Genomic DNA, 55,310 nt, shown 5'->3' with positions numbered 1-55,310 from the left:
GTTGTCGGCTGCTCCGGCGGAGGCAAGTCGACGCTGTCGCAAAAGCTCGCAGCCGCCTTCGGGCTGCGTTACATCTCCCTGGACCGTGACATTTTCTGGTTGCCCGGCTGGCAGGCGCGTCCGCGCGAAGAACAGCGGCAGAGGATCGCCGCCATCATCACCGGGGAACGATGGCTGATGGACGGCAGCAATCCGTCGTCTTTCGATATGCGTCTGCCGAGATCCGATATCGTCCTTTGGGTGCGCATGCCGCGCTGGCTCTGCCTGTGGGGCGCCGTCAGCCGGATCGCCAAGGGTTATGGCAAGGCGCGGCCCGAAATGGCGGCGGGTTGTCCGGAAAGAATAGACCTCGATTTCCTGCGCTATATCTGGAATTTCGAACGCCGCCACGCCCCTATCTTCGAGCAAAATTTCGCGCTTTATGGCCCCAACGTACCGGTATTTCAGCTAAAAAGCCGAAAACAGTTTCGCCGCCTTCTTGATCTTCTTGTTATCGAGGATTAACTGCCGCTCATGCCAAAGTTCGAAACGCATCGCCTTGTAAAACACTCTCCCGTCCGCATGTACGACCTCGTCGCCGATGTGGAGAAGTATCCGCAGTTTCTGCCCCTTTGCGAAGCGCTGGTTATCCGCTCGCGCAAGGAGCGGGATGGCAAGACATTGCTGGTGGCGGATATGACGGTGGGCTACAAGGCCATCCGCGAGACCTTCACCACGCAGGTGCTGCTGAACCCGGCCGAGCGCGCCATAGACGTGAAATATATCGACGGACCGTTCAAGTTTCTCGACAATCGCTGGCGTTTCGAAGCTGCCGAAGATGGCGGCTCGGCCATTCATTTCTTCATCGACTATGAATTCAAGAACCGTCTGCTTGGCGCGGTTATGGGGTCGATGTTCGACCGGGCTTTCCGCATGTTCGCGGAAGCCTTCGAGACCCGCGCCGACAAGATTTACGCGGACCCGGCCTGATTGAGGGCAAGCAGCATTTCAAGTGCCGTCCTGACGGTCGCAAGACGAATTTCGGTGCGGCCGATCTCGCCGTAACGCATCTCATGGTGCAAGGTCTTGCCGTTGCGCGCTTTGGCGGCCAGATGCACCAGTCCCACCGGTTTATCCGTTGAACCGCCGCCCGGACCGGCAATGCCGGTGACGGCAACGGCAAAATCCGCGCGCGAACGGAACAGGGCGCCATGCGCCATCTGAAGAGCCGTTTGCCGGGACACCGCGCCGAAGGCTGTAAGCGTGTCAGCGCCAACACCCAGCATGTCCATCTTCGCTTCGTTGGTATAGGTAACGAACCCCCGGTCGACGACGGCGGAGGAGCCGGCGATTTCCGTCAACGCACCGGCGATAAGGCCGCCCGTGCAGCTTTCCGCAGTCGAGACCATGAAGCCTTTGACGGTAAAGCCGGAAACGATCCGCCGCGCCAGCTCTTCGATATCTGCGGGAAACAGGCTCATAACGGTCTGCCCCTGTAGACCACGGTAGCCGTGGCGATCGCTGCGATGCCTTCGCGACGGCCGACGAAACCGATCGTCTCGTTGGTGGTCGCCTTGACCGAGCAGCGCTCCAGCGCAATGCCGAGTATGTCCGCCAGCGTCTCGCGCATGGCCTGCCGGTGTGGGCCGATACGCGGCGCTTCGGCAATCAGCGAGACATCCGCATTCATGATCGTGCCGCCATTGTCGCGCACGACTTTCGCCGCATGTTCGAGGAAGATGCGCGATGCGGCACCCTTCCATTGCGGATCGGACGGCGGGAAGTGGTCGCCGATATCACCTGCGCCGCAGGTGGCGAGCAGCGCATCCGTCAGCGCATGCAGCGCCACATCGGCATCCGAATGGCCTTTCAGTCTCTGGTCGTGTTCAATGAAGACGCCGCATAGCGTAACGCCGTCTCCGGCCTCCAGCTGGTGCACGTCGTAACCATTGCCGGTGCGCACGTCAGGCAGTCCGTGGGAGAGCTTTTCATCGGCCATGGCGATATCCCTCTTGAGAGTGAGTTTCACATTGTCGACCGAGCCTTCAGTCAACGTCACCGTCAGTCCCGCCCATTCGGCGATCGATGCGTCATCGGTAAAATCGGTTTTGCCCGAGGCGGAGGCGGCGCGATGCGCGGCGAGGATTTCGCCATAACCGAAACTTTGCGGTGTTTGCGCCGCATAAAGCCCCTGTCTGGAAACGGTCTCCGCGACAGAATCACCTGCGCCGCGCTTCAGCGTATCGGTGACGGGCAGGGCAGGCAGAACGCCGTTCGCACCCGCCCGGTGCAGCGCCACGACGCGCTCCAGCATGTCCTCGGCGACGAAAGGCCGCACGGCGTCGTGGATCATCACATGCGTCAGGTCCTGCAAGGCCAGTGCTTCCAGCCCGGCCAGCACCGATTGCTGGCGCGTCGCGCCGCCCGTGACGGTGACGATCCGCTCGCCAGCATTCAGCCGTTCGAGGATCGGCGACAGGAGGCTCAAATCGTCGGCATGGATGACGACCACGATCGGCGAGGCTTTGTCCCAGCCCAGAAAGGTCGACAAGGTATGTTCGATCACGGCCTTGCCGCCGATGGAACGATATTGTTTTGGCCCTTCCTCGGGGGAGCCGGCTCTTTCTCCGCGTCCTGCGGCGACGATGACGATGCCGAGTTTCATAGTACTTTCCTGCATTGGTCTTATGCTTCGTGTGCAACCCTCAATGGTTGACAGTCCTGCTCTAGCGTTTCAAAACCCGGAAGGCCAGCCCGATAAGACGCGGTATCTGCCTGCATATCGCGGGATTGGCCGCTCGTGCTCATCCGAACCTGCACAAATTGCTATCGACAGCAAAAGAGGCAGGCAGACGCCTAGCAAATAAAACGTGCAACGCTTTAAAAGTGCTTGGCAAGCGCGCAAACACTGTCTAAAAATAATGCATATAACCCTTCTGCATGAAAGATCATCAGTTGCCCCCTCCGGAGTTGTCAGAACCGTTCAGCATCGGCTCAGTCACGATCCGTAATCGTGCCGTGCTGGCGCCCATGTCGGGCGTGACGGATTTGCCGTTCCGGCAGCTCGCCTGGCGTTATGGCGCGGGCCTCGTTGTTACCGAGATGGTCGCAAGCCGCGAACTCGTCGCCAATCGCGGAGAATCCTGGGCGCGGCTGAAAAATGCCGGCATGGTTCCGCATATGGTGCAGCTTGCCGGACGCGAGGCGCATTTCATGGCCGAGGCGGCGAAGATAGCAGCCGATAACGGCGCGGGGATCATCGATATCAATATGGGCTGTCCCGCCAAGAAGGTGACGGGCGGTTATTCCGGTTCGGCTTTGATGCGCGATCCCGATCATGCCCTGTCGCTGATCGAGGCGACGGTCGGCGCAGTCGATGTGCCCGTGACACTGAAGATGCGGCTCGGCTGGGACGAAAATTCCATCAATGCACCGGAAATCGCCAAACGCGCCGAAGCGGCAGGCGTCCGGCTCATCACCATTCACGGCCGCACCCGTATGCAGTTTTACGAGGGCCGCGCGGACTGGGATGCCATTCGGGCTGTGCGGGAGGTGATTTCCGTTCCGCTGATCGCCAACGGCGATGTCGAGACTGCTGCGGATGCGCGGGAAATCCTGCGTCGTTCCGGCGCGAATGCCGTCATGGTCGGTCGCGGCGCACAGGGCCAGCCCTGGCTGCCGGCGGTGCTGGCGGGACATGCCGCGCCGCAACGCGCCGATATTGCCGGCATTGCTGTCGAGCATTACGACATGATGCTGGAATTTTACGGAAGGGAAGCCGGTCTTCGGCACGCCCGCAAACATCTGGGCTGGTATCTCGACCGTTTCGCGCCGGAGATCGCTACCCCGAAAAAGGCTCAAATCATGACATCGCGCGATACTGCGGAGGTGGCGGATCTGCTGCGCTCCGCCCTTAGCGAAAATGCGGGCGAAGCCGCAAGGAAGGCCGCATGAGCGCTGATAAACATAGCCCGGCAGATGCGAACCCGCTTGCCATGGCGGTTCTCAATGCGGTGCAGAACCCCGTCATCCTGGTGGATGCCGAAGGTTTCATCGCCTTTGCCAATTGGGAGGCCGAAGCCTTTTTCGGGGCCAGTGCTTCGCATCTCGCGCGCTACCGCGTTTCCACCTTCATTCCCTTCGGCAGTCCGCTGCTTGCGCTCATCGATCAGGTGCGCGAACGCCGCGCGCCGGTGAACGAATATCGGGTCGATCTCAGTTCACCGCGGCTTGGGCAGGACAAGCTTGTCGATCTTTATGTGGCGCCCGTCGTCAGCGAGCCGGGATCGGTGGTCGTCGTCTTTCAGGAGCGGTCGATGGCCGACAAGATCGACCGGCAACTGACCCATCGCGCCGCTGCCCGCTCTGTCACCGGCCTTGCCTCCATGCTGGCGCATGAGATCAAGAACCCGCTTTCGGGCATTCGTGGTGCCGCCCAGCTTCTCGAAACGTCGGTTCCCGACGAGGACCGGGCGCTGACGCGGCTGATCTGTGACGAGACTGACCGCATAGTCTCGCTGGTCGATCGCATGGAGGTGTTTTCGGACGAGCGGCCGGTGGACCGCGTGCCGGTCAACATCCATTCGGTACTCGATCACGTAAAGGCGATAGCCAAGGCCGGCTTTGCCCGCAATATCAAGATTTCGGAAAATTACGATCCGTCGCTGCCGCCGGTCTATGCCAATCGCGACCAGCTGGTGCAGGTCTTTCTCAATCTGGTAAAGAATGCGGCGGAAGCCGTCGGCAACCAGCCGGAAGGCGAGATCGTGCTGACCACCGCCTATCGTCCCGGCATGCGCATGTCGGTTGCCGGTAGTCGCGAACGCATCTCGCTGCCGCTCGAATTTTGCGTGCACGATAACGGGCCGGGAGTTCCGGCGGATCTTTTGCCGCATCTCTTCGACCCCTTCATTACCACCAAGACGAACGGTTCTGGCCTCGGGCTGGCGCTTGTCGCCAAACTCATCGGCGCCCATGGCGGCATCGTCGAATGCGACAGCCAGAACCATCGCACGACTTTCCGCGTATTGCTGCCCGTCTCGCCGGAAATGGGGCTTGACGACCGCACTTTGCCGAACACGACAGGAAATGACCAATGACAGCTACTATCCTCGTCGCCGATGATGATGCCGCGATCCGCACGGTGCTCAACCAGGCGCTCAGCCGCGCCGGTTACGACGTGCGCATCACCTCCAATGCCGCAACGCTCTGGCGTTGGGTTTCGGCGGGCGAGGGCGATCTGGTCGTGACCGATGTCGTGATGCCCGACGAAAACGCCTTCGATCTTCTGCCGCGCATCAAGAAGGCCCGCCCGGACCTGCCGGTTCTGGTGATGAGCGCGCAAAACACCTTCATGACGGCGATCAAGGCCTCGGAGAAGGGCGCTTACGACTACCTGCCCAAGCCCTTCGATCTGACGGAGCTGATCGCCATTATCGGCCGCGCTTTGTCGGAGCCGAAGCGCAAGCCTGCGAAGCTTGACGACGACATGCAGGACGGCATGCCGCTGGTTGGTCGCTCGGCGGCGATGCAGGAAATCTATCGGGTTCTGGCCCGCCTGATGCAGACCGACCTGACGCTGATGATCACCGGCGAATCCGGCACCGGCAAGGAGCTGGTGGCGCGGGCGCTGCACGATTACGGCAAGCGCCGCAACGGTCCCTTCGTTGCCATCAACATGGCGGCGATCCCGCGCGACCTGATCGAATCCGAACTGTTCGGCCACGAGAAGGGCGCCTTCACCGGCGCGCAGAACCGCTCGACCGGCCGTTTCGAGCAGGCCGAGGGCGGCACGCTGTTTCTCGACGAAATCGGCGACATGCCGATGGATGCCCAGACGCGCCTGCTGCGCGTGCTGCAACAGGGCGAATATACGACGGTGGGCGGGCGCACGCCGATCCGGACCGATGTCCGCATCGTTGCTGCCACCAACAAGGACTTGAAACAGTCGATCAATCAGGGCCTCTTCCGCGAGGACCTTTATTACCGCCTGAACGTCGTGCCGCTACGGCTACCGCCGCTGCGTGACCGGGCGGAGGATATTCCCGATCTGGTGCGCCATTTCATCCAGACGGGTGAGAAGGAGGGGCTGGAGGGCAAGCGTTTCGAGACCGAGGCGCTGGAAGTCATGAAGGCCTATGCCTGGCCGGGCAACGTGCGCGAGCTGGAAAACCTGATCCGCCGGCTGATGGCGCTTTATCCGCAGGAGGTCATTACTCGAGAGATCATCGAGCAGGAATTGCAGTCGGATGTTCCCGACAGCCCGCTCGACAAGATGGCGGTCCGCTCCGGCTCACTGACCATTTCGCAGGCGGTCGAGGAGAACATGCGGGATTATTTCTCGAGCTTTGGCGAAGGCTTGCCGCCGCCCGGCCTCTACGACCGTGTGCTGCGCGAACTGGAATATCCCCTGATCCTCGCCGCGCTGACGGCGACGCGGGGCAACCAGATCAAGGCCGCCGATCTTCTCGGATTGAACCGCAATACGCTGCGCAAGAAAATCCGCGAGCTTGGTGTTTCCGTCTATCGCAGCTCCCGCCCCAGCTGAGAATGTTGACAAGGCCGCATTTGTCGTTGCATTTTCGCCACATTGTGTTGCTTGGAAAACACTAGGATGGAGAGATTCGCCGGCACGAGGCGGATTTGCCCAATTTTCGTAAATGTGGTGCTGGCTTGCCAGCGATTGGGAGAAATGCATGCGGAAACCCGCCGCCGAAAAAGCCGTTGCCGAAGACGCAGCGGGAATGGTGGTTGCCGATCGCAGGATGTCCTTCGCTCTGCCTGGGCTGGTGCTCGCCGGCGTCGCCCTTATTTGCGCTATCGCGACCCTCTTCGTGCTTATGGGCGTCACGCCGATTGCGCCGACATCGAATGTCGTCATCGCTTCCGTCGTCATCAATTCGATCCTCGTGATCGGACTGATGTTTCTCATCGGCCGGGAAATCAACCGCCTGCTGAAAGCGCGGAAAAAGGGCAGGGCTGCGGCTCGTTTGCACGTCCGCATCGTCGTGCTTTTCTCCATCGTGGCGATCACGCCCGCCGTTCTTGTCGCCATCTTCGCCAGTCTGACGCTGAATGTCGGCCTCGACCGCTGGTTTTCGCTCCGCACCCAGTCGATCGTCGATTCCTCCAGCAATATCGCCCAGGCCTATATGATGGAAAATGCCGGCTATCTTCAGGGGCAGACCCTGTCGATGGCCACCGACCTCGACCGCAACCGCGCCCTGTTTTACCTCGACCGCACCGGCTTCGTTGACCTGATGACCCGACAGGCCAAGGGCCGCGGCCTTCTCGGCGCGTTTCTGGTGCAGGAGGACGGCGACGCCGTCGCGCAGGCCGACATCAAGACGGAAAAGCCGCTTCCCGCCATTCCGCATGATGCGCTTGAAAAGGCCGCCGCCGGTCAGCCGACCCTTATTCCGCCGGGTATCACCAATCTCGTCGGCGCCATCATCAAGCTCGAGGGTATCAGCGGCACATTCCTCTACACCGTGCGCGCCGTCGATCCAAAGGTGATGAGCGCGATGCGGCTGATGGAGGAGAACCGCGCCGAATACAAGGCGATGGAAGCGGGTCGCGCGCCCTTGCAGATCGCGTTTGCGATCCTCTATCTCGGTTTCGCGCTGATCGTTCTTCTGGCCGCGATCTGGACGGCGATTGCGGTGGCCGACCGCATTGTGCGCCCGATCCGCCTTCTCATCAGCGCCGCAGACAGTGTCGCCACCGGCAACATGCATGTACTGGTTCCTGTTCGCGCCGTGGACGGCGACGTCGGACGTCTGTCCCGCACCTTCAACAAGATGGTCTCGGAACTGCGCAGCCAGCAGGAGCAGATCATCGAGGCGAAGGACGATATCGACGACCGCCGTCGCTTCATCGAGGCGGTGCTGTCGGGCGTTACCGCCGCCGTCATCGGTGTTGACGAGAACCGCAAGATCACCATCGTCAATCCCTCGGGAGAAGAGTTCCTGGCACAGACCTCCGAACAGCTGATCGGCGCGCAACTGTCGGAAATCGCGCCTGAAATCGAAGAGGTCGTAACTGAGGCCAATACCTGGTCGCGCGGCAACTTCCGTAAGCAGATCAATATCATGCGGCGCGGCAAGGAACGGACTCTCAATGTGCAGGTGACCCGCGAGGATGCCCGCGACAGCCGCGACAGCTACGTCATCACGCTCGATGACATCACCGATCTCGTCATCGCCCAGCGCTCGACCGCATGGTCTGATGTCGCGCGGCGCATCGCCCACGAGATCAAGAACCCGCTGACGCCGATCCAGCTTTCCGCCGAACGCATCAAGCGCCGTTTCGGCAAGCAGATCGACGAGAGCGACCGCGCCATTTTTGACCAGTGTACGGATACCATCGTCCGGCAGGTCGGCGATATCGGCCGGATGGTGGACGAATTCTCGGCCTTTGCGCGTATGCCGAAGCCGACGAAGGAAAAGTCGGACCTGCGCGCGATTTTGAAGGACGCGGCATTCCTGCGGGAAATCAGCGCCGCCGACACCAAATTCTCAACGGAGCTGGGCGATATTCCGCTGGAGGGCATGTTCGATGCCCGCATGCTGGGACAGGCGTTCGGCAATCTCATCAAGAACGCGACGGAAGCCATCGAGGCGGTGGAAGGCGAAAAGCGGCCGGGCAAGATCCTGGTGCGCGCATCTTTCGACGAGACCAATTCCCGTTTTGTGGCTGATATCATCGACAATGGCCGCGGCCTTCCCGTCGAGAACCGTCACCGCATTCTCGAACCCTATATGACGATGCGGGACAAGGGCACCGGCCTCGGCCTCGCCATCGTCAAGAAGATCATTGAAGAGCATGGCGGGTATCTGGAACTCCACGATGCCCCGCCGGAGTTCGACCATGGCCACGGTGCCATGATCAGAGTGCTGTTGCCCTATATCGAGGCGGTCGGCGGCAAAAATAACAAGGAAGCAGCATATGGCGTCTGATATTCTGGTCGTGGATGACGAAGCGGATATTCGCGAAATCGTAGCGGGTATTCTGTCCGACGAGGGCCACGAGACGCGCATGGCGTTCGACAGCGACAGTGCGCTGGCCGCCATTTCGGAACGCGTGCCGCGTCTGATCTTTCTCGACATCTGGATGCAGGGTTCGAAGCTCGACGGTCTGGCTCTGCTGGACGAGATCAAGAGCCGCCATCCCGATATTCCGGTGGTCATGATCTCAGGTCACGGCAATATCGAAACCGCCGTCAACGCGATCAAGCGCGGCGCTTTCGATTTCATCGAAAAGCCGTTCAAGGCGGACCGCCTCATCCTGATCGCCGAGCGGGCGCTGGAAAACTCCAAGCTGAAGCGGGAGGTTCTGGAACTCAAGAAGCGCACCGGTGACGCGGTTGAACTCGTTGGCGCGTCGCTTGCCGTTTCGCAGCTTCGCCAGACGATCGACAGGGTAGCACCTACCAACAGCCGCATCATGATCCTCGGTCCCTCCGGTTCCGGCAAGGAACTGGTGGCGCGCATGGTGCACAAGAAGTCCTCGCGCGCCAGCGGACCTTTCGTGGCGCTGAACGCGGCGACGATCACGCCCGACCGCATGGAAATCGCGCTTTTCGGCACGGAAGGCTTACCCGGACAGCCGCGCAAGGTGGGGGCTCTCGAAGAGGCCCATCGCGGCGTGCTCTATCTCGATGAAGTCGGCGAGATGCCGCGCGAGACGCAGAACAAGATCCTGCGCGTGCTGGTGGACCAGCAGTTCGAGCGTGTCGGCGGCGGCAAGCGGGTGAAGGTGGATGTGCGCATCATTTCCTCGACCGCCCATCACCTCGAAAGCCTGATCGCCGAAGGCCAGTTCCGCGAAGACCTTTACCACCGCCTCGCCGTGGTGCCGGTGAAGGTGCCGGCGCTGTCGGAACGGCGCGAGGATATTCCTTTCCTTGTCGACATGTTCATGCGGCAGATTTCCGAACAGGCCGGTATCCGTCCGCGCAAGATCGGCGACGACGCCATGGCCGTTCTCCAGACGCATGACTGGCCGGGCAACATCCGCCAGCTCCGCAACAATATCGAGCGGCTGATGATCCTCGCCCGTCCAGAGGGCGGCGAGGCACCGATTTCGGCCGATATGCTGCCGGCGGATATTGGCGATATGCTGCCGAAGATTTCGGCGCAGGGCGATCAGCACATCATGACTCTGCCGCTGCGCGAGGCGCGCGAAATGTTCGAGCGAGACTATCTGGTGGCCCAGATCAACCGCTTCGGTGGCAATATTTCGCGAACGGCGGAATTTGTCGGCATGGAAAGATCGGCGCTGCATCGCAAACTGAAATCTCTCGGCGTATAAGGAATGAAGGCCAAGTCGCCGTAACCGATTATTCCGTCAGAGAGACAGCATGAAAGTCATCATATGCGGCGCAGGGCAGGTGGGTTACGGCATCGCCGAACAATTATCGCGCGAGGATAACGAGGTATCGGTGATCGATACGGCCGCCTCGTTGATCACCGCCATTACCGAGACGCTGGATGTGCGCGGTTATGTGGGCCATGGCGCCCATCCCGATATGCTGGCGAAAGCGGGCGCCGACCAGGCGGACATGATCATCGCCGTGACGTTGCATGACGAAATCAACATCGTCGCCTGCGAGGTGGCGCATGCGCTGTTCAGCGTTCCGACCAAGATCGCCCGCATCCGCGACCAAAGCTATCTGAGGCCGGAATATGCCGATCTCTTCAGCCGCGAGAACATGTCGATCGACGTGACGATTTCGCCGGAGGTGGAAGTCGGCAAGATGGTGCTCAGGCGCATCGCCTTTCCCGGCGCCACCGATGTCGTGCGTTTCGCCGACGATACGATCTTCATGCTGGCGATCGAATGCATGGAGGACTGCCCGGTCATCAACACACCGCTGCAGCAGCTTTCCAACCTGTTTCCCGACCTCATCGCGACAGTGGTGGGGGTTTACCGCAACGGCATCCTGAAAGTCGCGCATTCCTCCGAGCAGTTGCGGGTCGGCGACCTTGCCTATGTGATCTGTCAGCGCCAGCACGCCCGCCGCACCTTGAGCCTTTTTGGCCACGAGGAGCAGGAGGCGCAGCGCATCGTCATCGCCGGCGCCGGCAATATCGGCCACTTCGTCGCGCACAAGATCGAGGAGTTGCAGCCAAAGACGCGGGTGAAGATCATCGAGTCGGATCGCGACAGGGCTGTTGCCGCATCGGAGCAGCTCAGCAACACCATCGTCATGCATGGTTCGGCGCTCGACCAGAAGATTCTGATGCAGGCGGACATTCAGGATGCCGACCTGATCGTGACGCTCACCAACAGCGACCAGACCAATATTCTGGCGGCCGTGATGGCCAAGCAACTCGGCTGCAAATCAAACCTCGCCTTGCTGAACAGCTCGTCCTTCCACGAAGTCGCGGCTTCGCTCGGTCTCGATGCCTATATCAACCCACGGGCCGTTACCATTTCGCGCGTTCTCCAGCATGTGCGCAAAGGCCGCATCCGCTCGGTTTACGCCGTCCAGCACGGGTCGGCGGAGGTGATCGAGGCGGAGGCGCTGGAGACATCGCCATTGGTCGGCCAGTCCTTCCGCGACATCGATATGCCCGAAGGCGTGCGCATCGGCGCGATCTATCGCGACGGTGTGGTGATCCGCCCGGACGGCAGTACGAAGATCAAGGCGAAGGACCGCGTCGTGCTGTTTGCGTCCGCCGATGCTGTCCGCGACGTGGAACAGCTTTTCCGGGTTTCGATACAATATTTCTGACTGTTTCGAATCGAAAAAGCGGGTCAATACTCGTACTCATTCGGCTGTTTTCGCCGTTGCGGAACAGGACATGATTTGATACCAGAGTTGCAGGTCGGCCAAGCGGGGGACAAGACTCGGCCGGTTTATTATTGATTGATTATTTTCCGGTATCCCTGCCGGCAAAAAAGAAAGAAGCGGCGCCATGGCGGAACGTTCTCAAAACCTTCAGGATCTTTTCCTCAATACCGTTCGTAAGCAGAAGATTTCGCTCACGATTTTCCTGATCAACGGCGTCAAGCTAACGGGCGTTGTCACCTCCTTCGACAATTTCTGCGTGCTTTTGCGCCGTGACGGTCACTCGCAGCTTGTTTACAAGCATGCGATCTCCACCATCATGCCCGGCCAGCCGATGCAGATGTTCGAGAGCGAAGAAGGCGCGGCCTGATCAGGCTCCCTCGACGGTATCTTCGACATAAACCGACCCGAACCGGGAACATTTCCGGTTCCGTCAGGTTAATCCCCAAGGCCGTCCGCGCGGATGCGGTCGGCCGCAATGTTTTTTCTGGATAAGGCTGAGCCAATTTCGACGCGAGACACTTCGAACGAATCCATCATTCCGGAGCAGGAGAAGCGCCGCGACGACATGCGCGCGGTTGTCCTCGTTCCTGTCCTCAAGCAACCACGCGAAAATCGCGACGCTGCAGCAGCCACGGCGACCGCGAGCCGGTCTGTCGAAGCCAAGCTGGAGGAAGCGAAGGGGCTGGCGCTCGCCATCGATCTGGAGGTGACCCAAGGGCTCATCGTTCCGGTCAACCAGCCGCGTCCGGCCACATTGTTCGGAACCGGCAAGATCGAGGAAATCGGTCATCTTCTGGATGAAACCGATTCCGGTCTGGTGATCGTCGATCATCCCTTGACCCCGGTGCAGCAGCGCAATCTTGAAAAACAATGGAATTGCAAGGTCATCGACCGAACCGGCCTGATCCTTGAAATCTTCGGCCGTCGCGCCTCCACCAAGGAAGGCACGCTGCAGGTCGATCTTGCGCATCTGAACTACCAGAAGGGCCGCCTCGTCAGAAGCTGGACCCACCTTGAGCGTCAGCGCGGTGGCGCAGGCTTCATGGGTGGTCCGGGTGAAACCCAGATCGAGGCCGACCGCCGGCTGCTTCAGGATCGCATCGTCAAGCTGGAGCGCGAGCTGGAGCAGGTGGTGCGCACCCGCCAGCTTCACCGCGCCAAGCGCCGCAAGGTGCCGCATCCGATCGTGGCTCTGGTCGGTTATACCAACGCCGGCAAATCCACGCTGTTCAACCGCATCACCGGTGCTGGCGTTCTGGCCGAGGACATGCTGTTCGCCACGCTCGATCCGACCTTGCGCCGCATGAAGCTGCCGCATGGCCGCACGGTCATCCTGTCCGACACGGTCGGGTTCATCTCCGACCTGCCGACGCATCTGGTCGCCGCTTTCCGCGCAACGCTGGAAGAGGTGCTGGAAGCCGATCTCGTTTTGCATGTGCGTGACATGTCCGATCCGGACAATGCCGCCCAGTCGGCGGATGTGCTGCGCATTCTCGGCGATCTCGGCATTGACGAGAAGGAAGCCGAAAAGCGCATCATCGAGGTCTGGAACAAGGTCGACCGCCTCGAGCCGGAGGCGCATGACGCCATCATCGAGCGCGCCGAAGGCAGCGCCAATATTCGTGCCGTTTCAGCCGTCACGGGCGAGGGCGTCGATGCCCTGATGGACGAGATTTCCGGGCGTCTGTCCGGTGTCCTGACGGAAACGACCGTTGTCCTCTCCGTCGAGCAATTGCCGCTGATCTCCTGGGTTTACAGCAATTCCATCGTCGACAGCCGTGAAGACCACGAAGACGGCTCGGTCGTTCTCGATGTGCGCCTGTCGGAAGCGCAGGCCGCCGAACTGGAACGGAAGCTTGGAAAAGCGACCCTCCGCGAGCGGGAAGACTGGGAGCAGTAATTGCTCTGAGAACGATTGTAAGGCCCGAAAACCTCTCCCCGTCATTCCGGCCTTGAGCCGGAATCCAGCCACGGCGCGTCTGTGTCGTGAGGAAAGAGTCTTTTGCGATCAAGGACTTGATCGCACTGGACCCCGGACTAAATCCGGGGTGACGGCGGGCTAGGACGAAACCGTATCGAGCGAGCGTTCGATGCGTTTCGCCGCCTGCCAGAGGTCTTCCATTCTCTCAAGGCTCGCTTCTTCCAGCGTCTCGCCATTTTCGGTGAGAGACGTTTCGATGTGGTTGAAACGCCTGCGGAATTTCGTATTGGTGCCGCGCAGCGCATCTTCCGGATCGGCCTTGACGTGGCGGCCGATATTGACGAGCGCGAAGATGAGATCTCCGAGTTCGTCGGAGACCTTCTCCGGTTTTCCCTCCGCCAGCGCTTCGCGCAATTCTGCGATCTCCTCCTCGATCTTGTCGAGAATAGGAGCGGGGTCCGACCAGTCGAAACCGGCGCGCGCGGCCTGCTCCTGCAGCTTCAGGGCCTCGGTCAGCGCCGGCTGGCTGCGCTGTACGCCGCCAAGGAAGCCCGCCTTGAAATCTTCCGTGATACCCCGCTGCGCACGGCGCTCCGCACGTTCGCGTTTTTCTGCGGCCTTGATCTGGTCCCATTGCAGCTTGACGCTCTCTGGCGTATCCGCGGCGGACACGGCAAAGACATGCGGATGGCGGCGGATCATTTTCGAGGTGACAGCCTCAACCACGTCGCCAAAGGCGAATTCGCCCCGTTCCTCGGCAATGCGGGCGTGGAAAACCACCTGCAACAACAGGTCGCCCAGCTCGTCGCAAAGATCGTCCATATCCTTGCGCTCGATGGCGTCGGCGACTTCATAAGCCTCTTCAATGGTGTAGGGCTTGATCGTCTCGAAGGTCTGGACAACATCCCACGGGCAACCGGTTTCCGGCTGGCGCAGGGCTTCCATGATCTCGATCAGGCGGGAAATATCCTTCGAGGCTTCCATCGTGTCTCAAACCTTCATTCTTTGTTTTTACGCACTTTTCCGGGAAATGCTCTAATTCAGCGGAATGTCGTTATCGCTTTTCGACGACTGGTATGTGGTGGAGAGATCGTCATAGGCGGCCTTGATGCGGGCCGTCTGCGCCTTCAATGTGCTTTTCAACGGATCGTTCTCGCTTTCCACCAGATCGGCGATGAAGAAAGAGTTCCAGAAGGCGTTGCTGCGGCGATATCCGCCCGGCTCCAGCCCGAACACTTCCTTCAGGATTTTCAGATCGTGCGGGATCGCGAAAGCATCGCGGGAATCCTCGTGGCTGAAGAAGGAATAGAAATTGTCGAAGCCGGCCCAGGTGATGGCGGACATGCACATGGTGCAGGGTTCGTGGGTGGAAAGGAAAATCAGGTCCTTGGTATTCGGCTTCTCGCCCAGTTCGTAAAACCGCTTCAGGGCGTGCACCTCACCGTGCCAGAGCGGGTTTTCCAGCTCGTTATTCGTCTCCGCAATCACCAGCGACAGGTCGGATTTGCGCAGGATCGCCGCGCCGAAAACCTTGTTTCCGAGGCTGACCCCGCGCACCGTCAACGGCAGGATATCGTGTTCGATGACATCGAGAAGACGGGCGGCGAGAGTGGGGCTGTTCAAGGGTCTGATCCTTCGTGCCGCTCTAAAAAAAGCGGTTTTCGCGTGGAGAAATCGACGAAAATGGTCCTCCCTTGTTCGGCGCGAGGACATGGTTTGTCAAGGGATTCTCACGGGATTCCGATGCCTCTGACAGGGGTAAAACAGGGGTGCTGGTTGGTTTTCCTCAAAAACAGGGGTGTTCGAGAAATAAAAATCCAGGTGCCGGAAAGGCTTGAATTTCTGTTTCTTCAATCTTGCGCCGCAATGCGGGATATATGCACAATGCACGACGAACATGATTTTTCCGCAGCCGGCGACCGCCTTTCGACCTTCCCCGCTTTCTTCCGGGTTGAGGGACGGCAGGTCATTGTCTTCGGAAATGGAGATGAGGCTTTCGCAAAGGTAAGGCTGCTTGCCAATACCAATGCGCATATCATCGCCTATGCCGACGAGCCGGAAGCGGATTTTGCGCGCTATCTCCGAAATAACGGCATCGATCATCAGGCCCTGGGCTTTTCCAGCGAGCTGATCGATGGCGCAACTCTGGTTTTTGCCGCCACCGGTGACGAGGCGCTGGACCGCGAGATCGTCTCTGTCGCGCGCGCGAAGAAAATCCCCGCCAATGCGGTGGACCAGCCGGAATTTTGCGATTTCTTCACCCCGGCGCTCGTGGCCCGCGCACCCGTCGCCATCGCCATTGGCACCGAAGGGGCAGGGCCGGTTCTTGCCCAGATGATCCGCGCGCGCATCGACCAGATGCTGTCGCCGTCGCTTGGCAAGCTTGCACGCCTTGCCGTGCAGTATCGTGACGTGGCCGAGCAGAATGTGCCCAAGGGCGCGTTGCGGCGCAATTTCTGGCGTCGGTTCTTTTCAGGTGCTGTCGCAGATGCCGTCGCTCTCGGCGATACGCTTTCCGCCCGTGACGCCGCTAATCGTCTGTTGTTATCGCCCGAACGCAGCGAAGGCCGCGTCTGGCTTGTCGGCGCCGGTCCCGGTGCGGAAGACCTGCTGACGCTGCGCGCCCAGCGCGTGCTGATGGAAGCCGACGTCATCGTCTATGATGCGCTGGTACCACAGGCAATCGTCGATATGGGCCGCCGCGATGCCGAACGCCTGTCCGTCGGCAAGCGCAAGGGTTGCCACAGCAAGTCGCAGGACGAAATCAACCGCCTGCTGGTGCGCCTTGGCAAAGACGGCAAACGCGTCGTGCGCCTCAAATCCGGCGATCCGCTGGTCTATGGCCGGGCGGGTGAGGAAATGGCCGCGCTGCGTAGTGCCGGCATCGGCTACGAGATCGTGCCTGGCATCACCTCGGCCTTCGCCGCAGCTGCGGATTTCGAATTGCCGCTGACGCTGCGCGGTGTCGCCTCGTCGCTGATTTTCACCACCGGCCACGATCTGACCGGCGATGTGCTGCCCGACTGGGCGCGTCTTGCCGTTTCCGGCGCCACCATTGCCGTTTATATGGGCCGCAGCGTTGCAGCGTCCGTCGCGACAAGGCTGATCGAGGCCGGGCTCGGCGTGGAAACGACGGTGGCCGTCATCGAAAATGCCAGCCGCGCGGATCGCCGCCTGCTGCATGGCACATTGAACGATCTGCCCGACCTCGAATATCGCGATGAGTTGACCGGCCCGGTTATGGTCATCATCGGCGATGCGGTGGCGGGCGCCAATTTCGACAGGTCCGAGGCGCTTGCGCTTGGCTCAAAGCCAGCGAACCTCAAACGGGAGTATGCAAATGGCTGACAAGGTTTTGACCGCCAACCGCCTTGGCGATGGTATCGCCGTCTGGCTCGATGCCAATGGCGAATGGACGGAGAACCTGCAGGACGCGATCGTCGCCCGCCATGCGGAGGCCGTCGCCTCGTTCGAGGAAATCGGCAAGCGGGATTTTTCCGCCAACAAAGTCGTTGACGTAAACGTCATCGACGTGGTGGAGGAGAATGGCAAGCTCTGGCCGACGCGGCTTCGCGAGCGCATTCGCGCCGCTGGTCCGACCATGCACTATGCCAACGGCTTCAAGCCGGCCGATGCAGCATTCATCGCAGTCTGAGGAAGAAGATGTACCGTTACGACGAGTTTGATCACGCATTTGTTGAAGGCCGCGTGGCGCAGTTTCGCGATCAGGTCGAGCGCCGGCTGTCCGGCGAACTGGCCGAGGACGCGTTCAAGCCGCTGCGCCTTATGAACGGTGTCTATCTCCAGCTTCATGCCTATATGCTGCGCGTCGCCATTCCCTATGGCACGCTGAATTCGCAGCAGATGCGGATGCTGGCCCATATCGCCCGCAAATATGACCGGGGTTATGGCCATTTCACCACCCGCCAGAATATCCAGTACAATTGGCCGCGCCTGTCCGATACGCCGGATATCCTCGCCGAACTGGCAAGCGTGGAAATGCATGCGTTGCAGACCTCCGGCAACTGCATTCGCAACGTGACTGCCGACCATTTCGCAGGTGCCGCCGCCGACGAGGTTGCCGATCCACGTCCTTATGCGGAAATCCTGCGTCAATGGTCTTCCGTGCATCCGGAATTCTCGTTCCTGCCGCGCAAGTTCAAGATCGCGGTAACGGGTGCCGAGCGCGACCGCGCCGCCATTCAGGTTCACGATATCGGCCTGCACTTGAAAAAGAACGACAAGGGCGAGATCGGTTTTGCCGTCTATGTCGGCGGTGGGCAGGGCCGCACGCCGATGATCGCCAAGAAGATCCGCGACTTCCTGCCGGAAGAGGACCTGCTGTCCTACACCACGGCTGTCATGCGCGTTTATAATCTGCACGGCCGCCGCGACAACAAATACAAGGCGCGCATCAAGATACTCGTGCACGAGACCGGTGCCGAAGAACTGGCCCGTCAGGTCGAGGTCGAGTTCGCGGACCTGAAAAACAGCGAATTGAAGCTGCCGGATGCCGATATTGCGGCCATCACCGCTTATTTCGCACCGCCGGCACTGACGAATCGCCCCGAAGGCTGGGAAAGTCTGGCGCGCTGGAAGCGGGCGGATGAGGGCTTTGCCCGCTTCGTCGAGCAGAACGTCGCGCCGCACAAGCATCCCGATTACGGCATGGTGACGATTTCGCTGAAGCCGATTGGCGGCATTCCGGGTGATGCGACGGACGAGCAGATGGAACTCGTTGCCGATATCGCCGCCGAATACGCCTTCGACGAAATCCGCATCAGCCACGAGCAGAACATCATCCTGCCGCATGTGGCGCTGGCCGATCTTGAGCCGGTCTATCGCGCACTGGTGGGTGCGGGGTTGGCTACCGCCAATGCCGGGCTGATCACCGATATCATTGCCTGTCCCGGGCTGGACTATTGCGCGCTTGCCAATGCGCGCTCCATTCCGCTGGCGCAGGAAATCTCCACCCGTTTCGGCGCGCATGAGCGTCAGTTGGAAATCGGTGAGCTGAAGATCAAGATTTCCGGCTGCATCAATGCCTGCGGCCACCACCATGTCGGCCATATCGGCCTTCTGGGTGTGGAAAAGAAGGGTGCCGAACTCTACCAGATCACGCTTGGCGGATCGGGCGACGAAAACACTTCGATCGGTGAGATCATCGGTCGCGGTTTTGAGCCGGAAAAGGTGACAGACGCGGTGGAAACCATCGTCGATACCTATCTGGGCTTGCGCCTTTCGAAGGAGGAAAACTTCCTCGAAGCCTATCGTCGCGTCGGGCCGCAGCCCTTCAAGAATGCGCTCTACGGTTCTGCGGCCGAAGCCGCCTGAGGAGATTGCCATGACGAAAATCTGGAACCGCGACGGCTTCGTGGAAAATGATCCCTGGGTGATCGAAACGGAAGAAGTGAAGGCGACTGGCGAGCAGAAGCCGGTGCTGTCGCTTGCCGATTTCCTCGTCCGTGCCGCTGAAAGCAACGATGTCGGCCTCGGCGTTCTGATCGCTCCGGCTGACGATGTCACCCGGCTCGAGCCCTATCTCGACCGTATCGAGCTTGTCGCCGTGAGCTTCCCGGCTTTCAATGACGGCCGGGGTTTCAGCCATGCCTCGCTGCTGCGCAGCCGTCTTGATTTTGCAGGCGAGGTGAGGGCGGTCGGCGATGTGCTGATCGACCAGGTGCCGCTGATGTTGCGCACCGGCTTTACCAGCTTTGCGGTGACGAATGGGACGGCGATCCGTCGCCTGTCCGAAAGTCGCCTGCCGGAAATTCCGGTCTATTATCAGCCAACGGCCCGGCCGGCCACCGGCGGCGAGACCTATAGCTGGCGTCGCCGTGCGGCCGGTTGACGCATGATGCGGGAAATATGAGTTTTAGATACATATTTCCTGCGCACATGGCAGTATTGATATTCTCATGCCTTCAAAAGGCGACAAAAATGGTATAATTGCCCGGTCGGAGAATATCGCCTATCGAGTAAGAATGGACGGAACCTGAAATGAACGCGCCAGCCAAGACGGAAGATTTTGCGATCAAGATACCTGATGGTGTTTACGCCGAGACGGTTTTGTCGGTGGAGCATTATACGGATCACCTGTTCCGTTTCCGGATGACACGCCCGGCCGGCTTCCGCTTCCGCTCCGGCGAATTCGCCATGATCGGCCTGATGGTCGGTGAAAAGCCGGTCTATCGCGCCTATTCCATCGCCAGCCCCGCCTGGGATGAGGAACTGGAATTCTTCTCGATCAAGGTTCCGGACGGCCCGCTGACGTCGCATCTTCAGGCAATCAAGCCCGGCGATACCGTGCTGATGCGCAAGAAGCCGACAGGCACGCTGGTTCTGGATGCGCTGACGCCCGGCAGACGGCTTTATATGTTCTCGACCGGCACCGGCATCGCGCCCTTCGCGAGCCTGATCCGCGATCCGGATACCTATGAAAAGTTCGAGGAGGTCATCCTTACCCATACCTGCCGCGATGTGGCCGAACTGAAATACGGCTTCGATCTGGTCGAGGAAATCCGCAACCACGAGTTCCTGAACGAGATCGTCGGCGACAAGCTCAAGCATTATGCAACGGTCACGCGCGAGGATTACCCCTTCAAGGGCCGCATCACCACGCTGATCGAGAACGGCAAGCTGTTTGCGGATCTCGGTGTCCCGGCACTCGATCCTGCAATTGATCGCGGCATGATCTGCGGTTCCTCGGCCATGCTAAAGGACACCAAGGAGCTTCTGGAAAAGGCCAGCCTTACCGAAGGCGCCAACAACAAGCCTGCCGAGTTTGTCATCGAGCGCGCTTTCGTCGGCTGACGGGCATTTCTTTCACAAACGATGACGACAGGAGGCCGCAAGGCCTCCTTTTTTGTGTCGAGCTTGGCTGCACGACCTGAATGGCAATTCGTGGGACTGGAACATCCGGAGGCGATGATGCGTTAGGGGTCGAACGAAACCGAACCGGCAAAGTCGTCCAATGGAAAAAACAGGACCAATTCGCACCTCAATCATCGCCGTCACGGCAGGTCTTTTTGCCGCGCTGCCAGCCGCCGCCGACGAAAGCGCGTTTTTGTCGTCGCTCGAAGGCAACTGGACAGGCAAGGGAACGGTGATCACCCGCATCGGCATGCCGCCGATCAACGTCAATTGCACGCTCAGTTCAGATGCAAAGGCGACGGCGCTCAGCATGTCGGGCACCTGTCGTGGTCTTTTGGTGGTCAGGCGCGCCATCGCTGCCGATCTCGCCGCCAGCGGCGCGCGTTACAGCGGCACTTATACCGGTCCTTCCGGCCGTCCTTCGGCGCTTGCCGGCAACCGCCGGGGCAATGCGATCAACCTCACGGTACGCTGGAACCGCGAAATCAACGGCGACCGCGTTGCCGCCATGACCATCGAAAAGATCGGCGACAACGGCCTGCGGCTGCGCACCACCGACAAAGACGGCAAGACAGGCAAAACGGTGGTGACGAGCGATATCCGTCTGGTGCGGTGAGATCTGGGTCAGTGAACGGTCGCCTCCAAACTCTCCCTACTGACCTGTCCGGGGCATCAACGCCACCCGTAGCAGGCGCATGAACAGTCTTGTGTCACCCTCAAGATCGGGACAACGCCTCTGCGCGTGTTTGATCCCATCCATCGCAGCCACAATGATATTTGCCAGTTGAGCGGGTTGGGCTTGCAACGGGTCAAGATCGATTTCCCTGTTCTCTGTGGCCGCTATCAATGTCTGCGTCAGCATGTTCAGCAGCTTCGCCCGTGCCTCCAGCGTGATATCCTCAGCCAGAGCCATGTTGGCCGCAAACAGCTCTTCTGCATCGGTACTGTTTCCAAAGGGAACGATCAGCTCCCGCTGAAAGACCGCTATGGCCATTTCCATGCGCTCAAAAGCACTGCCATGGCCTGCCAGCACGGCTTCCACTTCATCCATTGTCCGTTTGTGCGCTCGCATCGAACCAGCTCGAAACAGCTCTTCCTTGCTGTTGAAGCTCAGATAGAGCGAGGCCCGCGAGATTCCTGCGGCCCGCGCGATGTCGGCCATTGAGGTCTTGCGAAAGCCAAAGCGCACGAACACCGGCAAGGCGGCGTCCAGAATCTGGGCTATTTTCTGATCGGTCTGCATGATGTAGTCACATTGACACTTCAAATCCATAGTGTCAAAAGAGACTACTGGACTAGAACAGTCTAAGTGTCTAATTTTGGAGATCGCCATGGTGCGTCCTGGGATTGGTGCAGCCCGTCGGCAATCCGCATAGCGTCGCTATCAAATGGAGAACACCTATGACAATCCCGAACGTCGACGCATCCTCGCTGACCCGCGAAGCCGACCTCCTGCGTGAAACGGAACGCGCCAGACTTCGCGCCCTGGTCAGCGCCGATATCGATCAGGCGCGACTGTTTCATGCTCCAGACTTTCAGTTGATAACGCCAATCGGCACCGCTCTTTCAAAGGAAGACTATCTGGGCGCGGTAGCCTCGGGGCAAATCAAGTACCGGACGTGGGAACCAGCCGAGATTGCGGTGCGCCTATACGACGGGGTCGCAATTATTCGATATCGCGCTCAGCTTGAAGTCATCTTCGGCGGGCACCACGTTCCCCTCAGTGACTACTGGCATACCGACACCTATGAGCATCGCGATGGTCACTGGATGGTCGTCTGGTCGCAAGCCACCGCCATCAGGTAGACAAGTCCGGGCAGGATCTTGCCCGAATGATGCGAGCCGCATCGGCTTTTCAGCGAACGATTGACGATCAATCATATGCAATTCCAACGGTCGAAAAACTCCGTTGCCGTAACGAAAAAAGGCCCGGATCGCTCCGGGCCTTCGTATCTGCCAGTAGTCTGCCTTTTCATCAAAACGGCCAGCCTGCTGCTGGCCCGTTTCGTGTCATGCAGCGCTAAATTACATCTTCGGCAACAACACCTTGTCGATGACATGAATGACGCCATTGGATTGCTTGACGTCGGCGATGGTGACATGAGCAACCGTACCATTCTCGTCCGTCAAGGTGATTTTGCCCATGCTTTCCTTGGCCTTGAGCACGCAGCCGCCGACCGTTTTCACGTCATGCTCGCCCTTGTCGTCCTTGATCATCTTTTCGATGGCGGTTGACAGCGCATTGACGGCAACCACGTGGCAGGTCAGCACCTTGGCCAGCTTCTGCTTATTTTCCGGCTTCAGAAGATCGTCGACTGCACCCTTGGGAAGGGCCGCGAAAGCCTCATTTGTCGGCGCGAACACCGTGAACGGACCTTTGCCTTGAAGCGTTTCGACAAGACCGGCGGCCTTCACCGCTGCGACGAGTGTCGTGTGGTCTTTCGAGTTCATCGCATTTTCAACGATGTTTTTGTTCTCGAACATCGCGGCGCCGCCAACCTTGGGGTTTGCGGCATAAGCGGAAACCATGCCGATGGAAAGAGCTGCGGCCAGCGTCAGGGCGCGAACGGAAACCTTGTGCATCGTTATTCCTCCTTGGTGACATCCAGACCCCGAAAGGTAGCCCTTCCAGCGGCCGCTATCGGTCATCCGTAGCAACACAAGAGACGGAGGTTGGTCCCGAGAAGTTTCAGGCAAGCCCGAAAAACTGATAAATAACTGATTTTAAATAGGATTAACTGCGTTCTTGTTACAGGCGGCGCGCAGTACCCGAGGCAACAATCGGGCCGGTGGGAAGGCCGGTAGGAGAACCGCCGAATGGTTCGAGGCTAACGGCAAATACGGAGCCTTCGCCGAGTGTACCCCGTATCTCGGGCGAAATGACCATGTCGGCGTCAACCGCCGCATTGATCGTCCCGAGCGATTTCGGGTTGCCCGCCGGTGGCACCAGCCACAGTTCTAGTGATCGGCGTTCGCCGCTGTCTGCTGCAACAGGTGTGATCTTCAGGCGTCCGCTCGATGCATCGTAGGATGCCACGAGATCGATCAAGTTGCCGGGCGCGGTGAGGTTGGCAACGAGTGGCGTCGCACGCCGGCCATCCGGCGCAAGCAGACCTGATGCAAAGGCTATGGCGACGACAGCCGCAAGCGACGAGACAAGCGAGACGCTGCGCCAGAAAACGAGCGACTGCCAGAACGAACCGGCCGCAGCATCGGGGCGGGCGGCGAACAGGCGGTTTTCGATACGGCTGAATACCGAGGCATCGGGCGGGACTTCGCCATAAGCATCATTGAACGCTGCGGTATCGATCTGCCACCGATCCACGAGGCGCTGAAAGTCAACATCGTCCGTCATGCGCTTTTCGACCGCTCGACGCTTTTCCAGCGAAAGAAGGCCAAGCACGTATTCAGCCGCAAGAACTTCATCCTGCGGAGTGTTGCCACGACTATGTTCGCCCGATGTCATCGTTCCATGCACTCTCTCAGTTTCAGCAGGCTGCGGCGAAGCCATGTCCGCACCGTGTTGAGCGGCGCATTCATCTCCTGCGCAAGTTCCGCATAACTCAAACCCTCCACATAGGCTCGCCGCACCGCAGTAGCCTGATCCGGCCGCAACTCCTCCATGCATCTATCGATTCGCCGGCCTTCATCGCGCATCGCGATTTGCATTTCCGGATCGGGAGTCGATTGGTCTGCAAGGTCCAACACGGTATCGATGTCATCGCTCACGGGCCTTCGCGCCCGGACGAGGTCGATACAATGGTTTCGGGCAACGGTGGCGAGCCAGGCCAAGGCATGCCCCGAGCGGCTTGCGAAGGAATGCGCTCTCTGCCAGATCCTGACATAGATTTCCTGCAACGCCTCTTCCGCATCCGCCCGGTCTTTCAAGATACGGATGCAGATCGCAAAAAGTTTCGGGCTGGTTGCCTGATAGAGCGCGGCGAATGCGGAGCGGTCCCCGAGCGCAACACGCCCGATCAGGACAGCAATTTCGTCACCTTGCATCCGCACATTCTCCGCCTCTTCCCCAAGTTAGACAAGCGGGACCGAAAAAACGCAAGCCCCCGGCAGCAAGAAAGCCCGGCCAGGTCCCTCAGTCATTTCCGCAATAGAAAAGGCCCGGATCGCTCCGGGCCTTCGTATGTTTGTTTGCACTGACGGTTTACTCGGCCGCTTCGGCGTAAGCCTCCATCGGGGGGCAGGTGCAGATGAGGTTGCGGTCGCCATAGACGTTGTCGATGCGGTTGACGGGCGACCAGTATTTGTCGATGCGGAAGGCGCCCGGCGGAAAGCAGCCCTGTTCGCGGCTATAAGGACGATCCCACTCGCCGACGAGATCTTCCACTGTGTGCGGCGCGTTCTTCAGCGGATTGTTGGTCTTGTCCGCCCGGCCTTCCTCGATGTCGCGGGCTTCTTCGCGGATCGCCAGCATGGCATCGCAGAAACGGTCGAGTTCCGCCTTGGTCTCGGATTCCGTCGGCTCGATCATCAGCGTGCCGGCCACCGGCCAGCTCATGGTCGGTGCGTGGAAACCGCAGTCGACGAGGCGCTTGGCGACATCGTCCACCGTCACGCCGCAGCTATCCGCCAGCGGCCGGGTATCGATGATGCACTCATGCGCCACGCGTCCCGTCTCGGACTTGTAGAGCACGTCGTAAGCGCCCTTCAGCCGTTCGGCGATATAGTTGGCGTTGAGGATCGCAACCTTGGTCGCCTGCGTCAGCCCTTCGCCGCCCATCATCAGGCAATAGCTCCAGGAGATCGGCAGGATAGAAGGCGAGCCGAAGGGGGCGGCCGAAACCGCACCCTCACGACCGTCCGTCGTCGGATGGCCTGGAAGATAGGCAGCAAGATGCGCCTTGACGCCGATCGGCCCCATGCCCGGACCGCCGCCGCCATGCGGAATGCAGAAGGTCTTGTGCAGGTTGAGGTGCGAAACGTCGGAACCGATATCACCGGGGCGGGAAAGGCCGACCATGGCGTTCATGTTGGCGCCATCAAGATAGACCTGTCCGCCGTGTTTATGGGTGATCTCGCAGATCTCGCGAACCGTCTCCTCGAATACGCCGTGGGTGGACGGATAGGTGATCATGCAGCACGAGAGGTTTTCCGCGTACTGTTCTGCTTTTGCACGGAAATCGTCGAGATCGATGTCACCATTATCCCGCACCTTCACCGGCACCACTTTCATGCCGACCATCTGCGCGGAGGCAGGGTTGGTGCCATGCGCCGAGGTTGGAATGAGGCAGACGTCACGATGTGTGCCGCCATTGGCGATATGATAGTTGCGGATGGTCAGAAGTCCCGCATATTCCCCTTGCGCGCCGGAATTCGGCTGCATGGAGAACGCGTCGTAACCGGTGACCGAGCACAGCTTTTCCGAGAGATCATCGATCATCTCCTTGTAGCCGAGCGCCTGATTGGCCGGCACGAAGGGATGGATATCGGAAAATTCCGGCCAGGTGATCGGCAGCATTTCCGCAGTTGCGTTCAGTTTCATGGTGCAGGAACCGAGCGGGATCATCGAGCGGTCGAGCGCCAGATCACGGTCCGAAAGACGGCGGATGTAACGGGTCATCTCGCTTTCGGCACGGTTCATGTGGAAGATGGGATGCGTCATGTACTGGCTGGTGCGCAGCAATTCCTTCGGCAGGCGATATTCCGGCTCGAAATCCGAGATCGGGAAATTACCGCCGAACGCGCGCCAGACGGCTTCAAGCGTCGCCGGGCGGGTGCGCTCGTCAAGGCTCATGCCGATCTTGGTCGCACCGACCTTGCGCAGGTTCACGCCTTCCGCAACAGCCGCGCGCAGGATGACGCCCTGCATATGGCCGACTTCGACGGTGATCGTATCGAAGAAGGTTTCCGGCTCGATGGTGTAACCGAGTTTTTCCAGACCCTTGGCCATCAGCACGGCTTTCTGGTGGGTCTGCTGGGCAATCGCCTTGATGCCCTGCGGGCCGTGGAAGACACCGTACATCGAGGCCATGACGGCGAGCAGCACCTGCGCCGTGCAGATGTTGGAGGTGGCCTTTTCACGGCGGATATGCTGCTCACGGGTCTGCAACGACAGGCGATAGGCGCGATTGCCGCGCGCATCGACCGAGACGCCGACCAGACGACCGGGCATGGAGCGCTTGTGCGCATCCTTGACCGACATATAGGCCGCATGCGGACCGCCGTAACCGACAGGAACGCCGAAACGCTGCGAGGTGCCGATGGCGATATCCGCGCCCATTTCGCCGGGTGATTTCAACAGCGTCAGCGCCAGAAGATCGGCGGCCACGGCAGCGATGGCGCCGGTCTGGTGCAGGCGGGAGATCAGGCCCGAGAAATCGCTGACATGGCCGTGGGTGCCCGGATACTGGAAGATCGCGCCGAACACGTCGACCGGATCGAGATCGGTGAAGGGATTGCCGACGATCACCTTCCAGCCGAGCGGGGCCGCACGGGTCTCGATCAGCGCGATGGTCTGCGGGTGGCAATTGGCGTCGACGAAGAAGGCGGTGGCCTTGGATTTGGCGACGCGCTGGCACATGGCCATGGCTTCCGCAGCCGCCGTCGCTTCATCGAGCAGCGATGCGTTGGCGACATCGAGGCCGGTCAGGTCGCAGACCATGGTCTGGTAGTTCAGGAGGGCTTCCAGACGGCCCTGGCTGATTTCTGGCTGGTAAGGCGTGTAGGCCGTGTACCAGGCCGGGTTTTCCAGAATGTTGCGCTGGATGACCGGCGGCGTGATCGTGCCGTAATAGCCCTGACCGATCAGCGAGGTCAGCACCAGGTTTTTGTTGGCCGTTTCACGCAGACGATCCAGCGCCTCGCGTTCGGTCAGCGCGGCACCCCAGGTCAGCGGCACCTTCTGGCGGATGGAGGAGGGAACGGTGGCGTCGATCAGGGCATCGAGGCTCTTGTAGCCGATGACCTTCAGCATCTCCGCCATTTCCGACGGCGACGGCCCGATGTGTCGCCGGTTGGCGAAATCATAGGGCTGATAGTCGGTGAAGTGGAATTCCGTGGGCGTCGTCATTACGCGATCAGCTCCTTGTAGGCTGCCTCGTCGAGCAGCGTATCGGCATCCGCGACGTTGGAAAGCTTCAGCTTGAAGAACCAGCCGGCGCCCTGCGGATCGGAATTGACCAGCGAGGGATCGTCGACGATCGCCTGGTTGATTTCCACCACTTCGCCATCCAGCGGACAATAGACATCGGACGCCGCCTTGACGGATTCAACGGTTGCGGCATCGCCATCCTTGAAGAAGGTGGCGCCCACTTCCGGCAATTCGACGAAGACGAGGTCGCCAAGCTGTTCAGCGGCGTGGCTGGTAATGCCGACGGTGGCAATATCGCCTTCGAACTTCAGCCATTCGTGTTCTGCGGTAAATTTCAGCATGGGGACGTCCTTTCGAGGAAGGTAATTGGTGATTGGTTGATTGGGCGTCGGCGAGGGGTACCCCCCTCTGCCCTGCCGGGCATCTCCCCCTCAAGGGGGGAGATCGACCTGCGGCTAAGTTTCGCCCATCTCGGTGCTTGAGAATGGAGCAGTGTAAGAGCCTCTTGCCGATCTCCCTCCTTGAGGGGGAGATGCCCGGCAGGGCAGAGGGGGGTGGCGGCTGGCTCGACCATAATGGATCACCGCTTGTAGGTGGGCTTGATGAAGGGCAGGGCAGCGACGGTGACGGGCAGATATTTGCCGCGCACTTCCGCAAAGATCGCCGTGCCGGGAGCCGTGTAGGCCGCTGGCACGTAACCCATGGCGACGGGACCTTCGACCGAAGGGCCGAAGCCGCCGGAGGTCACTTCGCCGATTTCCGTCTTGCCCTCGGCATCCGCAAAAAGCTTGGAATGGCCACGCACCGGCGCCTTGCCCTCGGGCTTCAGGCCGACACGGCGGCGCGATGTGCCGTCTTTCAGTTCGCGCAGAATGCGCTCGGCACCCGGAAAACCGCCTTCGCGATCACCATCGGCGCGACGTGCCTTCTGGATCGCCCATTCGAGCGACGCTTCGATGGGGGAGGTCGTGGTGTCGATATCGTTGCCATAAAGACAAAGGCCTGCTTCCAGACGCAGGCTGTCGCGCGCGCCGAGACCGATAGGCTCACAATCGGGATGTTCGAGCAGGGCCTTGGCGATCTCCTGCGCCTTGTCGGCCGGTACGGAGATTTCAAAACCGTCCTCACCGGAATAACCGGAGCGGGAAACGATGCAGGGAACGTCGTGCAGCGGCACTTCCAGCACATCCATGAATTTCATGTCGGACACGCCGGCCCATAGTTCCGCCAGAACCGCTTCCGCGCGCGGTCCCTGAAGTGCGATCAGCGCGCGGTCGTCTAGAAGGGTGATCTCGCAAGCGTCGGAAAGATGCGCCTTCATATGCGCGACATCGGCGTGCTTGCAGGAAGCATTGACGACGACGAAAAGATGATCGCCGCGATTGGTGATCATCAGGTCGTCGAGAATGCAGCCGTTTTCATCGGTGAAGAAACCGTAACGCTGGCGACCTTCCTTGAGGCCGAGAATATCGACCGGCACCAGCTTTTCCAGCGCACTTGCGGCGTCGGCATTGTTGCCGGATTTCGCCTTGAGGATCACCTGACCCATGTGGGACACGTCGAAAAGACCGGCGGAGGTGCGGGTCTGAAGATGTTCCTTCAGCACGCCGGCCGGATATTGCACCGGCATGTCGTAACCGGCAAATGGCACCATGCGGGCGCCAAGCGAAAGATGCAGGGAATGGAGCGGCGTGATTTTAAGCTCGGCGGTATCGTCCAAGGACGCCTCCAGGGTTGCGCGAAGAAACGCGCGGGCTCAGGTCATGACGCGGAAAACGCGCCGGGTTCAAGAGCCCCCTCTGTCCTTGTCGCCTGAGATTGTTATCCCTTCGGCGAGCCGTCCTTATGAAAGGTGGCTTCTCTCCAGAGTTCCGTCGTCACCGCTGGTCCTTTTGCCTGAGAGTTTCCGGGGCGGTTGCTCCTTCGGCACCGCATTGAAGCGGTTTCTCCCAACGATGATGCGACGCTCATTATCTTCGAAGGGCCATTATTGGCAAGGACCAAATGACGCATCTGAACAGATTTTTGCTCCATCTGCGCCATCGCGGGTACGGTATGTGGCGAAGATACTCGATGCCGCGCGCCGTTAGTCAGATTTTTTCTCCGGCAAACCCTTCCGTTTTGTCGAGGCGAAATCCTCAAGTTCCTTTTCTGTCATAGACTTCTCCATGCTTTTTGAAGCACCTTGTAAACTGGATTTCTTCATTTCGCCGCGTTTGGCGGCCAGCGCCGCGCCCGCCGCTTTCTGCTGGGCTTTCGATTTGGCTGGCATGTCGGTTCTCCTTCCGAAATGATCTTACCGACAGGAAATGCTGCGCTCCGACGATTGTTCCAAGTCAGAGGTTGGGCCTGCGGCAAATTTCCCCTTTGAAATCGGCAAGAAAGAGGGGTATCGCCTGAGTATGGACGCAAACCGAAAACGACGGCTGACAGGGGTGGAGAAGATGCTTCGCATTTTCTGCGCGATGCTGATGTTGTCGCTTGGTTTCGCCCACAAGCCCGCGCTCGCTGCGGCGCCTGCCGTTGCTCTCGATGAGAGCTACCGGCTGCCGGACGGCACGTTTGCCGAGATCTGCCTCGGCCACAGCGGCGGCGTTGATGCCTCGCACGCCAAGGATGGTCCCGCTCATTCGAGTGACGCGATCCTGTTCTGCGAGGCCTGCCTGCTGGCGTCGTCCATTCTTTTGCCTGCGCCCGATGCAACGAGCTGGCTGAGGAACGAATTCGCGTGGCTCGACAATCGCTTGTCCGCAGAGTGGAATTTTCTCTCGGTCCTGACGATCCGCAAACCGTCCGCACGCGGCCCGCCCTCCCTGTCCGCCTGATCTCTTCGCTTCACAGGATCATCGCCGCCGGCTGGCGGTACGCAACGGCTGCAATGCCCATGGGCCGCAGTCGCAAGGACAAGACAAATGAAAACCACCAAAATCATCACCTGCACCCTGTTCATCGCCTCCGTCTCAACGGCGCAGGCCTTCGCCCATGCAACCTTCGTTGATGGTTCTGCCGAACAGGACAGCACCATCGTTGCCGCACTCCAGGTGCCGCATGGCTGCGACGGCGGGCTTGCCACCACCGAAGTCCAGATCAAGCTGCCGGAAGGTTTCATTTCCGCCAAGCCGCAGCCAAAGGCTGGCTGGGAACTGGAAATCATCAAGGGCGAGTACCAGAAGTCCTACAAGAACCACGGGCAGGAGATCGAAAGCGGGCCAGTCGAAATCCGCTGGAAGGGCGGCGACCTGCCGGACGAATTTTACGACACCTTTGCCGTACAGGGAAAAATCACCGGCGTGGAGGCGGGGCAAGACCTGCCTTTCAAGGTAACGCAGCTTTGCGGCGACAAGGGCAAGGTTTCCTGGGATGAGGTGGCGGCAGCGGGCGTCGATCCGCATTCGCTGAAAAGCCCGGCTCCGACGATCCGTGTCGCCGCCAAGGCCCATGCCGGCGGGCATGATCATTCCGCCATGGACATGGATATGGACACGGATGTCGTGAAGGCTGACAGCCTCGAGCTTTCCGCTGGCGCAACCAAGGCCATGTTGCCCGGCCAGCCCGTAGGCGGCGGTTATGTGACGATCAAAAATACCGGTTCCAGCGACGACAGGCTGATCGGTATCGAATCCTCCGCCGCCGGCCGTGCCGAAATTCACGAAATGGCGATGGTCAACGACGTCATGAAAATGCGCAAGCTGGATGACGGCATCGTCATTCCCGCCGGTCAGACGGTGGAGCTGAAGCCCGGCGGCCTGCACATGATGTTCTTCAACGTGAAGAAGCCCTTTGCCGAAGGCGATAAGGTGCCGGTGACGCTGGTCTTTGAAAAGGCCGGCAAGGTGGAGATCGTGCTTTCCGCAGGCTCAGCCAAGGGCGGCGACCACCAGCATAATTGATCCACGAAAAACGGCTACCGGGACGCGTGACAGGTCCGGTAGCCGCAAGCTTTTCGTCTATTGTATTGTTTTCAGCGCCGTGGCGGAAAAGGCGTGAGAGAGATCGCTTCCGCGATTTTTCCGGTCTTCGGTCGACAATATCTATAAAATCAGGCTGACAGCAGCCTGAACGCCGGAGGCCGGTTCGTCCCATACCTCAGAAACGAAATTAGAATATCTAAATATCGATTTGATCTAAAACATTATTTTTAGAACGAGTTTCGGCCCCATTCTCCTCGTAAGCCTCCACAGCCTGCTCGAGCGTCGCCTGCGGTTCCTGACGCTGGCTGGCGGTGGTCAGGAAATAGAGCGTCAAGGCCGGCGGTTTGATCGCCGTCATAAAGCCTTTGAGCTGGAAATCGTCGCCCTGTTCGGCCTTGCGCGCCAATGCGTGAATGGCCTCTTCGACCTCGGTCTTGCGCGGCACGCGCTGCGACGGTTTCACAGCCTCCAGCGCATAGGCCGCTGTATTTGCTGAAACGGAAAGAACCTGTGTCATCCAACCTCCGGCCTTCTTCGCCGACCCCGTAAAAGCTGGAGATTAACAGCCGCGCCTTGTCGGAAGGCTAAATCGCGGGCTTGCAATTTAACCGTATTTTAATGGATGAAAGCTCCGGGCAAAGGGGTTTCGCCGGCGATTGCTATGGTCTAGAAATGCACCGGACAGCCCGGTCCGACAATTTCCTCCGGAGACAATCCCCAAATGGTGAATATCGCTCTTGTCGCCACAGGCGGCGCAATCGGTTCCGTGTTCCGTTATCTGGTCGGCGTCTGGAGCGTGAGGCTTGCCGGGCCGAGTTTTCCGTGGGGAACGCTTGCGGTCAATGTGGTCGGATCTTTCCTGATCGGTCTCCTCGTCGAACTTGTGGCCAGAAGGCTGAACGCGTCCATGGAAATGCGCCTGTTTCTGGTTACCGGCGTGCTCGGCGGCTTCACCACATTTTCGTCCTTCTCGCTCGATGCGGTCTCGCTTTTCGAACGCGGTGCGCTCGGCCTTTCGGCCGTTTACATCATGGCAAGTCTGTTGGTTTCCATCGCGGCGGTTTTCGCCGGGCTGGCCTTGGGCCGCAGTTTGTTCTAAAGGCTTGATCCAAACGGCGCGCCAGAGATAAAGGGCGTGCGATCAAGACAGAGAGACTGGAAATTTCATGGCAGGTATCGAGCATATCAAGGTCGAGGCCGACGAGGCCGGTATGCGCCTCGATCGCTGGTTCAAAATTCACTATCCGGGTCTGGGGTTCGGGCAGCTGCAAAAGCTGCTGCGCTCCGGACAGGTGCGTGTAGACGGCGGCCGGGTGAAGACGGATGCGCGGGTGCAGCCGGGACAGATGGTGCGCGTACCGCCGGTCGATTCCGACCTCAAGGTCAAAAGCGGCCCTATCGGATCGAAGGACCTCAAACATTCGGCAGACAGCGAGCTTCTGGCCCGAATGCTGCTGCATGAGGACGACAAGGTTTTAGTGTTCAACAAGCCGGCCGGCATTGCCGTGCAGGGCGGTTCCGGCATCAACCGTCACATTGACGGGCTTCTGGAAGCATGGACCAGCCCGAAGGGTGAAAAGCCGCGTCTGGTGCACCGCCTGGACCGTGACACATCCGGCGTGCTGGTGGTTGCCCGCACCCGTGGTGCTGCGCAGAAGCTGACGGCCGCTTTCCGCGAGCGCGATACCAAGAAGACCTACTGGGCGCTGGTTCGCGGCGTGCCGCGCAAGCATCAGGACAAGATTTCCACCTGGCTGGTCAAGGAGCAGACGCCCGACGGCGACCGCATGCGTATCGCCAAGCACGGCGAGGAGGGGGCCGATCACGCCGTTTCCTATTACCGTGTCATCGATACCGCCGCGCAGAACCTCGCCTGGCTGGAGATGGAGCCTTATACCGGCCGTACCCACCAGCTTCGCGTTCACGCGCTGCATATAGGGCACCCGATCATCGGCGATCCGAAATATTACATCGACGATCCGAACTGGGATTTTCCGGGCGGCGTACAGAAACGCCTGCACCTGCATGCCCGCCATATCGACATTCCTCACCCGAATGGCGGACGGCTTCGCGTCAGCGCGCCCTTGTCGCCGCATATGGTGCAGACTTGGAACCTGCTCGGTCTCGACGTGGCCGATGGCGACAGGGAAGGCTGATAGCCGATGAAACTCGTTCTTTTTGATTGCGACGGCACGCTGGTGGATAGTGCCGGCCTGATCCATGCCGTCATGGCCGATACATTCGTCGATTTCGGAAAGCCCCGGCCTGACATTTCAGAGACCAAGGCGATCATTGGCCTCACACTCGATATCGCCATCGCCCGCATGCTCGGCAAGGCGCATGTGGATGACGAGGCGCGCGCGATGACGGAGCGTTACCGGGAAATCTATCACCCGATCCGCGCCCGGCCGGGCATGATCGAGCCGCTTTTCGACGGCATCGCGCCGCTGATCGACACTCTGGCGAAGCGGGACGATGTGCTGATCGGCGCGGTCACCGGCAAGGGCCGTCGCGGACTGACCCATATTCTCGAAACGCATGGTTTTGCCGAGCATTTCATCGTGTCACGCACGGCGGATGATTGCCCATCCAAGCCGCATCCGGCCATGGTGATGGAATGCTGCCATGAAACCGGCATGGTTCCGGCTGACACTGTCGTCATCGGCGATGCGATCTATGACATGCAGATGGCGAAAGCGGCCGGCGCAAAGGCCATCGGTGTCGCGTGGGGGTACGCCTCGGTCGATGATCTCTGGAAGGCCGGCGCCGATGCGGTCGTCAGCCACCCTCGCGAAATTCCGGCCTATGTTCCCGCCGATATTCTCGAATGACCCTTTCTATCCGACTGATGAGGACGTGCCATGCGTGATCTCCTGAACGACCTTTCGGAAGGCCTCAGCCATCCCGATCCGATCATTCGCGCGCAACTCCAGATGCAGAGGCCTTTGCCGAAGCGCTTCTACAAGGACGTCACCGTTGCTGACGTGGAAGACGGCGGCTTCACCATCCATCTCGATGGCAAGCCGCTGCGCACGCCCGCCAAGAAGCCGCTTGTCCTGCCATCCAAGGCGCTCGCGGACCTGCTTCGCGACGAATGGGATGCGCAGAAGGAAGTGGTGAACCCGGTCGTCATGCCCGTGTCACGGCATGTGAACACCGCCATCGATGGCATCGCCGACGACACCCAGGCGGTTTTCGAGGACATCCTCCGTTTTTCCTCCTCCGATCTCCTGTGCTACCGCGCTGGCGACCCATCCGCGCTGGTTCAGCGTCAGACGGACCATTGGGACCCGGTGCTTGACTGGGCGGCCAATGTTCTCGGCGCCCGCTTCATCCTCGTCGAAGGCGTGATGCATCGCGAGCAGCCACGGGAGGCCGTTGCGGCCTTCGCCGTGACGCTCAGGAAATACGATACGCCGATAGCGCTCGCCGCCCTGCACACCATGACGTCCCTGACCGGCTCCGCCATCCTGTCGCTGGCGCTGGCGGAAGGGCAGCAGACGCTGGAAGAAACCTGGGCGCTCGCGCATCTCGATGAGGACTGGACCGCCGAACAATGGGGCGAAGATGAGGAGGCGCTGGAGCGCCGCGCCCTCAGGCTTGTCGACATGCGTGCGGCACTCAACGTTCTGGAGGCGTTGAAGAGCGCTTCTTGACGCTTTTTTAACCCTGATGACCGAATATGCGGCTACCTCACGTAAGGGGAGCCGCAGATCATGATCACCACGCTGAAGCGCCTTGGCATCGTTGTGCTGGCGTCTTTCACGCTCATGTCTTTCAGGCTGGAACCGGAAGCGACCAATGCCGACCGGCTGCTTTACGATGTGCGCGGCGCATTCGTTGCGGCCCGACCGGATGTCGCGCCGGCACTGATGCAATCCATTCACGCGCAGTTGCAGAACGCGATCAAGACGACTGCACGCGGCGAAATCAGACCACGCGTGGTGCTGACAATTCGCCTCGCTTCCGTCACACGCGGACCCTTCCTGTTCGGAGAACGGGCATCGGCCCGTGTGATCGTGCGCGCCGCCGCCGTGGCAACGGGCGAAGTGATCGCCGAGGCGAAATTCACGGCCACGGTGGTGAGTTTCGACAATCGGTCAATCGAGCAGGATCTCGCTTACGGTGTCGCGGAACGTGTCATCCGCGAATTCAGGCTCAGCCGGCCCGGCTCGACGACGCTGGCGACGGCATTGTTTCCGTGAACAACGCCGCCTGTCGCGACCCTCAGCCAAGCCGCTCGGCATGCCACTTCAGATGGTCGTCCATGAAGCTGGAAATAAAATAATAGGAATGGTCGTAGCGCTCGTGCATGCGCAGCGTCAGGCCGATATCCGTGCCCTTGACCGCTTCTTCGAACAGCCAGGGGCGCAGGCCTTTTTCGAGGAAGTTGTCGGCCTTGCCCTGATCGATCAGGAATTCGGGAAAACGGGCGCCGTCTTCGACCAGCGCGCAGGCGTCGTATTGACGCCATGCGGCCCGGTCCGTACCGAGATATTTTTCCAGCGCCGGTTCGGACCAGTCTGCGGAGGAGGGGGCGACGATCGGGGCGAAGGCGGAGCAGCTCTTGAAGCGATCCGGGTTCTTCAAAGCGATCGTCATCGCGCCATGGCCGCCCATAGAGTGACCGAAAATGCCCTGACGGCTCATATCCGCACGGAAATGCTGGCCGATGAAGGCGGGCAACTCTTCCGTCACGTAGCTGTACATGTGGTAGTGCTCCGACCAAGGCTCCTGCGTGGCGTCGAGATAAAAGCCGGCGCCCTTGCCCATCTGCCAGTTGGTCAGCTCGTCGGGCACGTCATTGCCACGCGGGCTGGTATCCGGGCAGACGACGATCAGCCCCAGTTCGGACGCCATGCGGCGATATTCGCCTTTTTCCATGACATTGGCGTGGGTGCAGGTGAGGCCGGAGAGATACCAGACAACCGGGCAGGGCTCGCTGATCGCCTTCGGCGGCACATAGACCGCAAAGGTCATCTCGCAGTTCAGGGTTTCGGACGGGTGCGAAAATACGCCCTGCATGCCGCCAAAGGCCGTATTCTGCGAAATGATGTTCATCAAGCCATTCCTTATGAAGAGTTTTTCGGTTCAGCCCGCAAGCGCGACCGCAGCGTTGACTGCCGCCGCCACCAGAACCGTGTTGAAGAAGAAAGAGACGATGGAGTGCAGCAACGTGACCTTGCGCATGGCGGTCGTGGTCACGGCCACATCCGATGTCTGCGCCGTCATGCCGATCACCACGGCGAAATAGAGGAAATCATAACCGCAAGGCTCTTTCGTCGCCGGAAAATCCATGCCGCCGCGGTGCTGGCGCTTGCCATCAACGGTTTCGGGACGCCAGTAAAGATGGGCGTAATGCAATGCCGTCATGGTGTGGATCGTCAGCCATCCGAAGATCACGGAGCCGAAGGCGATGAGCAGGGTCCAGACCGTTTCGCCGGAATGGTTAAGTGCCTGGAACAGCGAAACGACGGCAACGCCAACGGCAAGCAGCGTAATGGCGATGATGGCTATTGCCGGCAGGTCGTCGCTGTCGGCATGCGCCCTCAGGTGTTGCGCCGTCAGTTTGGGAAGCCGAAATGCCACCAGTACGAGATAGGTCAGAAAAAACAGGACAGCTGCGATTTCGATGGCAATCGATCGCGCGAAAACCAGCGCCAGACCGAGGCCGAAAGCGCTGACGAGAAAAGCGACGAGGAAGGGCTTATGGCGACGATAGGCATTGCTTTGCGGTTTGGCCGGGGTCATGGATCGCGTCTTTCTATTTGCGCCGTCATTTTTTGACACGGCGGCAGAAACGGTCAAGCGTCTCCAGAAAGGCGGAGCGATCGCGCGGTGAAAAGGCCGCATTATATCCCTTGCTTTCGCCGGTTTCGCGCAGATGCGCGCCAAGATCGCGCATCGCAGTCGCCATGCCGATATTGGTCTGGTCGAAAACACGGCCCGTCGGCCCGGTCACCAGTGCGCCCTTGGCGACGCAACGCCCGGCCAACGGCACATCGGCGGTGATGACAATGTCGTTTTCGCCGGCACGCTCGGCAATCCAGTCGTCAGCCGCATCGAAACCGGCCGATACGATGACGTTCTTCACCATCGGATCGCGCGACGGGCGCAAGCCGGAATTGGCAACGAAGGTCACCTCCAGCCCATGCCGTTCCGCCACCTTGAGTATCTCCGGTTTCACGGGGCAGGCGTCGGCATCGACATAGATTTGCGGGTTCTGCGACATGGGTACTCTTCGAGGATCATTTCTGCCACGCTTGTAAGGGCAAAAGCAGCGATTACCAAGCCCGCCATCTGTGAAATTATGGCATGAAGCCGGGCCGAGAACGCACTTGCGACTGCCGCGCAATTTGAATATGTTCGCTTTATGTTCTCGGTGAGGGAGATTTGCGATGCTGGAAGAATTCATCGTGCAGGCCAAATCCGCCACCTATGTGGGCGGCGGTGACAAATCGGCGACACCCACTCGCCTCGGCTCGCACGACCTGGCCTATCGGAACGGCGACTGGCATTATATCGACAGTTATTTCGGCGGAACCGATTTCATCGGCCAGGAGGTTGTCTGGCATCAGGGTATTCCGCTATGGGCCATGAATTATTACGGCCGCATCATTCGCCCTGCGTCAATTGATGGCACCGTGGCGGGCAGGGTGATCCAGCACTCGCTCTCCACGCTTTACAGGGAAGGGCGGTTTCTCGGCGGCTTCACTCGCGAGGTCGAGGACATGATCTATGTCGATACCAATGAGGGCGAATTCCAGTCTTTTACCGGCGTCGAGCGGATTTATCGTGACGGTGTCGAGACATATCGGCTCGATTATAATGGTGGCCTGATAAAGCCATAATTGCTACCGTCAGGAGGATCGAATGGGGACGATGATGGCTCATCGCCCCTTTTTTATCCGTTTCAAATCAGCCGGGCTGCCTCGTCTTGCGCAGATAGGGAAGGACAGTATCGTAAGAGCCGAAGCGGGCGATGGCGTCCTCGTTCGAGACGGCGGCGGTGATGATCACGTCCTCGCCCTGTTTCCAGTTGGCCGGTGTCGCCACCTGATGTTTCGAGGTCAGCTGGATGGAGTCGATCGCGCGAAGAATTTCCTCGAAGTTGCGGCCGGTCGTCATCGGGTAGGTGAGGACCAGCTTGATCTTCTTGTCAGGACCGATGACGAAGACGGAGCGCACAGTGGCGTTGTCGGCGGGGGTGCGGCCTTCGGAACTCTCACCAGCGCCCGCTGGCAGCATGTCGTAGAGCTTCGCCACTTTCAGATCCTTGTCGCCGATCAGCGGATAATCGACGTTAAAGCCGGTCGCGGTGCGGATGTCGTTTTTCCATTTTTCATGGCTTTCGACCGGATCGACGGAGATGCCGATGATCTTGACACCACGTTTTTCGAATTCCGGCTGCAGGCCGCCCATCGCGCCAAGCTCGGTGGTGCAGACCGGCGTGAAATTTTTCGGATGCGAAAACAGAACCGCCCAGCCGTCGCCGACCCAGTCGTGAAAGCTCACCGGACCATGCGTGGTTTCGGCGGTGAAATCGGGCGCTATGTCGTTGATACGAAGGCTCATTTGTTGGTTTCTCCCTAATGATTTGAATTGAAATCCTGAAGGTTCTGGCAATCCGTTTCCGGCGTTGGAGCTTAGAGTTTTCGCGCGAAATGGCCAGCTTTTTCACGGCAAAAAATCGAAACGGGCAGGGCGTGCCGCCCGTCTCCGCCCGGTTCATATGGAGCCTAAAAGCGGACGCCAATGACCTGTCTCGGAAACGCACGAGGATTGTTTTCGTTCGGTCAAGCATCTATCCTGACACAGCGGCCCCTGCCGGATTGGCCAGAAACAGGCCAAGATGGCTTTCCCGGCTGGCGCAAAACGCTAACGACGCTCGAGCACCCGCGAGCCAACAATCTCCAAACAGACGCGATGGAGAACGGCAATGACGATCACAATTACCGCTTTTGAACGCTCGCCCGATGGCGGCAAGGGTCTGGCCCGCGACACGCGCGTGCGCTGGGCACTGGAGGAAGTGGGGCAACCCTACGATGTTCGTCTTCTCTCCTTCAAGGCGATGAGGGAACCCGAGCATCTGGCGCTTCAGCCATTCGGGCAGATTCCGACCTATGAAGAGGGCGACCTTGTCCTGTTCGAGTCCGGTGCGATCGTTTTCCACATCGCGGAGCGCCATGCCGGCCTTTTGCCGGGGGATGCGAATGCGCGGGCGCGGGCGATAACATGGATGTTCGCCGCGCTCAGCACCGTGGAACCGCCGATCGTCGACCGCTCGATTGCCCGATATGTGGAAGGCGACAAAAGCTGGTATGATGAACGCCTCACGATGCTCGACGAACGCATCCGCAAGCGGCTCGGCGAACTCTCCCGCAGCCTCGGTGACGCCGACTGGCTCGACGGCGCGTTCAGTGCCGGTGACCTCCTGATGATATCGGTGCTGCAAAGGATAAAAAGTTCGGGCATCCTCGACGAATATCCGAACCTTTCAGCCTATGTGGCCCGCGGTGAGGCGCGTCCCGCCTATAAACGCGCCTTTGCCGACCAACTGGCGGTTTTCAAGGCCGCTTCGGGCGGCTGAGCGTCGCTGAGTGGCGAGGGCCTGAATGTGCAGACCCTTGCGATATTTCTACGGAGAATTACCCGCCGTAGAAGGCGTCCATAGCCGCTCCCGATCGACCCCGGTGACACGCACCGCCTTCATGAAGCGTCCGTAACCGCGAACGCGAACCCCCCCAGTGCGTGCTCCACGCCTTGATCGGAATGGAAATGTGCGATATCGATATTTATGAGGTACGTACATCAGATTCGTGAAAGGCACTGAAAAGCCAATAAAACAGCCATTCGGCGGGTCCGCAACAGCCGGGCCGTTCCGTCTGGAAAAGCTGATGGGAACAACGGCGCAACGTGAAAAAGGTGGGGTATGATGACGGCATTCGAACTCAATCCAGAATTCGCCATAACGGATGAGCCGTCGCTTCGAGGGTTGTTCGAGGCGACCCATTCTCTCGCGATATTGAAGTGTCAGGACACAATTGGCGAGCACGCGCGGGAGTTCATCAGGCGCTCACCATTCCTGTGCATCGGAACCCAGAATGGGAAAGGACGCGCCGATGTCAGCCCTCGTGGCGACCCTGCGGGGTTCGTCAAGGTTCTTGATGAACACACACTCGCGATCCCGGATCGACCGGGCAATAATCGGCTGGATACGTTGACCAATATCATTGCCAATCCGAACGTCGGATTGTTGTTCGTCATACCGGGGTTCGACGATACATTGCGCGTGAACGGGCAGGCGGCGTTGGCAACCGACCCTGAACTCCTGAAAAGCATGAGCATCAATGACCGCGCTCCGAAACTGGCGATAGTCGTCAGAGTGAGCGAGGTTTTCATGCATTGCGCCAAGGCATTTCGGCGGTCTCATTTATGGAGCCCGGATCATTTTCAGGATCGCTCCGAGATGCCGTCACTTATCAAGATTATTCTGGATGAAACGACAGGCGCACCCAGCAACAGGGATGAGATGCGGAAAATGGACGACGATCTGGAGAAAGACTACCAGCGGACGCTTTACTAGTGCGCACCCGGTTTAAACGGAAGTGTTGGGCGCGACCCATATCTTTAATGTTGCGGTGGACATCCTACCCCAAGTGCATCATGCCTGTATTTCAGGGTAGGGGATCATGCATTTTCCTGCAAATGTTCCATGAACACCTCGGCAGGCGTCCTGTAGCCGAGGCACTTTCTGGGCTGGTCGTTGAGGATGCGTGCAACCTGATTGAGTGTTGCCTGTGACATCTGGCTGAGGTCTGTATTGGAGGGCAGGTAACGGCGAATGCGCTTGTTTGTGTTTTCCACCGCACCTTTCTGCCAGGGCGCACTGGGATCGCAGAACCAGCTGCGCGCACCAATACCATCTTCCAGAGCCCGGAATGCAGCAAACTCCGTGCCCCGATCAAAGGTGAAGCTCTGACGCGCGAATGCGGGCAGGGACGAGAATGCACGGATGATCTTGTCCATGATCGGCCGCGAGTGTCGGCTGGGGTTTTTGATCAGAACGGTGTACCGGCTTTTGCGCTCGACGAGTGATGTGACATTGGCATGTCCAAACGGACGCTCGAAGACGATGAGGTCGCCCTCCCAATGCCCGAATTGCGATCTGTTTCCAATAAAATCAGGCCTTTGGGAGATGCGGTGACTGGCGGGAAATGCCCCGTTGCGCGGCTTTCTGGAGTGAAGCGGGCGGCGTCTTCGACGCGCTTCCGGCAGATATTGATACAAGCCGAGCGCATAGTCTTCCTTGCTGTAGATAAACCGGTAGATGGTCTCGGCACACACACGCACAAGGCTTAACCCCTCCGATAACAGGCGTCCGGCAATCTGCTCGGGCGACCAGCGTGCTTCCAGTTTTTTGATGACCTCCTTGCGCAGGTTCGGGTGTCGCCGCAGTTTTCTTAACCGGCGCCGACGTTCACGCGTGATCTCGTCGGCAATGACGGGAAAATAGCCGCTGTACTCGGGGAGTTCGTGATCACGGAACGTGTTGCGACGGATCTCCCGATAAATTGTCGAGCGGTGACGACCGAGTTGGCGTGCCATCTCGTTGATCGGCACTTTTCGCTCAACAAGCCTATGAAGTCGACGCCGATCGGCGAGGGTCAGTTGCGAATAACATCCGGGCATGCGAAAATCTCCAAAGTGAAGCCATTGAAATTATTGGCATGTCGCACTCGGAAATAGAATGTACCCCGCTACACGGTAAGATCGCATAATCTATATTATGGAACTAAAAGATCAAGTGTGCTGCACACGGTAAAGGTCATTTTACCCGCAGACGGCATTACAGCTCGCCGGACGTTTCACGGCGGCGCAGATCGAGTTCTTCACTGTAACGCCTCAACGTATGGCTTTCCGTCAGCAGGCCAACGGGTCGGTTTTCGATCTTGTCGTTGACGACGACCAGTGCTTCGCTTTCCGTGGCGTCGAAGGCTGCCGCTGCCTGACGTGCGTTCATCGCCGGCAATAGTGCGTCATTCTTGTAGCGCAGATAGGTTTCGAGGCTGATCTTGCTCGGATCGCGATCCATCGGGTCGGCGTAGATTTCCGGTAGAAGGACGATGCCGGCGTAACGCCCGTCATCATGGGTCATGATCACGCGCTGCGTCGAACCGAGCGGGAATTTCTCCTTGAAGGCCGGAAGACCAATGCTGACATTGGCCTTGCGGATATCGGCGCGCATCATCTTGCCCACCGTCAGGTCGCGTATCCAGCCAATGTCATGGGCGCTGCGAATGCTTTCGCCCCGCAGGTGAAAACGCCAGGTTGCGAAGGAGTAACCGAAGGTCGTGCGCACCACGAGCGAGGTGGTGATGACGGCGGCGAGCACCAGAACCGTGATCTGAAAGTCGCCGGTCAGTTCCAGCGCCAGAAACGTCATTGTCAACGGGCCACCGATGATGGCGGCGGCGAATGCGCTCATGCCGATCACGGCATAGACGATCGGCGATGTCGAGCCGTAACCGATATAAGGCGCACAGATCGCAAAAATCTTGCCGAGCAGCGAGCCCATGAACAACGAGGCGAAAAACAGGCCGCCGCGAAAATTCGAGCCGATGGAAATGGCGCTGGCCGCCGCCTTCAGCAGGAAAAGCCCGGCAAGTCCGTATATCGTCAGGTTGGCATCGATGTTGAGATGGAGCGCGCCGTGGCCACTCGACAGGACCTGCGGCGAAATCAACGCAAGACCGCCAACCGCCACGCCCCCGATCGCTGGACGCAGCCAGCCGGGAATGGCGCTTTTGCGGGCCGTCTCCTCGATAAGGGAGACCGTCTGCATCAGCACGATGCCGATCGCGGCGCAAACCACGCCGAGAAAGATGGCCGGCACATAATCCGGCGGCGTCACGCGGCCGGCGTCGAAAATATCGATCGACAGGCCGTGGCCGCCGATAAGCCCCGCGACGATACTGGCCACCAAGGCTGACACGACAAGCGGCGCGAGCGTCACGACGGTATAGGTGCCGATGATGAGTTCGATGGCGTAAAACGCTCCGGTCAGAGGGGCGTTAAAGGCCGCAGCGATGGCGCCCGCAGCGCCGCAGCCGACGAGGATGCGCATGTCCCCTCGCCTCAGTTTCAGTTGGATACCGATCTTCGATGCGACGCCGCTGGCGATCTGCGTATAACCGGCTTCAAGCCCCACCGAAGCGCCGAAACCGTTGGAGACGATGTTCTGCACGCAGACGATGATGCTGTCGGTCAGCGACAGGCGGCCGCCATGCAGCGCATTCGCCTCGATGGGGTCGACCATGGGCTTTTTGCGGGTCTTCGAAAGAAACAGGATGACAAGGCCGAGCACGATGCCGCCGATGATTGGCCCGAAAAACACGATCCAGCCGGACAGATCGCTGCTGCTGAGCCGCTCGACGCCGAAGACCAGAACATGCAGCGCCGTGCTCAACGCGCCGATCAGCGCCACCAGAAGGCCTGCGGCAATGCCGATGAAAACCGCAAGGACCACCAGCCCCAGTTCGCCGCGCCGGAACATCGCCCGCAGGCGGCTGGCGCGCAGATTGTCGAAGAAGCTCGCCATACTCGGTGCACGGAAAGGCCTGGTCGACATGCTGTTCCTTTTAGGGTGCTTCGATTTCGACTTCGAAACGCATCTGGTCGTAAGCCGGTTCAACATGTTCGGGCGTTTCGCGCATCACCGCGTCATAATCGAGCGGAATATGCATGTGGGTCAAGATCGCTCTTTTGGGTGCCAATCTTTCGATCCAGCCGAGCGCCTGTTCGAGCGAGAGGTGGCTGGGATGATACCGGTGCTGCAACGCATCGATGACGAGAACATCGAGGCCGGCAAGCTTGCCCAGACTTTCGGCCGGAAAATCGCTGACATCGGTGCAATAGGCGACGTCACCGATGCGAAAGCCGAGCGAATGCACGTCGCCATGCTGCTGCATATGCACGTTGAATGGTATCGGCCCGCCTGCCCCGTCAACGATCAGGGCCGCGTCGATATCGGCGATGATCCGGGGTTCGACGATCGGCGGATAGCTGCTGCCCGAAGGCGTTTCCAGACAATAGGCGAAACCGTCCCTTATGCGCGCCATGGTGACAGGATCCGCGTAGATAGGAATACGGCTCTGCTGGATGGCGAAATAGATGCGCAAATCGTCAATGCCGTGCAGATGGTCGGCATGGGCATGGGTGTAAAGAACCGCATCGACCGCCTCCACCTTCGCGGCGATCATCTGCTCGCGAAAATCGGGGCCGGTATCGATGACGACGGTGGTCTTGCCGCCGTCAGACCCGATCTGCTCCACCATGAAGGCCGCGCGTGTGCGCCGATTCCTGGGGTTGTCAGGGTCGCATGCGCCCCAGTCGCCGTTGATTCGAGGCACGCCGGGAGAGGACGCGCATCCGAGAACCGTGAAGCGGCGACGGTAGATTGCCACGCCTACACCCTTGTCATCTTCGAAAAGCAGCGGAAGGCGTTCTCGGTGGTGATTTCCGCCATGCGATCAAACGAAACACCGTGCACCTCGGCCAGAACTTCCGCCGTGTTGACGACATAGGAAGGCTCGTTGCGTTTGCCGCGCCAGCGCTTCGGTGCAAGATAGGGCGCATCGGTTTCCACCAGCAGCCTGTCAAGCGGCACGGTGGCGGCGATATCGCGAATATCCTGCGATTTCGGGAAGGTCAGAATGCCGGAAAAGGACACATAACCCCCGAGTTCGACACCTGTTTTCGCGAGATCAGGACCGGCGGAAAAGCAATGTAGAATGAAGGGAAAGGCACCCTTGCCGCTTTCCTCGCGCAGAAGAGCGACCATGTCCTCATCGGCGCTGCGGCTGTGGATGACGAGCGGAAGCTTCGTCCTCCTTGCCGCCTCGATGTGGCGAATGAGGCCGGTTTTCTGGTCTTCCGGCTTTTGCGTGTCGTAGAAATAATCCAGCCCCGCCTCGCCGATCGCCACGATCTTGTCATGGCTTTCCGCCAGCCGCACAAGCTCGTCGGCCGAAATATCGAGTTCTTCGTCAGCATTGTTGGGGTGCGTGCCGACCGAGCAGAAAACCGACGGATATTTCTCCGCGATCTTCAAAAGCTCCGGCAGACGGCGCACCCGCGTCGAGATCGTCACCATCTGGGCGACGCCGGACGCATGGGCGCGGGCGATGATATCGTCGCGCTCAGCCTCGAAATCGGGAAAATCCAGATGGCAATGCGTATCGATCAGCATGGTTGTCGCCTTCACGCTTCCGGTGCGACGTAACGCGGGAACACCGGCTTCGGCGCTTCCAGCGGGGTGCCCGGAACCAGACGACCCGCCTCACCGAGTGCTGCAAAATCACGCTTGTCGGCGGCAGCCGCAACCAGATCGAGCAGCTTTTCGCAGGAGCCGGGCATGAAGGGTTGCAGGAGAATGCCGATCTGGCGCACCACTTCGGCCGTCACGTAAAGCACGGTGCCCATACGTTCCGGATCGGTCTTCTTCAGGGCCCATGGCTCCTGTGACGCGAAATAGCGGTCGGTTTCCGAGACGACGGCGATGATGGCCGCAAGCGCACGGTGGACAAGCTGCTTGCCCATCTCCTCGCGGCAAATCTCAAGTAGCCCATCGGCCGAGGCGAGCATCGCCTTGTCTTCATCGTTAAACGCGCCGGGCGTCGGGATCTGGCCATCGCAATTCTTGACGATCATCGACAGCGAACGGCTGGCCAGATTGCCGATGCCATTGGCGAGATCGGCATTGATGCGGGTGGCGATGCCCTCTTCGCTGTAGCTGCCGTCCTGGCCGAAGGAGACTTCGCGCAGGAAGAAATAGCGGATCTGATCGAGACCGAAATGGTTGACCAGATTGGCCGGATCGACGACGTTGCCGAGCGACTTCGACATCTTCTCACCCTTGTTGAGCAGGAAGCCGTGCGCATAGACCCGCTTGGGCAGCGGCAGCTTTGCGCTCATCAGGAAAGCCGGCCAATAGACCGCGTGGAAGCGGATGATGTCCTTGCCGATGATATGCACGTCGGCGGGCCAGTATTTCGCACGCGGACCGTTTTTGTCTTCGATATAACCCGTGGCGGTGATGTAGTTGGTCAGCGCATCGACCCAGACATACATGACGTGCTTCGGATCGTTAGGAACCTTGATGCCCCAGTCGAAGGTGGTGCGGGAAATCGACAGGTCCTTGAGGCCAGATTTGACGAAGGAGACGATTTCGTTGCGACGTTCGGCCGGACCGATGAATTCAGGGTTTTCCTCGTAGAGCTTCAGCAGCTTGTCCTGGTATTCGGAGAGCTTGAAGAAATAGCTCTCCTCCTCCACCCATTCGACGGGCGTGCCCTGCGGCCCGTAACGAACGCCATCGGCGCGTACCTCCGTCTCGTCCTCGCCGTAATAGGCTTCGTCGCGCACGGAATACCAGCCGGCATAGCTGTCCTTGTAGATGTCGCCGCTATCGGCCATCAGGTTCCAGATATTGCGCGAGGTCTCGTGGTGACGTTCTTCCGTGGTGCGGATGAAATCGTCGTTCGAAGCGTTGAGCAGCTTGCCCATCTCGCGGAACTGCTCGGAATTGCGCTGCGCCAGCTCTTCCGGCGAAATGCCTTCCGCCCGCGCCGTCTGCTGCATCTTCTGGCCGTGTTCGTCGGTGCCGGTCAGGAAGAAAACATCCATTCCATCCAGACGCTGAAAGCGCGCCATGGCGTCCGTCGCGATCAGTTCATAGGCGTGGCCGATATGCGGCTTGCCGTTAGGATAGGAGATCGCGGTGGTGATGTAGAAAGGTGTCTTGTCTGTCATGACGGTCTATCGACTTTACAGGCTGTTTTTTTGGATAGACCGCTCTTAAACGATTGTTCGCAACAGCGAAAGCAAAAGCGTACGTTCCGTACGATCTCTTGGGCCTCACACGCTGCGGATGTCTTCCAGAATGGAAAGCACCATCTGCTTCTTGTCGAGATTATAGGCCTGCGCAACGGTAATACGTTCCGAAAGCGTGGAGGAAAGGCGCGCGTGTTTTTCTGCCGCCGCGATATCGCCCGCCATTGCCGCCGCCCGCGCCCGCGCCATCAGCTCCTCCGTGACATGTTCCATGAAGAAGCCGAGAACGATGTCGCCGTCCTTCTGCGCCAGAACCTCGGCCAGCTTGTGCATCTGCTTGCGGGCGCCCGGCCCGTCCGCCGCCATGACCGAGGCGAGCGCCTCGACGATGTCGGAGCCGCCGTAATTCATCAGCTTCAGCGCCTGCGCGACGCTGCCCTTGGAGCCGGAAAGCAGGACGTCGCGTTTTTCGCCGCTGGCGCTGATGCCGAGATGATCGAGGCTCTGCACCATGTCGGCATCCGAAAGCGGCAGCAGCCTGAGCGGCATGCAGCGCGAGCGGATAGTTGGCAGCAATTTGCCCGGCGCATGCGACAGAACGAGGAACATCGCCCGCTTGGGCGGCTCCTCCAGTATTTTGAGAATGGCGTTTGCGGCATTGCGGTTGAGGTCGTCGGCTGGATCGATGATGACGATCCGCCAGTTGCCGGTGCCCGAGGTCTGCGAGAAGAAGTGCCCTGCCCGCCGCACCTCATCCACCGTAATAGCGGATTTGACGCGGCCGGTCTTTTCATCCACCGGACGGGTCAGATGCAGCAGATTATGCGACGCACCGGAGGTGATCTGCCGGCTGACAAGCGATTCAGGGTCGGGATCGGCCAGGAAATCCGGTGCTGAGGCAGGATCGGGGTGGTTCAGCACATGATTGGCGAAACGAAAGGCAAGCGTCGCCTTGCCGATGCCTTCCGGCCCTTCGATCAGAATGGCATGGTGGCCTTTGCCGGAACGATAGGATTGCGCCAGAAACGCTTCCACTTCCTTGTGCCCGAAAAGTTTCGTGTTCTGCTGCGGCGCGATTGCGCCTTCGAGAACGCCCTGAACCTCACTCATGCTCCGCGCCCGTCGCAGTTTCCAATCGTTCGAGCAGTGGCTCGACAAAGGACATGACGTCTTCCGTCACCTTTTCTGCCGGCTGGTCGGCATTGACGATCCGGCAGCGACGCGGCTCGGCTAGCGCGATGTCCAGATAGGCCTCCCGCCGCTTCTCGTGGGTCTCGATTTCCTCTTTTTCGAACCGGTCCGGCGTCGCCCCCTCATCCGCACGATTTCTGGCGCGGGCAAGACCCTTTTCGGCGGCAATGTCGAAGATCAATGTCAGTTCCGGCACGACGCCATCGATCGCAACGCGTTGCAGCGTCTCGATGAAATCCGGCTCCAGATTGCCGGTCGTGCCCTGATAGACACGCGAGGAATCAAGAAACCGGTCGCAGAGCACGATTGCGCCCTTCTCCAGTGCCGGGCGAATGACTTCCTCGACATGGTCGTTGCGCGCCGCCGCGAAAAGAATCGCCTCCATGCGCACGCCGAAGGATTCGGCAGCACCCGACAGGAGAACATGTCGCACGGCCTCCGCCCCCGGTGAGCCGCCTGGCTCACGCGTCACGACCACATCGAAACCACGGCCGCGAAGCGCCTCGGCAAGCGTGCGAATCTGCGTCGACTTGCCGGCACCCTCGCCGCCCTCGAAGCTGATGAACAATCCGGTCTTTTCGGCCAATGTCACGTCCTGTGAGGAATTCTCAGAAATATTGAAATGCCTGTTTACAGCATCGAACCGAAAAGTGTGAAGCGCTTTTCAGAAAATCCGGTGCCTGAACAAAAGCATAGGGAAAGTTGCGGGTTGCGGGAGCGGCATCAAAGCCAGAACAGCAGCAATTCCTTGAGCGCACCTGCCGCATTCTGGGTCAGCGTGCCCTTGCCGACCGCCGCCTTCGTATAAAGCGGCACTTCTCGCAACAGACGCTCGCCGGAATAAATTTTCAGCGTTCCGGCATTTGCGCCGCTGTCCAACGGCGCATTCAACGGCCAGCGATAAACGATCCGCCCGGAAATCCGCTCCGGATTGTTGACCGGCACCAGCACGCTGACGTCTTCTTTCGCTGACAGGTCGATATGCGAGACATCGCCGCCATAAACGCTGACGGAACCGACAGCTTCGTCTCTCGCGAAAAGATGGCGTTTTTCGAAGGCAGTCAGCCCCCAGTCCACCACCCGGCGGGCCTCTTCCTGCCGCGTCTTGTCATCGGCGATGCCGGCAAGTGCCAGATAAACCCGGCGTCCATCGCGCTCGGACGAAACCACGGCTGCGAAACCGCTGCCTTCCGCAAAACCAAGTCCGAGACCGTCTATGCCGCTGCCCGGCATAAGCAGCGTGTTCTTGTTGCGTTGGAAAATCCGGTTCCATTCGAAATCCGGCCTGGTGAAAAGCTCATATCGGTCGGGATAGGTATCGCGCAGATGCCGGGCGAGAAGCACCATGTCCTTCGCGTTCGTCTGATTGCCCGGATCGGGAAGCCCCGTCGAATTGGCGAAGGTGCTGCTGCCCATGCCAAGTTCGCCCGCCCGCGCCGTCATGCGCTTGGCAAAGGCGGGATCGGACCCGGCCATGCCTTCGGCTACGATGATGCAGCCGTCATTGGCGTTCTGCACGACAATTCCGGTCAGGAGATCATTGATGCTGACGGAGGATTTAAGCGCTGCAAACATGGTCGAGGTTCGCGAGGGCGCGCCGCCCGTCCGCCAAGCATATTCCGAAACGGGATAAGCCGTCTCAGGTGTCACCTGCCCTTTGGCCAGCGCATCCAGCACCACCTCCACCGTCATCAACTTGGCGAGCGAAGCAGGCGGAAAGGACTGGTTTTCATTTTGGGAAAGCAGCACCGTGCCGGTTTCGGCATCGATCATATAGGCCTGTTCAGCCTTGGCGATGAAAGGCGCTGTTTGCGATTGCGCCGAACCATTGCCGAAAAGTGCAAAGACTGCCGCCGCAGCGACCGAACAAAAAGAGCGATGAATGGCTTTGCGCATGAAACCGCCCAATTTTGCCCTGCCGTAACCCGCCACTCGCACTGAAAGCACGAGACGACCGCAAATCCTTCAACCCGTCAGCGTGATGCTGTCTGCTGACGCTTCACATGGGCCAATATGGACTGCTCGTTAAGCGCTCCCCGATCGACGAGAACGCTGTCGAAGGCGCGCGAGGTCTTGGAAACGGCAGACGATTCCTCGGAATAGGCGGCCGCGTATTTGGAAGATGGTGTCGGCACGCGCAGATAGTTGCCGCCAGGCGCTGCCGGCTGATGGATGAAATTGCCCTCCGGACGCTCGGCGAGGAACGGACCGATTTCCGGCAGAACCGCAAATTGCTCGAACGACGGCGCAGGGCCATTGACTAGTGGCATGGCCTGAAGCGCCGCATTCTTCCTGGAGCCCACCAGAGCCGTCTGGGCGGAGCCGCCATAGCTACGGCCCGAATCTTGAGCCGGCACGAAATTCGGGGAAGCCGAAGCCACCATCACGCCTGTGGCGATCTGCCCTTCCGGCGCGACGCCCGGAGAGCGCGAGCCCTTCGGAATATAGGACGCCATCAGATAGGGCATGTCGTGACCGTCAAGCGGCGCGCGGCCGGCATATTGCACCCGCACATTCGCCGTTCCGGTCGTCTTCATATCGAGTAGATCGGCCGTCTTGCTGGAAACGTCGATCAGGCGGCCCGCATGGAACGGCCCGCGATCGTTGACGCGCACCAGAACCGAAGCGCCGTTTTCCACGTTGGTGATACGCGCATAGCTCGGTAGGGGGAATGTCGGATGTGCGGCGGAAAGGTGTTCTTTGTCGTAGACCTCGCCATTTGCCGTCAGGCGGCCGTGGAACGCGGACCCGTACCAGGAGGCAAGACCGGTCTTGTTGTAACCCGGCTCTTCTTTCGGAAAATAACGGCGGCCCTTGACGGTATAGGCATTGCCGACCAATTCGCGCCCGCCACCCTTGGGAATGTTCTGGCCATCGGCCACACGCGGGCTGGCTTTCACGCCATATTCCGATTCGGAAAAATATTCCTTGCTGCGTTTCTGCTTCGGTTTGGTCTCGGATGTGGTGGAACACGAAGCTGTCGCGGCGCAAAGCACGGAAATTGCAAGCCACTTCACGCCCGATCTGGCGTTGATGCCGAGTTTCTTGACCGTAGATTTCAAATCGTTTGCCCCACGCTGCTTGCTGGCTCGGAGAACCGCACCCTCTTCCGCTTCGATTGCCTTGCCCCTGCCATCGAAGCACCTAACAGTCGCTTAATCTTGTGCATAACATGGCGAAAATGCGAACGGCTTCTGCAAAATCGATAAAATTGTAACGAACGTGGTTAATGATTTATGTCTTTTCCGCAACACTGAAAGCGCCATGTGCCCGCAGTCGTCCCTCTCTCCCGGTGTTCGCCTCGACGGAACAAATGGAGGGCCGCCGCGTTTCCTCCCCGCAAACAAGCAAGCTTCCGCCGGTTTTCGGCTGAGGGAGGAAACCATGGTCAAGTCAATAAAAGCTACGGGTCTGGCGCTCGGCATCGCCCTGATATCCATCGCTGCGCCGATCCCGGCAGGCGCGCAGGACATGGAGTTGAGGATAGGCCCCGACGGCGTCCGCCCGGTCATCCGCGATCGCGACATGGACCGCCGTGGCCCGCCTCGCATGCGCGGCTGCAGCGAACGCGAAGCCCGCGCTGCTGCCCGCGAATCCGGCCTGCGCGACCCTGAAGTCGTACGTGTCACTCCCGGCCGAGTCGTGGTCCAGGGTTTTACCCGCCGCGGACCTGAGCGCGTCACATTCGCAAACGAACGGGGCTGTCCGGAAATCTGACTGGATTTGAAATATGGAGCCCGTCGAAAGGCGGGTTTCTTCATTCTTGATAAGTTTCCAGGCCAAAACCACGACACGGCGAGACAGTCACCCGTTCGCGTTTTCAAATCATCTTTTTGGAATTGTATGGCAGATGGGGTGGGATTCGAACCCACGGTACGCTCTCACGCACGCCGGTTTTCAAGACCGGTTCCTTAAACCACTCGGACACCCATCCTTCGGTGATGAGGCTTTATAGCGTTTTGAAAAAGGCCGTCAATCCCGCCGAGCCAAGCAGGCGGCGCGTCGTGTTCCCGGTTTGCAAATCATTGTCCGGGTGTCGCTGCAGGCGGCAGCAGTGATCCCTCGCTCGAAGGAAGCGCCGGACTTTGCTGGGGGGCCTCGACGAGCGCCAAGCTCAAAACGATTGCCACGAGCACCAGTAAAAGCGCCACGAAGAGAATTCCGGATTTATCCATGCGTCTGCTCATGTCCGGTTATGTTAGGGGCGAATATGTGCAATTCGAGGCAGTGAAAGAATAAAGCAGCTTCCTGTCAAGTTGCCTGACAGATTTCGCCAGTTCAATTCCCAAAATCTTTCTACTTGAGCAAATTTTATGCGCCGGCGTACTGTTTTGAACGGAAGTGGCCTATCGCGTCAGCAATATTGTCGTTTATATAGTCACATCGCTCCCGGGCATTGCCCAACTTTCCCCGAGCGATCAACCTGCCCCGCCCGTTTGCGGGGCTTTTTTCTTTGATCTGCCGAAGAAATGCGACCGCTGAATAAAGGCTGGATTCGCGGAAAAACACCCTTCTTTAAATGCGCGATTGTTCAGACACCGATGCTGGGCCCACCATCGCCGTGCCTGCCCCCTCGGAAAATATCCTCGAAAAGGTTCAGCAGCGCCGGCGGTAAGGTGTCGGACAGCTCAGCGATGATCTCGTTGGCGCGATTGTAGGAATAGATGGCGCAAAGCGTCAACACCAGCAGCACGATCCACGGCCAGATCGGTTTGCGCCTTGGCGGCGCTCCGTTCGGTTGTTGCGGTACAGTCATCACGGCACCTTCCGTTCAGGCCTTCACGCGCGGCTCGCCTCCCGGCGCATAGGCGGTTTTTTGTTGGAAACGGAATATGTTGCCGCACTGGCCACAGCGGATCATGAATTGTGTCGGATCAACCGAGGCGCGCTCGGTGCGAAAACCGCGCGGCATTTCATCGATGCGAAAATCGAGGTCGCGACGACCTTTTTCATCCGATTCCGACACCTCGGCAAAACCCTGATGGCCACATTTGGAACATTCGAGTTTCCGGGAATATCTGTCGCGCGCTGCCATATGCCGTCCTTTGCTTGCATCTCATCAGGTAGCAGCGGCAAAACATCATTTCAATGGCGATCGCCGCAGGTTAAAGCTTTGCCCATCTATTTCCACTCGGGAAACCGCGCCCGGCGACAAGAACGAACCTGGAAGCTCATGCACAACGAAAGACCCCTGCTTTCATCGTCCCTGGTGCGACGCGCCGTCATCGTCGCCGTCATTATTCTCGGTTTTGTCGCCGCCCTCAATTTCGGCGTCAGATGGTATGGCGAACGGATTCTTCAGGCGGGCCATACGACGGCGACTGATGTGGTGGAGATCACGATCGGCAACGACCGGCTGAAGCTGTCCAAAAATACCTTGCGGGTGCCTTCCGAACGCCATGATGGCGAGCGCGAGCGGGCCGATCTTTATCTGACCTGGCCAGACCTCAAGGGATATGAGGACGCCAATCGCGCTATTTTCGACGATCCGGCACAGGCGGCGGGGCTGATTTTCATCCAGCTTTCGCAAAGCACGATGTCGGAGGACATGTCCGGCCGTTACGGGCCGATCTATGCCCGGCTGACGGAGGGTGAGCCGGTGCCGCTGAAACACGGCCTCACCCTGCACCGCCTGCGTGCCGATTCGGGCTACGGCAAGGAAGTCATATTGACGGGACAGCGCGAGGGAGAAAGCGATTATGTGGTGCGCTGCCTTCTGCCACAAACGCCGCAGGAGGCAACGGGCAGCGACTGCCAGAGGGATATCCACGCCGGCCAGGATCTCAGCCTGTTCTACCGTTTTTCCGCCAGCCTGCTGCCGCAATGGAAAAAGCTCGACGCGGATGTGAAGCACTATGTCGAGCAACGCCTCTTAAAAGACTGAAATCCGTGAAACGGCGCATGACAGATTGCGCGCGAAAAGTCGCATTTTATGGATCGTGGATACCTTTCATAAACCACTTGGTAACGCCATCCCGATAAAGTTTCTTCCCGGAGCACTCGGGCGGGGCGCGTCCGAGCGGAATAGAAATATGCGATTGAAGAGTTCAGCAGTGTTGAAAAGTCTATTTGGGGCAGATTCGCGTAAAGCGGGTGCGACGTCTTTGGTAAGGTTTCTTGCGTTGACCCTTGCTGCGGCGTTCATAACCGCAACATCCGTGGGCACCGCGCAGGCGGACCCGAAATATGCGGGCATCGTCATCGACGCCAAGACCGGCAAGGTTCTTTACGGCGAAGATCCGGATGGCCTGCGCTATCCCGCCTCTCTGACGAAGATGATGACGCTTTACCTGACATTCGAGGCGCTTAATTCCGGGCGTATATCGCTCGATTCGAAGGTGCCGGTCTCGGCCAATGCCGCCAAGGAGCCGCCATCCAAGCTCGGCGTGCGTGCCGGCGGCAACGTCACAGTCGAACAGGCGATCCTCGCACTCGTCACCCGCTCGGCAAACGACATGGCCACCGCCCTCGGTGAATATATTGGCGGCTCCGAAGACCGTTTTGCCAGAATGATGACTGCCAAGGCCCGCGCGCTCGGCATGACCCGCACCACCTATCGCAACGCCAACGGCCTGCCCAACACGGCGCAGATGACGACGGCGCGCGATCAGGCTCGGCTCGGCATCGCGCTTCGCCAGCATTATCCGCAATATTACGGCTATTTCTCCACCCGCACCTTCAATTTCGGCAAGCAGGTCATCGGCAACCACAATCGTCTGGTCGGAACCGTGCGTGGCGTCGACGGTATCAAGACCG

59 protein-coding genes, 1 tRNA gene and 1 riboswitch (2 of these 61 only partly in view) are annotated in these 55,310 nt (G+C 59.6%); of the genes, 30 read left to right on the top strand and 30 right to left on the bottom strand.

What is annotated here, in order from left to right; genetic code table 11:
- Together RS75_RS06495 and RS75_RS06490 are read left to right on the top strand one after the other, a co-directional pair.
- Positions 1-504 carry the 3' portion of a P-loop NTPase family protein gene (locus RS75_RS06495; protein ID WP_045018517.1) on the top strand. 66 nt of this gene lie to the left of the window's left edge, so 504 of the gene's 570 nt are visible here — the last part of the coding sequence; its start codon lies beyond the left edge, outside the window; the stop codon is at positions 502-504.
- Between the two features lie 9 nt (positions 505-513).
- Complete coding sequence (locus RS75_RS06490) at positions 514-969, top strand: type II toxin-antitoxin system RatA family toxin (protein ID WP_045018516.1); 456 nt, start codon at positions 514-516, stop codon at positions 967-969.
- Here RS75_RS06490 and RS75_RS06485 read toward each other — a convergent pair.
- Together RS75_RS06485 and RS75_RS06480 are read right to left on the bottom strand one after the other, a co-directional pair.
- Positions 951-1,460, bottom strand: coding sequence for a CinA family protein (locus RS75_RS06485; protein ID WP_045018515.1), 510 nt, complete (start codon positions 1,458-1,460; stop codon positions 951-953). The genes RS75_RS06490 and RS75_RS06485 overlap by 19 nt on opposite strands.
- Positions 1,457-2,644 (bottom strand): bifunctional 2-C-methyl-D-erythritol 4-phosphate cytidylyltransferase/2-C-methyl-D-erythritol 2,4-cyclodiphosphate synthase, encoded by a 1,188-nt coding sequence (locus RS75_RS06480; protein ID WP_045018514.1) that lies wholly within the window; start codon positions 2,642-2,644, stop codon positions 1,457-1,459. The genes RS75_RS06485 and RS75_RS06480 overlap by 4 nt, the downstream gene beginning before the upstream one ends.
- A 275-nt stretch (positions 2,645-2,919) precedes the next feature.
- Here RS75_RS06480 and dusB point away from each other — a divergent pair, with 275 nt between their 5' ends.
- The 8 genes from dusB (at position 2,920) to hflX (ending at position 13,676) form a co-directional block, all read left to right on the top strand.
- Positions 2,920-3,933 carry a tRNA dihydrouridine synthase DusB gene (gene dusB, locus RS75_RS06475; protein WP_045018513.1) on the top strand — a complete coding sequence of 338 codons (1,014 nt, stop codon included), beginning with the start codon at positions 2,920-2,922 and terminating at the stop codon, positions 3,931-3,933.
- Complete coding sequence (locus tag RS75_RS06470; protein ID WP_045018511.1) at positions 3,930-5,078, top strand: two-component system sensor histidine kinase NtrB; 1,149 nt, start codon at positions 3,930-3,932, stop codon at positions 5,076-5,078. The genes dusB and RS75_RS06470 overlap by 4 nt, the downstream gene beginning before the upstream one ends.
- A complete protein-coding gene (gene ntrC, locus RS75_RS06465) occupies positions 5,075-6,526 on the top strand; it encodes a nitrogen regulation protein NR(I) (protein ID WP_045018510.1) in 1,452 nt (483 codons plus the stop codon). Before RS75_RS06470 ends, ntrC begins: the two co-directional genes overlap by 4 nt.
- Before the next feature lie 148 nt (positions 6,527-6,674).
- A complete protein-coding gene (locus tag RS75_RS06460) occupies positions 6,675-8,936 on the top strand; it encodes a sensor histidine kinase NtrY-like (RefSeq protein WP_045018508.1) in 2,262 nt (753 codons plus the stop codon).
- Entirely contained in the window at positions 8,926-10,290 is a 1,365-nt protein-coding gene (ntrX, locus tag RS75_RS06455; protein WP_045018507.1) for a nitrogen assimilation response regulator NtrX, read from the top strand. The genes RS75_RS06460 and ntrX overlap by 11 nt, the downstream gene beginning before the upstream one ends.
- 49 nt (positions 10,291-10,339) lie before the next feature.
- On the top strand, positions 10,340-11,716 hold the full coding sequence (gene trkA / locus RS75_RS06450) for a Trk system potassium transporter TrkA (RefSeq protein WP_045018505.1): 1,377 nt from the start codon (positions 10,340-10,342) through the stop codon (positions 11,714-11,716).
- Between the two features lie 184 nt (positions 11,717-11,900).
- Entirely contained in the window at positions 11,901-12,143 is a 243-nt protein-coding gene (gene hfq, locus RS75_RS06445; RefSeq protein ID WP_003496145.1) for an RNA chaperone Hfq, read from the top strand.
- A 108-nt stretch (positions 12,144-12,251) separates the two neighbouring features.
- Positions 12,252-13,676, top strand: coding sequence for a GTPase HflX (gene hflX / locus RS75_RS06440; protein ID WP_200893617.1), 1,425 nt, complete (start codon positions 12,252-12,254; stop codon positions 13,674-13,676).
- Between the two features lie 159 nt (positions 13,677-13,835).
- Here the strand turns inward: hflX and mazG are convergent, their stop codons facing one another.
- On the bottom strand, positions 13,836-14,681 hold the full coding sequence (gene mazG / locus RS75_RS06435; RefSeq protein ID WP_045018503.1) for a nucleoside triphosphate pyrophosphohydrolase: 846 nt from the start codon (positions 14,679-14,681) through the stop codon (positions 13,836-13,838).
- 51 nt (positions 14,682-14,732) lie between these two features.
- Positions 14,733-15,320 carry a deaminase gene (locus tag RS75_RS06430; protein ID WP_045018501.1) on the bottom strand — a complete coding sequence of 196 codons (588 nt, stop codon included), beginning with the start codon at positions 15,318-15,320 and terminating at the stop codon, positions 14,733-14,735.
- 261 nt (positions 15,321-15,581) lie between these two features.
- Here RS75_RS06430 and cysG point away from each other — a divergent pair, with 261 nt between their 5' ends.
- From cysG to RS75_RS06400, 6 genes are all read left to right on the top strand, one after another.
- Positions 15,582-17,045 (top strand): siroheme synthase CysG, encoded by a 1,464-nt coding sequence (gene cysG, locus RS75_RS06425; protein ID WP_045018791.1) that lies wholly within the window; start codon positions 15,582-15,584, stop codon positions 17,043-17,045.
- Entirely contained in the window at positions 17,038-17,352 is a 315-nt protein-coding gene (locus tag RS75_RS06420; protein WP_003512933.1) for a DUF2849 domain-containing protein, read from the top strand. Before cysG ends, RS75_RS06420 begins: the two co-directional genes overlap by 8 nt.
- A gap of 8 nt (positions 17,353-17,360) precedes the next feature.
- A complete protein-coding gene (locus tag RS75_RS06415; RefSeq protein WP_045018499.1) occupies positions 17,361-19,031 on the top strand; it encodes a nitrite/sulfite reductase in 1,671 nt (556 codons plus the stop codon).
- Between the two features lie 10 nt (positions 19,032-19,041).
- Positions 19,042-19,548, top strand: a complete 507-nt coding sequence (locus RS75_RS06410; RefSeq protein WP_045018789.1) for a DUF934 domain-containing protein — start codon at positions 19,042-19,044, stop codon at positions 19,546-19,548.
- Positions 19,549-19,697: 149 nt separating this feature from the next.
- The gene (locus tag RS75_RS06405) at positions 19,698-20,510 is read left to right on the top strand and encodes a ferredoxin--NADP reductase (protein ID WP_045018498.1); all 813 of its coding nucleotides are present in this window, start codon (positions 19,698-19,700) and stop codon (positions 20,508-20,510) included.
- A gap of 160 nt (positions 20,511-20,670) precedes the next feature.
- On the top strand, positions 20,671-21,186 hold the full coding sequence (locus RS75_RS06400) for a hypothetical protein (protein ID WP_407691518.1): 516 nt from the start codon (positions 20,671-20,673) through the stop codon (positions 21,184-21,186).
- Between the two features lie 36 nt (positions 21,187-21,222).
- On the opposite strand, the gene RS75_RS06395 is transcribed toward RS75_RS06400, so the two are convergent.
- Positions 21,223-21,813, bottom strand: coding sequence for a TetR/AcrR family transcriptional regulator (locus RS75_RS06395; RefSeq protein WP_234704232.1), 591 nt, complete (start codon positions 21,811-21,813; stop codon positions 21,223-21,225).
- Positions 21,814-21,971: 158 nt separating this feature from the next.
- Here RS75_RS06395 and RS75_RS06390 point away from each other — a divergent pair, with 158 nt between their 5' ends.
- Positions 21,972-22,376, top strand: coding sequence for a nuclear transport factor 2 family protein (locus RS75_RS06390; RefSeq protein WP_045018493.1), 405 nt, complete (start codon positions 21,972-21,974; stop codon positions 22,374-22,376).
- A gap of 219 nt (positions 22,377-22,595) precedes the next feature.
- Here RS75_RS06390 and RS75_RS06385 read toward each other — a convergent pair whose 3' ends face one another.
- The 7 genes from RS75_RS06385 to RS75_RS06355 form a co-directional block, all read right to left on the bottom strand.
- Positions 22,596-23,153 carry a fasciclin domain-containing protein gene (locus RS75_RS06385; RefSeq protein WP_045018491.1) on the bottom strand — a complete coding sequence of 186 codons (558 nt, stop codon included), beginning with the start codon at positions 23,151-23,153 and terminating at the stop codon, positions 22,596-22,598.
- 166 nt (positions 23,154-23,319) lie between these two features.
- On the bottom strand, positions 23,320-24,036 hold the full coding sequence (locus RS75_RS06380) for an anti-sigma factor (RefSeq protein WP_045018489.1): 717 nt from the start codon (positions 24,034-24,036) through the stop codon (positions 23,320-23,322).
- Positions 24,033-24,575: a sigma-70 family RNA polymerase sigma factor gene (locus tag RS75_RS06375; protein WP_045018486.1), complete on the bottom strand. Its 543-nt coding sequence runs from the start codon at positions 24,573-24,575 to the stop codon at positions 24,033-24,035. Before RS75_RS06375 ends, RS75_RS06380 begins: the two co-directional genes overlap by 4 nt.
- A gap of 157 nt (positions 24,576-24,732) precedes the next feature.
- Complete coding sequence (gene gcvP, locus RS75_RS06370) at positions 24,733-27,597, bottom strand: aminomethyl-transferring glycine dehydrogenase (protein ID WP_045018484.1); 2,865 nt, start codon at positions 27,595-27,597, stop codon at positions 24,733-24,735.
- Positions 27,597-27,959, bottom strand: coding sequence for a glycine cleavage system protein GcvH (gene gcvH / locus RS75_RS06365; RefSeq protein ID WP_045018482.1), 363 nt, complete (start codon positions 27,957-27,959; stop codon positions 27,597-27,599). The genes gcvP and gcvH overlap by 1 nt, the downstream gene beginning before the upstream one ends.
- 239 nt (positions 27,960-28,198) lie before the next feature.
- Entirely contained in the window at positions 28,199-29,338 is a 1,140-nt protein-coding gene (gene gcvT, locus RS75_RS06360) for a glycine cleavage system aminomethyltransferase GcvT (protein ID WP_045018481.1), read from the bottom strand.
- A gap of 154 nt (positions 29,339-29,492) precedes the next feature.
- Positions 29,493-29,580: riboswitch (glycine riboswitch) on the bottom strand.
- A 124-nt stretch (positions 29,581-29,704) separates the two neighbouring features.
- The gene (locus RS75_RS06355; RefSeq protein WP_045018479.1) at positions 29,705-29,890 is read right to left on the bottom strand and encodes a DUF3008 family protein; all 186 of its coding nucleotides are present in this window, start codon (positions 29,888-29,890) and stop codon (positions 29,705-29,707) included.
- Positions 29,891-30,062: 172 nt separating this feature from the next.
- Between RS75_RS06355 and RS75_RS06350 the strand changes: the two genes are divergently transcribed.
- Together RS75_RS06350 and RS75_RS06345 are read left to right on the top strand one after the other, a co-directional pair.
- Positions 30,063-30,443, top strand: coding sequence for a hypothetical protein (locus RS75_RS06350; RefSeq protein ID WP_084686524.1), 381 nt, complete (start codon positions 30,063-30,065; stop codon positions 30,441-30,443).
- A gap of 87 nt (positions 30,444-30,530) precedes the next feature.
- Positions 30,531-31,508: a copper chaperone PCu(A)C gene (locus RS75_RS06345; RefSeq protein WP_045018475.1), complete on the top strand. Its 978-nt coding sequence runs from the start codon at positions 30,531-30,533 to the stop codon at positions 31,506-31,508.
- Between the two features lie 217 nt (positions 31,509-31,725).
- On the opposite strand, the gene RS75_RS06340 is transcribed toward RS75_RS06345, so the two are convergent.
- Positions 31,726-32,046, bottom strand: a complete 321-nt coding sequence (locus RS75_RS06340; protein ID WP_045018473.1) for a hypothetical protein — start codon at positions 32,044-32,046, stop codon at positions 31,726-31,728.
- Between the two features lie 204 nt (positions 32,047-32,250).
- Between RS75_RS06340 and crcB the strand changes: the two genes are divergently transcribed.
- The 5 genes from crcB to RS75_RS06315 all read left to right on the top strand — a co-directional run bounded on the left by crcB (position 32,251) and on the right by RS75_RS06315 (position 35,734).
- A complete protein-coding gene (crcB, locus tag RS75_RS06335) occupies positions 32,251-32,628 on the top strand; it encodes a fluoride efflux transporter CrcB (protein WP_045018472.1) in 378 nt (125 codons plus the stop codon).
- A gap of 67 nt (positions 32,629-32,695) precedes the next feature.
- The gene (locus RS75_RS06330) at positions 32,696-33,685 is read left to right on the top strand and encodes an RluA family pseudouridine synthase (protein ID WP_045018471.1); all 990 of its coding nucleotides are present in this window, start codon (positions 32,696-32,698) and stop codon (positions 33,683-33,685) included.
- A gap of 6 nt (positions 33,686-33,691) precedes the next feature.
- Positions 33,692-34,360 (top strand): HAD family hydrolase, encoded by a 669-nt coding sequence (locus RS75_RS06325; protein ID WP_045018470.1) that lies wholly within the window; start codon positions 33,692-33,694, stop codon positions 34,358-34,360.
- A gap of 30 nt (positions 34,361-34,390) precedes the next feature.
- Entirely contained in the window at positions 34,391-35,185 is a 795-nt protein-coding gene (locus RS75_RS06320) for an ATP12 family chaperone protein (protein WP_045018469.1), read from the top strand.
- A gap of 60 nt (positions 35,186-35,245) precedes the next feature.
- The gene (locus RS75_RS06315; protein ID WP_045018468.1) at positions 35,246-35,734 is read left to right on the top strand and encodes a hypothetical protein; all 489 of its coding nucleotides are present in this window, start codon (positions 35,246-35,248) and stop codon (positions 35,732-35,734) included.
- A 22-nt stretch (positions 35,735-35,756) separates the two neighbouring features.
- On the opposite strand, the gene fghA is transcribed toward RS75_RS06315, so the two are convergent.
- Genes fghA through RS75_RS06300 form a run of 3 tightly spaced genes read right to left on the bottom strand, consistent with a single transcriptional unit; the run spans position 35,757 to position 37,761 of the window.
- The gene (gene fghA, locus RS75_RS06310) at positions 35,757-36,590 is read right to left on the bottom strand and encodes an S-formylglutathione hydrolase (RefSeq protein ID WP_045018467.1); all 834 of its coding nucleotides are present in this window, start codon (positions 36,588-36,590) and stop codon (positions 35,757-35,759) included.
- Positions 36,591-36,620: 30 nt separating this feature from the next.
- On the bottom strand, positions 36,621-37,280 hold the full coding sequence (locus RS75_RS06305) for a DUF1345 domain-containing protein (protein WP_045018466.1): 660 nt from the start codon (positions 37,278-37,280) through the stop codon (positions 36,621-36,623).
- Between the two features lie 25 nt (positions 37,281-37,305).
- Positions 37,306-37,761 carry a YaiI/YqxD family protein gene (locus tag RS75_RS06300; RefSeq protein WP_045018465.1) on the bottom strand — a complete coding sequence of 152 codons (456 nt, stop codon included), beginning with the start codon at positions 37,759-37,761 and terminating at the stop codon, positions 37,306-37,308.
- A 166-nt stretch (positions 37,762-37,927) separates the two neighbouring features.
- On the opposite strand from RS75_RS06300, the gene RS75_RS06295 reads away from it, so the two are divergent.
- Positions 37,928-38,380, top strand: coding sequence for a DUF5680 domain-containing protein (locus RS75_RS06295; protein WP_045018464.1), 453 nt, complete (start codon positions 37,928-37,930; stop codon positions 38,378-38,380).
- 67 nt (positions 38,381-38,447) lie between these two features.
- Here the strand turns inward: RS75_RS06295 and RS75_RS06290 are convergent, their stop codons facing one another.
- On the bottom strand, positions 38,448-39,104 hold the full coding sequence (locus tag RS75_RS06290; protein ID WP_045018463.1) for a peroxiredoxin: 657 nt from the start codon (positions 39,102-39,104) through the stop codon (positions 38,448-38,450).
- A 364-nt stretch (positions 39,105-39,468) separates the two neighbouring features.
- Between RS75_RS06290 and RS75_RS06285 the strand changes: the two genes are divergently transcribed.
- Together RS75_RS06285 and RS75_RS06280 are read left to right on the top strand one after the other, a co-directional pair.
- A complete protein-coding gene (locus RS75_RS06285; RefSeq protein WP_045018462.1) occupies positions 39,469-40,119 on the top strand; it encodes a glutathione S-transferase family protein in 651 nt (216 codons plus the stop codon).
- A 345-nt stretch (positions 40,120-40,464) separates the two neighbouring features.
- Positions 40,465-41,115: a pyridoxamine 5'-phosphate oxidase family protein gene (locus RS75_RS06280; RefSeq protein WP_045018784.1), complete on the top strand. Its 651-nt coding sequence runs from the start codon at positions 40,465-40,467 to the stop codon at positions 41,113-41,115.
- A 104-nt stretch (positions 41,116-41,219) separates the two neighbouring features.
- Here RS75_RS06280 and RS75_RS06275 read toward each other — a convergent pair whose 3' ends face one another.
- The 9 genes from RS75_RS06275 to RS75_RS06235 all read right to left on the bottom strand — a co-directional run bounded on the left by RS75_RS06275 (position 41,220) and on the right by RS75_RS06235 (position 51,616).
- A complete protein-coding gene (locus RS75_RS06275; protein WP_045018461.1) occupies positions 41,220-42,221 on the bottom strand; it encodes an IS30 family transposase in 1,002 nt (333 codons plus the stop codon).
- Positions 42,222-42,378: 157 nt separating this feature from the next.
- Positions 42,379-44,160, bottom strand: coding sequence for a chloride channel protein (locus tag RS75_RS06270; RefSeq protein ID WP_084686523.1), 1,782 nt, complete (start codon positions 44,158-44,160; stop codon positions 42,379-42,381).
- 10 nt (positions 44,161-44,170) lie between these two features.
- Positions 44,171-44,995: an MBL fold metallo-hydrolase gene (locus RS75_RS06265; RefSeq protein WP_045018459.1), complete on the bottom strand. Its 825-nt coding sequence runs from the start codon at positions 44,993-44,995 to the stop codon at positions 44,171-44,173.
- A gap of 2 nt (positions 44,996-44,997) precedes the next feature.
- Positions 44,998-45,780: a TatD family hydrolase gene (locus RS75_RS06260; RefSeq protein ID WP_045018458.1), complete on the bottom strand. Its 783-nt coding sequence runs from the start codon at positions 45,778-45,780 to the stop codon at positions 44,998-45,000.
- An 11-nt stretch (positions 45,781-45,791) separates the two neighbouring features.
- Positions 45,792-47,342 carry a methionine--tRNA ligase gene (gene metG / locus RS75_RS06255; protein WP_045018457.1) on the bottom strand — a complete coding sequence of 517 codons (1,551 nt, stop codon included), beginning with the start codon at positions 47,340-47,342 and terminating at the stop codon, positions 45,792-45,794.
- Positions 47,343-47,447: 105 nt separating this feature from the next.
- A complete protein-coding gene (locus tag RS75_RS06250; protein ID WP_045018456.1) occupies positions 47,448-48,473 on the bottom strand; it encodes a DNA polymerase III subunit delta' in 1,026 nt (341 codons plus the stop codon).
- Positions 48,466-49,140, bottom strand: a complete 675-nt coding sequence (gene tmk / locus RS75_RS06245; RefSeq protein ID WP_045018455.1) for a dTMP kinase — start codon at positions 49,138-49,140, stop codon at positions 48,466-48,468. The genes RS75_RS06250 and tmk overlap by 8 nt, the downstream gene beginning before the upstream one ends.
- A gap of 137 nt (positions 49,141-49,277) precedes the next feature.
- Positions 49,278-50,450 (bottom strand): D-alanyl-D-alanine carboxypeptidase family protein, encoded by a 1,173-nt coding sequence (locus RS75_RS06240; protein WP_045018782.1) that lies wholly within the window; start codon positions 50,448-50,450, stop codon positions 49,278-49,280.
- A gap of 77 nt (positions 50,451-50,527) precedes the next feature.
- Positions 50,528-51,616, bottom strand: a complete 1,089-nt coding sequence (locus RS75_RS06235; protein ID WP_045018454.1) for a septal ring lytic transglycosylase RlpA family protein — start codon at positions 51,614-51,616, stop codon at positions 50,528-50,530.
- Positions 51,617-51,938: 322 nt separating this feature from the next.
- Between RS75_RS06235 and RS75_RS06230 the strand changes: the two genes are divergently transcribed.
- Positions 51,939-52,271, top strand: coding sequence for a hypothetical protein (locus RS75_RS06230; RefSeq protein ID WP_045018453.1), 333 nt, complete (start codon positions 51,939-51,941; stop codon positions 52,269-52,271).
- A gap of 127 nt (positions 52,272-52,398) precedes the next feature.
- Here the strand turns inward: RS75_RS06230 and RS75_RS06225 are convergent.
- From RS75_RS06225 to RS75_RS06215, 4 genes are all read right to left on the bottom strand, one after another.
- Positions 52,399-52,488: transfer RNA gene (locus RS75_RS06225), tRNA-Ser, on the bottom strand.
- An 88-nt stretch (positions 52,489-52,576) separates the two neighbouring features.
- The gene (locus RS75_RS26855; protein WP_052679663.1) at positions 52,577-52,729 is read right to left on the bottom strand and encodes a hypothetical protein; all 153 of its coding nucleotides are present in this window, start codon (positions 52,727-52,729) and stop codon (positions 52,577-52,579) included.
- A gap of 356 nt (positions 52,730-53,085) precedes the next feature.
- Entirely contained in the window at positions 53,086-53,310 is a 225-nt protein-coding gene (locus tag RS75_RS06220; RefSeq protein WP_045018452.1) for a hypothetical protein, read from the bottom strand.
- 15 nt (positions 53,311-53,325) lie between these two features.
- The gene (locus RS75_RS06215; protein WP_045018451.1) at positions 53,326-53,589 is read right to left on the bottom strand and encodes a hypothetical protein; all 264 of its coding nucleotides are present in this window, start codon (positions 53,587-53,589) and stop codon (positions 53,326-53,328) included.
- Between the two features lie 138 nt (positions 53,590-53,727).
- On the opposite strand from RS75_RS06215, the gene RS75_RS06210 reads away from it, so the two are divergent.
- Both RS75_RS06210 and RS75_RS06205 read left to right on the top strand, forming a co-directional pair.
- Positions 53,728-54,438 (top strand): hypothetical protein, encoded by a 711-nt coding sequence (locus tag RS75_RS06210; RefSeq protein WP_045018450.1) that lies wholly within the window; start codon positions 53,728-53,730, stop codon positions 54,436-54,438.
- Between the two features lie 148 nt (positions 54,439-54,586).
- On the top strand, positions 54,587-55,310 hold the 5' end (the start) of the coding sequence (locus RS75_RS06205; RefSeq protein ID WP_084686519.1) for a D-alanyl-D-alanine carboxypeptidase family protein. The gene runs 761 nt beyond the window's last position; only the first 724 of its 1,485 coding nucleotides appear in the window; the start codon lies at positions 54,587-54,589; its stop codon lies beyond the right edge, outside the window.

The sequence above is a fragment of the Rhizobium nepotum 39/7 genome, assembly GCF_000949865.1.
GTDB lineage: Bacteria > Pseudomonadota > Alphaproteobacteria > Rhizobiales > Rhizobiaceae > Agrobacterium > Agrobacterium nepotum.
Note: the sequence above shows the minus strand (reverse complement) of the source record. Positions and strands in the feature narration are given on the sequence as shown.

Coding starts and splice junctions, on each gene's coding strand:
- RS75_RS06490 (WP_045018516.1), top strand. CDS start 514: ATGCCAAAGTTCGAAACGCATCGCCTTGTAAAACACTCTCCCGTCCGC.
- RS75_RS06485 (WP_045018515.1), bottom strand. CDS start 1,460: ATGAGCCTGTTTCCCGCAGATATCGAAGAGCTGGCGCGGCGGATCGTT.
- RS75_RS06480 (WP_045018514.1), bottom strand. CDS start 2,644: ATGAAACTCGGCATCGTCATCGTCGCCGCAGGACGCGGAGAAAGAGCC.
- dusB (WP_045018513.1), top strand. CDS start 2,920: ATGAAAGATCATCAGTTGCCCCCTCCGGAGTTGTCAGAACCGTTCAGC.
- RS75_RS06470 (WP_045018511.1), top strand. CDS start 3,930: ATGAGCGCTGATAAACATAGCCCGGCAGATGCGAACCCGCTTGCCATG.
- ntrC (WP_045018510.1), top strand. CDS start 5,075: ATGACAGCTACTATCCTCGTCGCCGATGATGATGCCGCGATCCGCACG.
- RS75_RS06460 (WP_045018508.1), top strand. CDS start 6,675: ATGCGGAAACCCGCCGCCGAAAAAGCCGTTGCCGAAGACGCAGCGGGA.
- ntrX (WP_045018507.1), top strand. CDS start 8,926: ATGGCGTCTGATATTCTGGTCGTGGATGACGAAGCGGATATTCGCGAA.
- trkA (WP_045018505.1), top strand. CDS start 10,340: ATGAAAGTCATCATATGCGGCGCAGGGCAGGTGGGTTACGGCATCGCC.
- hfq (WP_003496145.1), top strand. CDS start 11,901: ATGGCGGAACGTTCTCAAAACCTTCAGGATCTTTTCCTCAATACCGTT.
- hflX (WP_200893617.1), top strand. CDS start 12,252: ATGTTTTTTCTGGATAAGGCTGAGCCAATTTCGACGCGAGACACTTCG.
- mazG (WP_045018503.1), bottom strand. CDS start 14,681: ATGGAAGCCTCGAAGGATATTTCCCGCCTGATCGAGATCATGGAAGCC.
- cysG (WP_045018791.1), top strand. CDS start 15,582: ATGCACGACGAACATGATTTTTCCGCAGCCGGCGACCGCCTTTCGACC.
- RS75_RS06420 (WP_003512933.1), top strand. CDS start 17,038: ATGGCTGACAAGGTTTTGACCGCCAACCGCCTTGGCGATGGTATCGCC.
- RS75_RS06415 (WP_045018499.1), top strand. CDS start 17,361: ATGTACCGTTACGACGAGTTTGATCACGCATTTGTTGAAGGCCGCGTG.
- RS75_RS06410 (WP_045018789.1), top strand. CDS start 19,042: ATGACGAAAATCTGGAACCGCGACGGCTTCGTGGAAAATGATCCCTGG.
- RS75_RS06405 (WP_045018498.1), top strand. CDS start 19,698: ATGAACGCGCCAGCCAAGACGGAAGATTTTGCGATCAAGATACCTGAT.
- RS75_RS06400 (WP_407691518.1), top strand. CDS start 20,671: ATGGAAAAAACAGGACCAATTCGCACCTCAATCATCGCCGTCACGGCA.
- RS75_RS06395 (WP_234704232.1), bottom strand. CDS start 21,813: ATGCAGACCGATCAGAAAATAGCCCAGATTCTGGACGCCGCCTTGCCG.
- RS75_RS06390 (WP_045018493.1), top strand. CDS start 21,972: ATGACAATCCCGAACGTCGACGCATCCTCGCTGACCCGCGAAGCCGAC.
- RS75_RS06385 (WP_045018491.1), bottom strand. CDS start 23,153: ATGCACAAGGTTTCCGTTCGCGCCCTGACGCTGGCCGCAGCTCTTTCC.
- RS75_RS06380 (WP_045018489.1), bottom strand. CDS start 24,036: ATGACATCGGGCGAACATAGTCGTGGCAACACTCCGCAGGATGAAGTT.
- RS75_RS06375 (WP_045018486.1), bottom strand. CDS start 24,575: ATGCAAGGTGACGAAATTGCTGTCCTGATCGGGCGTGTTGCGCTCGGG.
- gcvP (WP_045018484.1), bottom strand. CDS start 27,597: ATGACGACGCCCACGGAATTCCACTTCACCGACTATCAGCCCTATGAT.
- gcvH (WP_045018482.1), bottom strand. CDS start 27,959: ATGCTGAAATTTACCGCAGAACACGAATGGCTGAAGTTCGAAGGCGAT.
- RS75_RS06355 (WP_045018479.1), bottom strand. CDS start 29,890: ATGCCAGCCAAATCGAAAGCCCAGCAGAAAGCGGCGGGCGCGGCGCTG.
- RS75_RS06350 (WP_084686524.1), top strand. CDS start 30,063: ATGCTTCGCATTTTCTGCGCGATGCTGATGTTGTCGCTTGGTTTCGCC.
- RS75_RS06345 (WP_045018475.1), top strand. CDS start 30,531: ATGAAAACCACCAAAATCATCACCTGCACCCTGTTCATCGCCTCCGTC.
- RS75_RS06340 (WP_045018473.1), bottom strand. CDS start 32,046: ATGACACAGGTTCTTTCCGTTTCAGCAAATACAGCGGCCTATGCGCTG.
- crcB (WP_045018472.1), top strand. CDS start 32,251: ATGGTGAATATCGCTCTTGTCGCCACAGGCGGCGCAATCGGTTCCGTG.
- RS75_RS06330 (WP_045018471.1), top strand. CDS start 32,696: ATGGCAGGTATCGAGCATATCAAGGTCGAGGCCGACGAGGCCGGTATG.
- RS75_RS06325 (WP_045018470.1), top strand. CDS start 33,692: ATGAAACTCGTTCTTTTTGATTGCGACGGCACGCTGGTGGATAGTGCC.
- RS75_RS06320 (WP_045018469.1), top strand. CDS start 34,391: ATGCGTGATCTCCTGAACGACCTTTCGGAAGGCCTCAGCCATCCCGAT.
- RS75_RS06315 (WP_045018468.1), top strand. CDS start 35,246: ATGATCACCACGCTGAAGCGCCTTGGCATCGTTGTGCTGGCGTCTTTC.
- fghA (WP_045018467.1), bottom strand. CDS start 36,590: ATGAACATCATTTCGCAGAATACGGCCTTTGGCGGCATGCAGGGCGTA.
- RS75_RS06305 (WP_045018466.1), bottom strand. CDS start 37,280: ATGACCCCGGCCAAACCGCAAAGCAATGCCTATCGTCGCCATAAGCCC.
- RS75_RS06300 (WP_045018465.1), bottom strand. CDS start 37,761: ATGTCGCAGAACCCGCAAATCTATGTCGATGCCGACGCCTGCCCCGTG.
- RS75_RS06295 (WP_045018464.1), top strand. CDS start 37,928: ATGCTGGAAGAATTCATCGTGCAGGCCAAATCCGCCACCTATGTGGGC.
- RS75_RS06290 (WP_045018463.1), bottom strand. CDS start 39,104: ATGAGCCTTCGTATCAACGACATAGCGCCCGATTTCACCGCCGAAACC.
- RS75_RS06285 (WP_045018462.1), top strand. CDS start 39,469: ATGACGATCACAATTACCGCTTTTGAACGCTCGCCCGATGGCGGCAAG.
- RS75_RS06280 (WP_045018784.1), top strand. CDS start 40,465: ATGACGGCATTCGAACTCAATCCAGAATTCGCCATAACGGATGAGCCG.
- RS75_RS06275 (WP_045018461.1), bottom strand. CDS start 42,221: ATGCCCGGATGTTATTCGCAACTGACCCTCGCCGATCGGCGTCGACTT.
- RS75_RS06270 (WP_084686523.1), bottom strand. CDS start 44,160: ATGTCGACCAGGCCTTTCCGTGCACCGAGTATGGCGAGCTTCTTCGAC.
- RS75_RS06260 (WP_045018458.1), bottom strand. CDS start 45,780: ATGCTGATCGATACGCATTGCCATCTGGATTTTCCCGATTTCGAGGCT.
- metG (WP_045018457.1), bottom strand. CDS start 47,342: ATGACAGACAAGACACCTTTCTACATCACCACCGCGATCTCCTATCCT.
- RS75_RS06250 (WP_045018456.1), bottom strand. CDS start 48,473: ATGAGTGAGGTTCAGGGCGTTCTCGAAGGCGCAATCGCGCCGCAGCAG.
- RS75_RS06240 (WP_045018782.1), bottom strand. CDS start 50,450: ATGCGCAAAGCCATTCATCGCTCTTTTTGTTCGGTCGCTGCGGCGGCA.
- RS75_RS06230 (WP_045018453.1), top strand. CDS start 51,939: ATGGTCAAGTCAATAAAAGCTACGGGTCTGGCGCTCGGCATCGCCCTG.
- RS75_RS26855 (WP_052679663.1), bottom strand. CDS start 52,729: ATGGATAAATCCGGAATTCTCTTCGTGGCGCTTTTACTGGTGCTCGTG.
- RS75_RS06220 (WP_045018452.1), bottom strand. CDS start 53,310: ATGACTGTACCGCAACAACCGAACGGAGCGCCGCCAAGGCGCAAACCG.
- RS75_RS06215 (WP_045018451.1), bottom strand. CDS start 53,589: ATGGCAGCGCGCGACAGATATTCCCGGAAACTCGAATGTTCCAAATGT.
- RS75_RS06210 (WP_045018450.1), top strand. CDS start 53,728: ATGCACAACGAAAGACCCCTGCTTTCATCGTCCCTGGTGCGACGCGCC.